This window comes from Massilia sp. 9I (assembly GCF_902506415.1).
In the GTDB taxonomy this organism is placed as follows: Bacteria; Pseudomonadota; Gammaproteobacteria; order Burkholderiales; family Burkholderiaceae_D; genus Telluria.
In genome coordinates this window covers 4,391,603-4,449,273 of the sequence record NZ_LR733275.1, presented here as the reverse complement: position 1 = coordinate 4,449,273, position 57,671 = coordinate 4,391,603, and the positions used below count along the sequence as shown (strand labels likewise).

Here is a 57,671-nt window from a genome sequence, read left to right as displayed (position 1 = left end):
CGCGCAGTGCAGAGCGGCCAGCTGGGGCTCTTCGACGCCCTCGACCTGAGCGACGGCGGCGAGGCCGAACGCAGCAGCATTTCGGGCAGCTGGCGCCGCACTACCGACGACACTGCCACTGGCCTGTCCGCCTACGTGATCCGCAACCGCCTCGACCTGTACTCGAACTTCACCTATTTCCTGAACGACCCGGTGAACGGCGACCAGTTCGCCCAGCCGGACCGCCGCGTCACGGCGGGCCTCGACGGCAGCCACACCTGGCACGTATTACGCAACAAGGACAGCGGCGTCGCCTCGGACATGAGCATTGGCTTCCAGCTCCAGAACGACAACATCTTCAACGGCCTGTACGACACGCGCGCCCGCCGCCGCCTCGCGACCACGCGCGAAGACCACATCGTCGAGGGCAGCGCCGCCGTCTACCTGGAAAACGCGACCAAGTGGAGCGAGGCCCTGCGCACCGTGGTCGGCGTGCGCGCCAATGCCTACCGCTTCCGCGTCGATGGCGACCGCTTGGCGAATGCCGGCCGCGCCAGCGATTCACTGTTGACGCCATCGCTCAGCGTCGCCTACGGCCTGTGGCAGCACACGGAGCTGTACTTCAACTATGGCCACGGCTTCCACAGCAACGATGCGCGCGGCACTGTGGCGGCAATCGATCCGAAGACGCTTGATCCGGTCGACCGCACCCCGGGCCTGGTGCGCTCGCGCGGCCTGGAGCTGGGCCTGCGCACGGTGGCGATTCCGAAGACCGAGACCACGGTGTCGGTGTACCGCCTCGACTTCGATTCCGAGCTGACCTACATCGGCGACGCCGGCAACACCGAGGCGGGCGATCCGAGCCGCCGCTACGGCGTCGAGCTGTCGAACAGCATGCGCGCCAACAAATGGCTGACGGTGAACTTCGACGCGGCCTATGCGCGGGCACGTTCGCGCGGCGGCAACCCAGCCGGTGATCGCATTCCCGGCGCGGTCGAAGGCGTGGCCCAGGTCGGCCTGACGGTGGACCGCGCCGGTCCGTGGTCGGGCGCCCTGCGCCTGCGCTACTTCGGCCCGCGTCCGCTGATCGAGGACGACAGCGTGCGCTCGCACGCCAGCCTCACGCTCAACGGCCGCATCGGCTACCGGATCGGTAAGGACATGCGCGTGGAGCTGGAAGGCTTCAACCTGACCAACCGGCGCGATTCGGCGATCGACTACTACTATGCCTCGCGCCTGGCGAACGAGGCGGAAGCGGTGGACGACATCCATTTCCACCCGATCGAACCCCGTTCCTTCCGCCTGAGCTTCACGAAGAACTGGTAAGGAATGGCTGAGAGTTGCCCAGCATCATGCCGATCGCAGGGAAACCTGCTACGCTAACTGGATGACTACCCGTGAACTTCCCTACACCGATCCGTCGCAGCTGGCGGATGCCGTGCGCAACGAGGGCTACGCCCTGCTGCGCCCTTCCGATGTTGCACGCCTGGCTGGCTGCACGCTCGACGAGTTGCAGTCGCTGACGCCGAGCTGGGACCGGCTCGAACTCGACAACTACCTGAAGGACGGCGGCCGCTACCGGCGCCGCCGCCATTCCTGCTTCATCGACGACAGCGACGACGGCGGCCACGCCCTGCTGCAGGTGCCGCACCGCGCGCACTGGCAGCCGGTCGAGTACAACGCCCTGCACGGCGGCATGCACCGCCTGTTCGCGCCGATCGAAACCGCGACGCTGGCCAAGCCGGCCTGGGGCCGCCTGCTGAGCGCGCTCGGCGAAGCCTGCTCCAGCGTGCGCGGACGCCAGACCTGGTATGTGGAAGCGCACCAGTTCCGCATCGATACCGCCGACGGCATCGGCCGCCCGACTCCGGAAGGCGCGCACCGCGACGGCGTCGACTTCGTCGCCGTGATCCTGATCGACCGCGCCGGCATCAAGGGCGGCGAAACCCGGGTGTTCGAAGCCGACGGTCCGGCCGGCAAGCGCTTCACCATGCTCGAGCCGTGGACCCTGCTGCTGCTCGACGATGCCGCCGTCATCCACGAATCGACGCCGATCCAGCCGCTGGGCGAACATGGGCATCGCGATACGCTGGTGCTGACCTGGCGGGCTGGGTCCTTCCAGGGCGCCGACGCCGCATAGGCAAAAAAAAGCGCCCGCGAAACCTTGCGGCTGGCAGGCGATAATCCAATTTTCGGAGAAAACTGGAGGAGACGGTTCTAATATAGCGCGGTTTTTTGTGCAGTGCAATACCGTAGAACTACTGGAGTGGTTTCACCAAGGAACCGTTTCCAAAACCAGACACTCGGCAGCCAATTGTTGCGCTGCGCAATATCCCTTTTCTCTGTTCAATAACGCTGGAAATCCGCGCTGCGCAGCAGTATACGCAGACGTTCGGGATCGGCCGGCACACTGCGCGCCTCGGCTGCAGCACGGGCAATCGCGGACGGCGTCGGCGCTTCCATCAGAGCCGGTCCCGGCTGCGACACCATGCCCTGGGACGCATCCGGGGTGACGGTAGCCCGCATCGGCGGCGCCGAGGAGGCGTAGCGCTGCGGCTGCGGCGGCGCCCGCCCCAGCGAGAACCCGCCGTCCGCCAGCCGCTCTACGAAGGCCTCGCGCTCTCCTCTCCCCATCGGCTGCCGCAGATATTCGCCCAGCGGCGCCACATACTCCACCCACACGCCCGAAGCCCGCACCGCCGAGGCGACGAAACGAAAGTCGTCCTTGCGCCGGCTGTTCCACTGGGCTGGCGCCAGGAATGCACGGCTGGTGAGCAGTTGGCGCAGCACCGCGCGCTGATCGCCGCCGCTGGCATCCCACACCCGCGCCAATGTTCGCAGCATGGCCGGTGGAGGGGCGTCGACGAAATGCCGGGCTAGCGCCCGTAACGCGGCGTGCTCGCCGCCCACCGGCAGTCGCAGGCCCCGCGCGCGCGCCTGCCCGGCCAGGTCCTGGTAACGGTCGAAGACATGGGGACGCAAGGCATCGCGCAAGGCGTCGGCATCGACGGCCTGCCCTGCGCTGAACCAGCCCAGCCAGAAATTGGCCAGCACTTCTTCCAGCTGGCGCGGGCTGGCGATGGCCAGCAATAGGACCGCTTCACCAGGCGGCGCGTGCGCGTCCGCCAGTTCGCGCAGGCGCATCGCCAGGTAAGGCGGCAGCGGCGGCGGCGCCAGCTGGCTGTCGACCCAGGCGTGCGCGCCCGTCGCGCGCACGCGCGCCACCTCGCCCGGCGCCGGGCCATAGCCCAGCCGGCTCAAGAGATGCAGCGCCTGCCGCTCATCCATCGGGACGGCGGCACGCGCATGCGGCGCCGCGGCCAGCGCCAGGAACAGCGCGGCGCAGCGAAGAAAAAGGGACCAGACGTGCATGTCATGGTTATACCCTCGCGCCGGCCCCTTGGAGCCGTGCATTGGTAAATGTTTGTAAAGACCACACATCGGTCCGGTAAACACACGAATCAGGCCCACGGGATTGCAATTTTGCTACACTTAGCAGCTTGAACCAAAGTCATCGAAGAATATGCCTACCCTCCGCCGCCTGCCCCTGAATGTCCCCGTGCCCCTGGTCGCCGTTGCCGGCGCCACGCTCTGCTTTGCGTTCGCGCTGGCCGTGCCCAAGCGCGCCACCGCCAAGGACGAAAAGCCCGCCGCGCCGACGCCGGCGCTGACCGTGACCACCGGGCAGCCGTCCACCACCAGCTTGCCCGTCGGCCTGACCGCCAACGGCAGCGTGGCGGCCTGGCAGGAAGCCGTCATCGGCAGCGAGTCGAACGGCTTGCGCCTGATGGAAGTGCGCGTCAACGTGGGCGACGTGGTCAAGAAGGGCGAGACCCTGGCGGTGTTCGCGAGCGAGACCGTGCGCGCCGACGTCGAGCAGGCGCGCGCCGCGCTGCAGGAAGCGCAGGCCAACGCCAGCGCCGCCAAGCAGGATGCCGACCGGGCGCGCGCACTGCGCAGCTCGGGCGCGCTGAGCGAACAGCAGGTCACCCAGCTCTTGACCGCCGACCGCACCGCGCAGGCCAGGGTCAGCGCTAACCGCGCGACGCTGGCCCAGCAGGAACTGCGCCTGCGCCAGGCCACCGTCGTCGCGCCCGATAGTGGCATCATCTCGGCGCGCAGCGCCACCGTGGGCGCCGTCACGGGGCCGGGCACGGAACTGTTCCGCATGATCCGCCAGGGCCGCCTCGAATGGCGCGCCGAAGTCACCTCCAATGACCTGGGCCGCATCAAGCCGGGCATGCGCGCCGCGGTGCGCGCCGCCAGCGGCAGCGAGATCGTGGGCAAGGTGCGCACCGTGGCGCCGACCGTCGACCCGCAGACCCGCCTGGCGCTGATCTACGTCGACCTGCCGCCCACGCTGTCCGCCAACGCGCCGCTGAAGGCCGGCATGTTCGCCAGCGGCCGCTTCGAACTGGGCGCGACCAATGCCCTCACCGTGCCGCAGCAGGCCGTGGCCGTGCGCGACGGCTTCAGCTACGTGTTCCGTCTGAACCCGGACAACCGTGTGAGCCAGCTGAAGGTCAGCACCGGCCGCCGTCTGGGCGACCGCGTCGAGATTTCCGGCGGCCTGGCGGCCGGCACGCCGATCGTGGTCAGCGGCGCCGGCTTCCTGAATGACGGCGATCTGGTGCGTAATGTCCCGGCGCCGGCGGCGCCGGCCAAGGCCGCACGCCAGACCGCATCGCGCTGAGCGGGGTTCGATCATGAATTTTTCCGCGCTATCGATCCGTAATCCGATCCCCGCGATCATGCTGTTTGCCCTGCTCACGCTGGCGGGGCTGCTGGCCTTCAAGGCCAACAAGATCCAGGACTTCCCCGACATCGAACTGCCGATCGTGACCGTGGCCGCCACGCTGGAAGGCGCGGCCCCGGCCCAGCTGGAAACCGAGGTCGCGCGCAAGATCGAGGACTCGGTCGCCACCCTGCAGGGCGTCAAGAACATCTATACCAAGGTGCTCGACGGCGTCGCTACGATCACTGTCGAATTCATTCTCGAGAAGGACCTTGCCGAGGCGGTCAACGACGTGCGCGATGCGGTCGCGCGCGTGCGCGCCGACCTGCCGCCCGAGATGCGCGAGCCGAGCGTGACCAAGGCCGCCACCGCCGGCCGCGTGGTCGCCACCTTCACCGCGGCCCCGGCGCAAGGCGCCGGCAGCGCCATGGACGACCAGGAACTGAGCTGGTTCGTCGACCACGACGTCTCCAAGCGCCTCTTGAGCGTACCGGGCCTGGGCTCGGTCAAGCGTGTGGGCGGCGTCACCCGAGAAGTGCGGGTCGAGCTGGATGACCAGCGCATGGCCGCGCTCCAGGTGTCGGCGCTGGACGTGTCGCGCCAGCTGCGCCAGGTGCAGAGGGAAAGCCCGGGCGGACGCGGCGACGTGAACGGCGCCGAGCAGTCGGTGCGCACCATCGCCACCGTGCAGTCAGCCCAGGAGCTGGCGCAGATGGACATCCCGCTGCCGGACGGCCGCCACGTCAAGCTCGAGCAGGTCGCCACGGTGAGCGACACCGTGGCCGAACCGCGCTCGCTGGCCGAGCAGGACGGCCGCAAGGTGGTCGGCTTCGAAGTCTTCCGCACCCGCGGCGCGGGCGAGGTCGACGTCGCCGAAGGCGCGCGCGCCGCCGTCGCCCAACTGCAGAAGGAGCACCCGAACGTGGTGCTCAAGGAAGTGATCGACAACTCGGCGCCGGTCGAGGAGAACTTCGACGCCTCGATGGAGATGCTGTACGAAGGCGCGGTGCTGGCGGTGCTGGTGGTGTGGTGGTTCCTGCGCGACTGGCGCGCCACCCTGGTGGCCGCGGCCGCGCTGCCGCTGTCGGCGATCCCCGCCTTCCTGGGCCAGTACCTGTTCGGCTACACGCTGAACATGGTGACCCTGCTGTCGCTGGCCCTGGTGATCGGCGTGCTGGTGGACGATGCGATCGTCGAGATCGAAAACATCTCGCGCCACCTGCGCATGGGGAAGACCCCGATGCAGGCGGCGCTGGAAGCGGCCGACGAGATCGGGATGGCGGTGATCGCCACCACCTTCGCCCTGGTGGCCGTGTTCCTGCCGACCGCCTTCATGGGCGGCATCCCGGGTAAATTCTTCAAGCAGTTCGGCTGGACCGCTGTGCTCGCGATCCTCGCCTCGCTGGTCGTCGCGCGCCTCTTGACGCCGATGATGGCGGCCTACATCCTCAAGCCGTCCAAGCACCACGGCGAGGAGAAGGACGGCCCGCTGATGCGCCGCTATATGAGCGCGATGCAGTGGTGCCTGCGCCATCGCATGGTGACGGCGATCGGCTCCGCCCTGTTCTTCATCGGCTCGATCGCGCTGGTGCCGCTGCTGCCGACCGGCTTCGTGCCGCCGGCCGACCGCTCGCAGACCCTGATCACGCTGGAACTGCCGCCCGGCTCGACCCTGGCCGAAACCCACGTGATCGCGGAACAGGCGCGCCAGGCCGCGATGCAGGTGGGCGGCGTGAAAAGCATCTTCAGCTCGATCGGCGGCGGCTCCAGCGGCGATGCTTTCGCCCCGGGCGCTGCGGCCGAAGCGCGGCGCGCGGTGCTGACCGTGACCACGGTCGACCGCCATGACCGCGACGAAGGCCTGTCCGATATCGAGCGCGCGCTGCGCGAGAAGATGGCGCAGATCCCCGGCGCGCGCTTCAACGTCGGCGCCAACGACACCGGTACCAAGATGCAGCTGGTGCTGCGCAGCGAGGATCCGGAAGCGCTGACCGCCACCGCGCGCCAGGCCGAGCGCGAGCTGCGCACGCTCAAGAACGTCGGCAACGTCAGCTCCAGCGCGTCGCTGGTGCGGCCTGAGATCATCGTGCGCCCCGATTTCGCGCGCGCGGCCGACCTGGGCGTGACCGCCGCCGCGATCGGCGAGACGGTGCGCGTCGCCACCGCCGGCGACTACGACATTTCGCTGGCCAAGATGAACCTGGCCGAGCGCCAGGTGCCGATCCGGGTCAAGCTGCCGGACACCGTGCGCGCCGACCTCGATGCGCTGGGACGCCTGACGGTGCCGGGTTCGCGCGGCCCGGTGCTGCTGGCGAACGTCGCCACCATCACGATGGAAAGCGGCCCGGCCCAGATCGACCGCCTGAACCGCACCCGCAACGTCACGCTCGACGTGGAACTGCAGGGCCGTTCGCTGGGCGAGGTCAACGAAGAGGCGCGCGCCCTGCCCGCCTTCAAGAACCTGCCGCCGAGCGTGCAGATCGCCGAACTGGGCGACGCCCAGGAAATGCAGGCGCTGTTCGCCAGCTTCGGCGTGGCGATGCTGATCGGCGTGCTGTGCATCTACGGCGTGCTGGTGCTGCTGTTTAACGACTTCATGCAGCCGGTGACCATCCTGGCCGCGCTGCCGCTGTCGATCGGCGGCGCCTTCGTGGCACTGCTGCTGACGAATAGTGCGCTGTCGATGCCGACCATGATCGGCCTGATCATGCTGATGGGGATCGTGACCAAGAACTCGATCCTGCTAGTGGACTACGCCATCCTGGCGCGCGAGGCGGGCATGAACCGCTTCGATGCCCTGGTGGACGCCTGCCACAAGCGTTCGCGCCCGATCGTGATGACCACCATCGCCATGGGCGCCGGCATGCTGCCGCTGGCGCTCGGCCTGTCGGGCGACCCGAGCTTCCGCTCGCCGATGGCGATCGCGGTGATCGGCGGCCTGATCACCTCGACGCTGCTGAGCCTGCTGGTGGTGCCGGCCGTGTTCACCTATGTCGACGACTTCGAGCACTTCATGAAGCGCAATGTCGCCAAGCTGCGGCGCAAGCCGGCGCATGCGCCGGCCCACGTGCCGGTGAAAGAGCCACAGTCTGACCCAGTCAAATAAGACCGGTCGCAATCCCTAGGGTGGCCGGCTCTGCCGGCCGCGCGTTCAGCCAAAGAAGACCGGCCGTCCCGCTATTCACGCCACGCTTGAACGACCGCCCTACAATGAAAAAACCCCGGCCGGGCTTGACGCCCGCCGGGGTTTTGCTTTGATGGCTAAGCCGATCAGTCGCGGTAGTAGCGGTACTCTTTGCGCTCGCTGCTGCTCGAGCCGCCCAGCAGCTTGGCCAGCAGGAAGCCGACGCCGGCTGCGACCAGCAGGGCGGTGCCCGGATTGGTCTTCACGTACTCGGTGCTCTTGGTCGAGTAGTTCTGGTAGGTTTCACCCAGCTGGCCCTTGCGCTGGCCCAGGCTTTCCGATGCGCCGCTCAGCATGCCGCTCAGGCGGTCGACGCCTGCGTGTGCGGTGCTGACCAGGCGGTCCACCAGCGGCTGCGCGCCTTGCGCGAGCTGGTCGATCTTCTCGTGCGCCTTGTCCGGGGTGATGTTGGCCATGGCGCCCTTGATGCCGCCCTGGGACTGCGACTGGTCGCCGCTAGTCGAGGACGAATCCGACGACTGCGCGCTGGCGCCGCCCATGCTGCCGCTGCTCGATGCAGTGGTGCCCGCGCTACTGCCGGTGGTGCTGCCCGACGAGCTGCCGGTCGAACCCAGGGCGCTGTTGCCGCCGGTGGTGCTGCTCAGGCTGCCGCTGCTGCCGGCTGCGCTGGAACCGGTCGAGCCGGTCGAGCCGCTTTGCTTGTTGCCGCTGCTGCCCAGGTTGCCCGAGCTCTGCGAGCTGCTTTGCTGGCTGCCCGCATTGCTGGTGCCGCCGACGGAACCGCTGCTGCTGCCGGTGGCAGGCTTGGCGGTGCTCGGCGAGGCGTTGGCGCTGCCGAGGCTGCCCGACGAACCGCTCTGGCTGCTGCCCGAAGCACTGCTGCCCTGGTTCAGGCCGGAACTCTGGCTTTTACCGATGCTCGAACCTGCGCTATCGCGGCTTGCGTCGCTGCCTTTACCCTCGGTAGGTTTCTGATTATCCATGATGTATCCCTCGTAAAATGTAGACCAACGCGAATTAGACCGATACCCGACTATCACCACATTCTTCCTCGATTCCGCTTCACACGGCGCGAGGGACGACGATTGACTGCGCTAGCTCAAAACGCAACTTTCTTTCTTGCCCCAGATCCATTCTCGTTTACCGAGACCTGGAGTGAGCGCAAAAGTTCCGCCGTTAGCGTAGTGGTCCTCGTCGCTGCATGAGCGGTCGCCTGTGGCGGTCCGAAATCGCGCGCAGTATCGGACACTGCGTCGCGATACAAAAAATACAACGTCGGCGATAACGGGACCGTGCGCTGCCTAACAGAGCTGTGCCATCGGCCTTCGCCACTCCTTGAAGCGCAAATCCGCTTGCCTTCCACCTCAGCTGCGCTATCATATGAATGATAATCATTCTCATTTACGGAAAAGGGCAGCCCTTCTCCGGCAACGCTGAAAGGAAGCATGCATGTGCGACAAACACGCTCGGCCGACGGCCATCGAGGATTCGCAAGCCGGCTCGCGCCGCCGCCGCGTCTGGGAACTGAGCGCGGCCAGCCACTGCCCGCTGGTCGGCGTCGCCCTGCCGCTGGGCGCCCTGCGCAAGCTGGTGGAACGGGTCACGGGCGGGCGGCTGCTGCATGACGACTACGACATCCATGTCGGCGCGGTCAGCGAATGTGCAGTACGCAATCCGCTGTCGGAAGCCATCCAGAAGGAGCTGGAGCGCCGCTATGCCGGCGAGATCGCGCGCTTTCGCGCCGCCAAGGCGGAGGCCGAGGTGGCGGCGCTGTGGGCCCAGGCGGTTGCGGCCGGCAATGTGCCGGGCGCGTTCTGGGCCGGCCTGAGCCACCCGCGCTGCACGCCTGGACTGGAACAGAAGATGTGCCGCGACATCCACATGGTGCAGCACCAGGCCGGCGCCTGCGTGCGGGCCGACATGGACAAGTACCAGGCGCTGGTCGCCGAGAATGCAAGCCTGGTGCGCGAACTGGCGCGTGCGCAGCAGCGCTGCCAGGCGCAGCTGGAAGAAAAGACCGCCCAGGCCGAACGTTACGAGCATGGCTTGATGGCGGCCCGCGCCGCTGCCATTGCGAAGGACACCGACATCCACAATCTGCGCACCGAACTGGCCAGGCTCCAGGCGGAGGTGCCCGAACTGGACACGCGCAAGCGGCTCGCGAACCGGCTGGCGCAGATGGAAGGACGGGAAGCGGCGCTACGGGCCCAGCTGGCGGCATTGAAGGCGGCGCGCAGCGTGGCGCCGGAGCTGCCGGCGGCGGCAAGCGTACCGGCGCCGCCGGCGCCAGTGGAGGTGCCGATCAAACTGGTCAACCGAAGCGTCCTGTGCGTCGGCGGGCGCAGCGGCAGCGTGCCGGTCTATCGCAACGTGATCGAGCAGGTCGGCGCGCAGTTCGCACACCATGATGGCGGGCTGGAAGACAGCGCGGGCCAGCTCGACGCCAGCCTCGCCGCGGCCGACCTGGTGATCTGCCAGACCGGCTGCATCAGCCACCATGCTTACTGGCGCCTGAAAGACCATTGCAAGCGCACCGGCAAGCGCTGCATTTTCGTGGACAATCCGAGCGTGTCCAGTCTTGTGCGCGGACTGCAGGAAGCGACCGCGCCGGTCTAGAAAATGCAAAAGCCCGTGTCCTTGGGAGACACGGGCTTTCTGAAGTTCTGGTGCCGCTGACCGGAATCGAACTGGTGACCTTCGCATTACGAATGCGCTGCTCTACCGACTGAGCTACAGCGGCTCAACGCCGGGCGAACCGGACGAAGAGCCGTATTCTAGCAAACAACTCCGGAAACTTGCTAGTCCGACTCGGCAATTTCAGCCGAGCCTTACTAAAAACATCACTCGGCGTGGTAGCGGGTGACCAGCTCGACCTCGCTCTTCGATCCCAGGAACACCGGCACGCGCTGGTGCAGCTTAGTCGGCTGGATGTCCATGATGCGCTTACTGCCGTCAGTGGCAGCGCCGCCGGCCTGCTCGACGATCATCGCCATCGGATTGGCTTCGTACATCAGGCGCAGCTTGCCCGGCGAGGATGGATCGCGCAGGTCGGCCGGGTACATGAAGATGCCGCCGCGGTTCAGGATGCGGTGCACGTCGGCCACCATCGAAGCGATCCAGCGCATGTTGAAGTCCTTGCCGCGCGGGCCGGTGGAACCGGCCAGCATCTCGTCCACGTAGCGCTGCACCGGCGGGTGCCAGTGGCGCTTGTTCGACATGTTGATCGCGAATTCCTTGGTGGTTTCCGGGATCTGCATGTCGTTCTGGGTCAGCACCCACGAACCCATCTCGCGGTCGAGGGTGAAGCACTGGACACCGTTGCCGGTGGTGAGCACCAGCATGGTCTGCGGGCCGTACACGGCATAGCCGGCCGCCACCTGCTGGGTGCCCGGCTGCAGGAAGTCCTGCTCGGTCGGTTCGACCATGCCTTCCGGCGCCTTGAGCACCGAGAAGATGGTGCCGATCGAGACGTTGACGTCGATGTTCGACGAGCCGTCGAGCGGGTCGAACATCAAGAGGAATTCGCCTTTCGGGTAGCGGCTCGGGATCTTGCGGATGGTCTCCATTTCTTCCGAGGCCATCGCGGCCAGGTGGCCGCCCCACTCGTTCGCCTCGAGCAGGATCTCGTTCGAGATCACGTCGAGCTTCTTCTGCACTTCGCCCTGGATGTTCTCGGTCTCGGCGCTGCCCAGCACTTCGCCGAGCGCGCCCTTGCTGACCGAGTAGCTGATGCGCTTGCACGCGCGCGCCACGACCTCGATCAGGAGGCGCAGTTCGGCGTTGATGGTTTGGTGGAGGCGCTGTTCCTCGACCAGGTACTGCGTAAGACTGACGCGTTTCATGGACTTCCTTTGGTTTGGTTTAATGCCTTTGCGCGGGGCGACGCAAGCGCCCCGCAGATTATATTTTTAATTGGCGAGCGCCTTGGTCACGACCTCACGCACGTCGTTCGACAGCCGCTGCTGCCCCGCCACCTGCTGCAGCGCGGTCTTCATGTGCTGCTGCAGGGCCGGGGTGTAGCGGCGCCAGCGGTCCATGGCGCGCGCCAGGCGCGCCGCGACCTGCGGGTTGAGCGCGTCGAGCAGGGTCACGTGCTCGGCCCAGAACAGGTAGCCGCTGCCGTTCGGGGCGTGGAACTCGACCGGGTTGTTCATGCAGTAGTTGGCGATCAGGCTGCGCGCGCGGTTCGGGTTGCGCAGGTTGAAGGCCGGGTGGCGCATCAGTTCGCGCACCTTGGCGATGTCGGTGGTCGGCGCCGAAGCCTGCATCGCGAACCACTTGTCGACCACCAGCGCTTCGCCCTGGAACTCGTCGTAGAAGCGCGCCAGTTCGGCTTCCGCCTCCGGTGCCCGTGCGTGGATCAGGGCGCTCAGGGCGGCCGCGCGGTCGGTCATGTTGTCGGCTTCCCGGCATTGGCGTACGGCCAGCGCGATGGTCTCCTCGTCCGGCGCCGCGTTCAGGTAGGACAGCGCCAGGTTCTTGAGGGCGCGCTTGCCGCTTGACGCCGCATCCGGGCTGTAGGCGCCCGGGGTCTGGTTGGCTTCATACTGGGCCAGCAGTTCGCTGCGCAGGCGGGCGCCGATGTTGGCGCGCATGAACTGGCGCGCCATGTGCACGGCCAGCGGATCGACCACGCTGAGCTGCTCGGAAATCATGGTTTCGGTCGGCAGCAGCAGTGCCTGTTCGCGGAAGGCCGGGTCGAGCGACTCGTCCGTCAGCATCTTGCGCATCGCTTCGATGAAGGTGTCGTCCAGGCTCAGGCGGCTTGAGACAGGCGCCTCGCCGGTGAGCTTGAGCAGGCGGCCCATGGCCAGGCGCTGGCCGGCTTCCCAGCGGTTGACCGGATCGCTGTCGTAGCTGAACAGGTGCAGCAGGTCGCTGTCGCTGTAGCCGTGCTGCAGGATCACCGGCGCGGAAAAGTCGCGCAGCACGGACGGCACCGGCTGTTCCTGGACGTTGCTGAAGACGAAGGTCTGCTCGGCCTCGGTCAGTTCCAGCACGGTGGTGGTGCCGCGCGCCTCGCCATCCACCACCAGCGGCATGTCGCGGCCTTCGCGGTCGAGCAGGCCGATCGCCACCGGGATGTGGAAGGGCTGCTTGTCCGGCTGGCCCGGGGTCGGCGGGCAGGTCTGGTAGAAGGTGATGCCGTAGGTCTGCGCCGCTTCGTCGTAGCGCGCCTCGAAGCGCAGCACCGGGGTGCCGGCCTGGTCGTACCAGCGTTCAAACTGGCGCAGGTCGCGGCCGTTGGCGTCGGCCATGGCCTTGCGGAAGTCGTCGCAGGTGACGGCCTGGCCGTCATGGCGTTCGAAATACAGGTCCATGCCCTTGCGGAAGCCGTCGCGGCCCAGCAGGGTCTGGTACATGCGCACTACTTCCGCGCCCTTCTCGTACACGGTGACGGTGTAGAAGTTGTTGATCTCGACGAAGGAGTCGGGACGCACCGGGTGCGCCATCGGGCCGGCATCCTCGGGGAACTGGGCCTGGCGCAGGGTGCGCACCTGGTCGATGCGGGTGACGGCGCGGCCGGTATCGGTGCCGATCATGTCGGCGGTGAATTCCTGGTCGCGGAAGACCGTCAGGCCTTCCTTGAGCGAGAGCTGGAACCAGTCGCGGCAAGTCACGCGGTTGCCGGTCCAGTTGTGGAAGTACTCGTGCGCCACCACCGCCTCGATGCCCTGGAAGTCGATGTCGGTCGCCACGCGCGGATTCGCCAGCACGAATTTGGTGTTGAAGATGTTCAGGCCCTTGTTTTCCATCGCGCCCATGTTGAAGTCGCTGGTGGCGACGATCATGAAGCGGTCGAGGTCGAGCTCGAGGCCATAGCGCTCCTCGTCCCAGCGGATGCTGTGCTTGAGCGACTGCATCGCGTAGTCGGTCTTGTCGAGGTTGCCGTCTTCCACCCAGACCTGCAGCAGCGCGTCGCGGCCGTCCGCCAGGCGGAAGGTCTCTTCCTGGCACACCAGGCGCGCGGCGACCAGGGCGAACAGGTAGGACGGCTTCTTGAACGGGTCTTCCCACTTGGCGTAGTGGCGGCCGTCGCCGAGCTCGCCCTCTTCCAGCAGATTGCCATTGGACAAGAGCACCGGATAGCGCTCCTTGTCGGCGCGCAACATCACGGTGTACACGGCCATCACGTCCGGACGGTCCGGGAAATACGTGATGCGGCGGAAGCCTTCTGCCTCGCACTGGGTGAAGAAGTTGCCGTTCGAGGTGTACAGACCGCTCAGTGTGGTGTTCAGTTCCGGCACGCACACGGTTTCGATCTCGAGCGTGGCTTCTTCCGGCGCGTTCGGGATGGTGAGCAGGTTGCCGTTGATGGCGTAGTCGCGCTCCGCCAGCAGCCGGCCGTTCAGGCGCAGCGCCACCAGTTCGATGTCTTCCCCGTACAGTTCGATCTCGCGCTGGGCGCTGTCGGGGTTGCGCCGCAGGGTCATGCGGTTGGCGACGACGGTGCGGGCGGGGTCGAGGTCGAAGCCGAGTTCCACGGTATCCACCAGGTAGCTCGGCGGGGTGTAGTCACTCCGGTAAATCGTCTGGGGCGTATCGGTGCGCATAGGAAGTCCGCAAAGAGACAGTGAGGAAGTGCTTATTTTACCAACAAGATTTTGCGGCGCCCGCTCCGTTTCCTTATGTATCGGAATGTGCGCCCCGTAACCGGGTGTAAATGTCTTTCAGTAGTTTCTGAACAGAAGGTATTCTAGAGGCTAGGAAAAGTCCGCATAGTTAAGGGAGAACGCAATGAAACGCCTGATGATCGCCGCCGGAGCGGCGTTCGCGATGCTGCTGACCGGGTGCGCCACCACGGTCCGCAGCGATGTCACCACCTTCCACCAGTGGCCGGCGCAGATCGAGGACAAGAGCTACGTGTTCGAAGCGCCGCCGGCGCAGGACGACACGCTGGAATACCGCGCCTACCAGGACCTGGTGCGCGGCCAACTGGCGCGCCTAGGCTTCAGCGACGCCGCCGGCGGCAAGCCGGCCTTGACGGTGTCGATGCGCTTCACCACCACCGACGTGCCGGTGCGCGTGGTGGAACCGATCTCGCCCTTCTACCAGCCGATGTGGGGTCCGGTGCCGCGCTTCGGCTACCGCGGCTTCCACCGCCGTTACTGGGGCGGTTGGTACAGCCCCTTCTACGATCCGTTCTGGAGCCCGGCCTACCAGGTCTCGGTGGAGCACCAGTACCGCCGCGAACTGCAGCTTGGGATCAAGTCGGCCGGCGACGGCAAGCGCCTGTTCGACGTCACGGTGCACAACACCAGCCGCGAGCTGTCGACCCCGGTGCTGATGCCGGCGCTGGTGCAGAGCGCCTTCGAAGGCTTCCCGGGGCCCTCGGGTGTGGCGCGCAGGGTGGAACTGAAGCAGCAGAACGGCTGATCGTTCACCACAAATGAAAACGGAGCCAGGTGACTGGCTCCGTTTTTTTATGAGTAATACGCCTCTGAAGCGAAAGTAATCAGCGCTACCAGCACGACCGACAGCACCAGCACGATCAGCAGGCGCCCGAACTTCGGGACGCCGTCGTCATCCTTCTGTGGCGCGCTCATGGCAGCAGCACCGTCGAACCGGTGGTGCGGCGACCTTCCAGCGCGCGATGCGCCTCGGCGGCGTCGCGCAGCGCGAAGCGCTGGTTGACCTCGATCTTCACCTTGCCGCTTTCCACCATCGCGAACAGGTCGGCCGCCATCGCTTCCAGTTCAGGGCGCGAGGCCGCATAAGCGAACAGGGTCGGGCGCGTGATGTACAGCGAGCCGCGCGAGGCCAGCTCGCTCAGGGCGAAGGGCGGCACCGGGCCGGAGGCATTGCCGAAGCTGACCATCAGGCCGCGCGGCTGCAGGCAGTCGAGCGAGCGGATGAAGGTGTCCTTGCCGACCGAGTCGTACACCACCGGCACCTTGGCGCCATCCGTGATCTCGAGCACGCGCTGCACCACGTCCTCCGTGTTGTAGTTGATGACGTGGGCGGCGCCGTGGGCGCGCGCCAGCTCCGCCTTCTCTTCCGAGCCGACGGTGCCGATCAGGTTCACGCCGATCGCTTTCGCCCACTGGCAGGCGATCAGGCCGACGCCGCCGGCTGCCGCATGGAACAGGATGGTCTGGCCCGGCTGCAATTTATAGGTGCTGTTGAACAGGTACTGCACGGTCAGGCCCTGCAAGGTCATGGCGGCCCCTAGCTCGAACGGGATCGACTCCGGCAGGCGCACCAGCATGTTGGCCGGCATGACGCGCGCTTCGCTGTAGGCGCCGCCCGGACCGCCGGCATACACCACGCGGTCGCCGGGCTGGACCCAGGTCACCCCCTCGCCCACCGCCTCCACCACGCCGGCCGCCTCCTGGCCCAGGCCGGCCGGCAGCGCCATCTTGTACAAGCCGCTGCGGTAATAGGTGTCGATGAAGTTCAGGCCGATGGCGTGGTGGCGCACGCGCGCCTCGCCCGGCCCTGGTTCGCCGACCTCGACGTCGACGTATTCGAGCACTTCGGGCCCGCCCAAGCTGGCAATACGGATGGCTTTCACCATGTTGTCTTCTCCTTCAGCTGCGACAGCACGAGGCGCGCGGTCGAGACATTGGTCGCGCAGGCGACGTTGTGCACGTCGCAAGCGCGCACCAGGGCGTTGATGTCGGGTTCGTGCGGCTGCGGGGTCATGGGGTCGCGCAGGAAGATCACGCAGTCGATCCCGCCCTCGACCAGCAGGGCGCCGATCTGCAGGTCGCCGCCCACCGGGCCGGAGTGCTTGCGCTCGACCGTCAGTCCCAATTCGTTGGCCAGGCGACCGCCGGTGGTGCCAGTGGCTGACAGCGTGCAGCCCTTGAGGAAGTAAAGGTACTCGCCGGCCAGCTTGACCATGTCGTCCTTCTTCTTGTCGTGCGCGATGAGCGCAATCCTCGGTTTCGTTGTCGTCATTTTTTCAGCGAGAGCAAGTAGATCCCCACCAGCACCAGGCCGGTTCCGGCCAGCTGCACGCCGGTCACCGGCTCGCCCAGGATCAGGGCGCCGAGGAACAGCGTCGACACCGGACCGATCATGCCGGCCTGCGAAGCGGTGGCGGCGCCGATGCGCTGGACCGCGGCCATGGTCATGAACACGGGGAAGATCGTACAGAATACCCCATTCACGAGCGAGAGCCAGTAAACCCCGGCCGGCTGCACCAGCATGCTCGCCGGGCGCAGCAGGAAGAACTGGCCGATGCAGGCCGCGCTCGACACGCACATGGCGTAGGCCACCAGGCGCAGCGAGCCGATGCGGCGCACCATCTCGCCGGTGCCGAGCAGGTACAAGGCATACGCCACCGCCGAACCCAGCACCAGCAGCGAGCCGAGGATGGTGCTGCCCGAGCCGCCGGCGAGGTCGTGCACGAACACCAGCACGATGCCGGCATACGCCAGGCCAAGTGCCGCCCATTCGGCCTTGCCGATGCGCCGCTTGAAGATCACGACGTTGGCGAGCAGGACGAAAGTCGGGGTCAGGAACAGGATCAGGCGTTCGAGGCCGACCGAGATGTGCTGCAGGCCGAGGAAGTCGAGGTAGCTCGACAGGTAGTAGCCGAGCAGGCCCAGCACGGCGATGCGCCAGCGGTCGCTGTTCGACAGTGGCGGCTGGGTCCGCATCTTCCAGATCGCGACAGCCGCAAACACCGGAAGCGAGAACAGCATCCTGAACGCGATCAAAGTCACTGCATCGATGTGGTAGCGGTACAGCAGTTTGGCGACGACAGCCTTCGTGGAAAACAGGACGGCGCCGCCGATGGCGATCGACAGGCCGGCAACGAGGGCCGCGCGTGGTAAGGGAGCAGCAGGATTGGCGGGGGAGCTTAGCTTCATCCGACGATTGTACGAGCGATCCTCCGGGCTCGCTGACGGGACTCCAGAACGCCACCGCCGCCGCGCGGTCGAACAACGCACATCGACCAAACATACCGAGGAGAGATCGAATGTCGAACTCGTCAAACCTGCGCTGCCCGCGGCCCCATGCGCGCGCAAGGATCGTGCACGCGGCAGGCCGAACCGGGAGTGCCCGATGAGCCTGTCCGGCATCGATGAACGACCCGGCAGGCCGCTCGCGCTGGGCCTGGCCTGGCTGGCCCTGCTCGCGTGCGCCTGCTGGGCCTGGTTTGCATTCCAGGGCGCCACCACCGTCCAAGCGCAGCCCGCAGGCGCATCGCCCCTGCCCTTGCCGGCGCCGCTGCGGGCCGGCGAAGTGCTGCTGCTGTTCGCCATGTGGACCGGCCTGTGCATGGCGCTGATGCTGCCGGCGGCGGCGGGTGGCGTGTTCGTCTACCTGCGCGTCGCACGCCGCCGCGCCGCGGTGCGCTGGCCAGTCCTGCGCACCACCCTGTTCGCACTCGGCTGCCTGCTCGGCTGGACCGGCTTCGCGGCCCTGGTCACCCTGCTGCACTGGGCCCTGCACGATGCCGGACTGCTCGACGGCACCCTGGCGGCGCCCCAGCCGGCCCTGGGCCTGGCGCTGGTCGCCGCCGGCGCCTGGCAGTGGACACCGGCCAAGCACGCCTGCCTGCAGCATTGCCGCGCCCCGCTGTCAGGGGTGCTGGTCGACTGGCGCGCCAGCGCCGTGGGCGCCCTGTGGCAGGGCGCGGAGCATGGACGGCAGTGCCTCGGCTGCTGCTGGCTGCTGGTCCTGCTGCTGCTCGGCGCTGGACCGGGCAACCCCAGTTTCTTCGCCGCCGTGGCGCTGCTGGCGCTGGTCGAACTGAAGCTGGAAGACGCCTACCTCACGGCCTGTATCGCAGGTGCCGTGATGGTCGCCTGGGGCACCTTTTTGTTGTTTCCGTGACATGTTATTGAGGGTGCCCGGCGGATTTGCGGGAGGGGCCTATGTTAGAATGTCGCCCACTCTTGCATACCGTCTAAGGAATTCTCGACATGGCTGGACACAGCAAATGGGCCAACATCAAGCATAAGAAAGCCGCCACCGACGCCAAGCGCGGCAAGATCTGGACGCGCCTGATCAAGGAGATCACCGTGGCCGCACGCATGGGCGGCAGCGACATCGCTTCGAACCCGCGCCTGCGCCTGGCGGTCGAAAAGGCGGCCGATGCGAATATGCCGAAAGATAACGTCACGCGCGCGATCCAGCGCGGCGCCGGCGAGCTCGAAGGCGTCAACTACGAGGAAATCCGCTACGAAGGCTACGGCATCGGCGGCGCGGCGATCATCGTCGACTGCCTGACCGACAACCGCGTGCGTACCGTGGCCGAAGTGCGCCACGCCTTCAACAAATACGGCGGCAACATGGGCACCGAAGGTTCGGTGGCCTTCATGTTCAAGCACGTCGGCCAGTTCCAGTTCGCGCCGGGCGTGGACGAGGACAAGCTGGTGGAAGCCGCGCTGGAAGCCGGCGCCGACGATGTGGTGGCCGATGAGGAAGGCGGCTTCGAAGTCCTGTGCGCCCCGTTCTCCTATGCCGGCGTGAAGGAAGCGCTGGAAAAGGCCGGCTTCAAGGCCGAGGTCTCGGAAGTCATCATGAAGCCGGACAACGAAACCGTGCTGACCGGCGAAGACGCCATCAAGATGCAGAAGATCCTCGACGCGCTGGAAAACCTGGACGACGTCCAGGACGTCTACACCAACGCCGTCATTGAAGAAGAGTAATCTCGGGAAGCTTTATGAAAATCCTCGTCGTCGGCTCCGGTGGCCGTGAACATGCCCTGTCCTGGAAACTGGCCCAGTCGGAACGCGTCCAGACCGTCTTTGTCGCACCGGGCAATGGCGGCACCGCGCTCGATGCGCGCCTGGTGAACATCGAGATCACCGACCCGGCCGCGCTGGCCGACTTCGTGGTGGCGGAAGGCGTCAACCTGACCCTGGTGGGTCCGGAAGCGCCGCTGGCCGCCGGCATCGTCAACCTGTTCCGTTCGCGCGGCCTGAAGATCTTCGGACCGACCAAGGAAGCGGCGCAGCTGGAAAGCTCGAAGGACTTCGCCAAGGCCTTCATGCAGCGCCACGGCATCCCGACCGCCAAGTACCAGAGCTTCTCGGATGCGGCCCAGGCCCACGCCTACGTGGACGCCAACGGCGCCCCGATCGTCATCAAGGCCGATGGCCTGGCGGCCGGCAAGGGCGTGGTGGTGGCCATGACGCTCGACGAAGCGCATGCCGCGGTCGACCACATGCTGTCGGATAACGCGTTCGGCGACGCCGGCGCGCGCATCGTGATTGAGGAATTCCTTGCTGGCGAAGAAGCCAGCTTCATCGTCATGTGCGACGGCAAGAACGTGCTGCCGCTGGCGACCAGCCAGGACCACAAGCGCCTGAAGGACGCCGACGAAGGCCCGAACACCGGCGGCATGGGCGCCTACTCCCCTGCCCCGATCGTGACGCCATCGATGCACGCGCGCGTGATGCGCGAGATCATCAACCCGACCATCCAGGGCATGGCGAAGGACGGTATCGTCTTCACCGGCTTCCTGTATGCCGGCCTGATGATCGACGCTGACGGCAACCCGCGCACGCTGGAATTCAACTGCCGCATGGGCGACCCGGAAACCCAGCCGATCATGGCGCGCCTGAAAAGCGACCTCCTCGCGGTGGTGGACCATGCCTGCAACGGCACGCTCGACACGGTCGAACTGGAATGGGACCGCCGCACCGCGGTGGGCGTCGTGATGGCCGCCGCCGGCTACCCGGACGATCCGCGCAAGGGCGACGTCATCGACGGCATCCCGGCCGAGACCCCGGAATGCGTGACCTTCCACGCCGGCACCCAGCTGGTGGGCGGCTCGCTGCAGACCAACGGCGGACGCGTGCTGTGCGTCGTGGGGCTGGGCGACAGCGTCAAGATGGCGCAGAAGCAGGCCTACGAGACGGTGGAGAAGATTCACTTCAATGGGGCGCAGTATCGGCGCGATATTGGGTGGCGTGGGGTGAAGTAAGCGCTGCGGTACGCATAGAAAATTGGATCCCGGCCTTCGCCGGGATGATGTTGTTTTAGTTTTCGACTGAGATAACGTTAGCGATATTTGTACTGTTAGCTTTCAAACCGTCATTCCCGCGCAGGCGGGAATCCAAGTTCTCCGCGCACCACTAACTCCCCACTCACCACAAGAATAAGTACACCCCTAACAGCAGGTGTACAATCTGCCCATTTTTCGCCCGTACCCCAAACGCATGACCACCCCCAACCCATCCGCCATCAAGACCTGGCTGCTCGAGCTCCAGTCCCGCATCGTGCAGGCGCTGGAAGCGGTCGACGGCAAACCCTTTCTGGCTGATAGCTGGGAGCGGCCGGAAGGCGGCGGCGGGATCTCGCGCCTGATCGAGGAAGGCAATGTGTTCGAGCGCGGCGGGGTGAACTTCTCGCACGTGACCGGCGCCAGCCTGCCGCCCTCGGCCATGGCCGCGCGTCCGGAACTGGCGGGGCGCGCCTGGGAAGCGATGGGCGTGTCGCTGGTGCTGCATCCGCGTAACCCGTATGCGCCAACGGTGCACATGAACGTGCGCTTCTTCGAAGCGACCGCAGAAGGCAAGGACCCGGTCTGGTGGTTCGGCGGCGGCATGGACCTGACGCCCTACTACGGCAACCACGCGGATGCGCGCCACTTCCACCAGGTCTGCCACGACGTCCTGGCGCCCTACGGCGACGACCTGCACCCGCGCTTTAAGAAGTGGTGCGACGAGTACTTCTACCTGAAGCACCGCAAGGAGCCGCGCGGCGTGGGCGGCATCTTCTTCGACGACTTCAACGAGACCGGCTTCATTGATGCCTTCGCGATGGTGCGCAAGGTGGGCGACGGTTTCCTGGAGGCCTACCTGCCGATCCTGCAGGCGCGCAAGGACACGCCTTACGGCGAACGCGAACGCGACTTCCAGGCCTACCGGCGCGGACGTTATGTCGAGTTCAACCTGGTGTGGGACCGCGGCACCCTGTTCGGCCTGCAGTCGGGCGGGCGCACCGAAGCGATCCTGATGTCGATGCCGCCGATCGTGAAATGGCGCTACGACTGGCGCCCGGAACCGGGCAGCCCTGAAGCAGCGCTGTACACGGACTTCCTGGTACACCGCAACTGGCTGGAAGCGGGACCCGAGGCGTGAACCCCTGCATTGCCCTGCTGGGTGGCAGCTTCGACCCGGTGCACCACGGCCACGTCGCGCTGGCCGCGCTGTTTGCCGACCTGCTGCACCCCGACCAGCTGCGCATCTTGCCGGCCCGTCCGTGGCAGAAGAGCAGCCTGCTGGCCAGCGACGCCCAGCGCGTGGCGATGCTGGAACTGGCCTTCGCGCACCAGCCTTTCGCCGTCACGATCGACCTGCAGGAAATCGAACGCGGCAGCGCGACCTATACGGTCGAGACCCTGCGCGCGCTGCGTGCCGAATTGAACAACAGCGTGGGCGGGGAAGCCTCGATCGTGTTCGTGATGGGCGCCGACCAGCTGCAAAAGCTCGACAGCTGGCGCGACTGGCAGGCCCTGTTCGATCTGACCAACCTGGGGGTGGCGGCACGCCCGGGCTATGAGCTGGACCAGGACAAGCTGCCGCCCGCGGTGGCCGCGGCGCTCGCGGATCGGCTGGCGACGCCCGCACAGGTGCGCGCCAGCCCGTACGGCAAGGTGTGCCTGGCCCATACGCTTGCGGTAGATATTTCCGCTACTCAAGTACGAAATGCTTTGCGCACCGGGGAAGACATAAGCGCGCTGCTTCCGTCGCAAGTGCTAGACTATATTCAACAACACAACTTATACAGAAGCTAATGGATATCAAGAAACTGCAAACCGTCGTCGTTGACGCCCTCGAAGACGTCAAGGGCCAGGACATCGTCCTGTTCGACACGACGCACCTGACCAGCCTGTTCGACCGTATCGCGGTCGTCTCGGGCACCTCGAACCGCCAGACCAAGGCGCTGGCCGCCTCGGTGCGCGACAAGGTCAAGGGAGCAGGCGGCGACGTGGTCGGGCTCGAAGGCGAAGACACCGGCGAATGGGTACTGGTGGACCTGGGCGACATGATCGTCCACATCATGCAGCCGGCCATCCGCCAGTACTACCGCCTGGAAGAAATCTGGGGCGACAAGCCGGTCAAGCTGGGCGCGGCCAAGCGCAAGTCGACGCCGGAAGGGCTTGACGCGGCCGAGTCGAAGGTCAAGTCGAAGCACCTGGCCGCCAACAAGGACGAGCCGGAAGCCGTGCCGGTCAACGAACGCAAGCCGGCCGCGCGCAAGGCTGCCGCCACCAAGACCACCGCCGCTGCCAAGAAGCCGGCCGCCAAGAAGGTCCCGACCGGCAAGACCGTGAAGGTCGCGCCGAGCAAGAGCGAAGTCGCCGCCGTCGAAGCCACCAAGGCCAAACCGCCGAAGCGTACTCCAAAGGCCGCAGCGCCAGCCGATGCAGAGCCGGTGAAAAAAGTGATCCGCCGCGTGAAGAAGGCTGCAGAGTAATCGAGCCTTCATGCAACTGATCATCGCCGCAGTCGGGCACAAGATGCCGGCCTGGATCGAATCCGGCTTCGGCGAGTACACGAAGCGCATGCCGCCCGAGCTGCGCATCGTGCTCAAGGAAATCAAGCCGGTCGAGCGCTCAGGCAGCAAGACCGCCGCCACCGCCATGGCGCTCGAGCGTGAACGCATCGAAGCCGTGCTGCCGAAGGGCGTGCGCATCATCGCCCTGGATGAACGCGGCAAGGACCTGACCAGCGTCGGCCTGTCGCAGATGCTGGAAGCCTGGCAGCAGGACGGGCGCGATACCGCCTTCCTGATCGGCGGCGCCGATGGCCTCGATCCCGAGCTGAAGGCCAGAGCCGAAGGCATGATCCGCATCTCCAGCATGACGCTGCCGCACGGAATCGTGCGCGTGATGCTGGCGGAACAGTTGTACCGTGCCTGGTCGATCACCCAGAACCACCCGTACCACCGCGTCTGACCCATCGCGCCCACCATGAAACTCACCGACAAGAAAATCTACCTCGCCTCGAAGAGCCCGCGCAGGCGCGAACTACTGCGCCAGGTCGGCGTGGAATTCGAACTGCTGATGCTGCGTAGCGACCCGGTCCGCGGCGCCGACGTCAGCGAAGACGTGCTGAGGGACGAAGACCCGCACGACTACGTGGCCCGGGTGGCGAAGGAAAAAGGCGCCTTCGCCTGGAACATGCTGCAGGTGCGCCGCCAGCCGCTGCGCCCCGTGCTCACCGCCGACACCACCGTCACCATCGACGGCGAGATCCTCGGCAAGCCGACCGACAATGCCGAGGCGGTCGCCATGCTGGAGCGCCTGTCGGGCCGTACCCATGAGGTGCTGACCTCGGTGGCGGTGCATGCGGAGCGCATCGCCGAGCAGATGACCCAGGTCTCGCTGGTGCGTTTCGCCAAGCTCACGCCAGCCCAGATCCGCGCCTACTGCGCCACGCCCGAGCCCTACGACAAGGCCGGCGGCTATGGCATCCAGGGCCTGGCGGCGCTGTTCGTCGAGCACATCGAGGGCAGCCATTCGGGCATCATGGGCCTGCCGCTGTTCGAGACCGCCACCCTGCTGCGCAAGGCCGGCTACAACGTCTGACCCTTTCCTGCACCGCCGCCGCTCTCCCGGCGCGGCGGGCTGCGTGTATCATGGCACCCTGAACAATATCGCACGGCTGCCATGAACGAAGACATCCTCATCAACATCACCCCGCAGGAAACGCGCGTGGCGCTGGTCCTGCAGGGCGCTGTGCAGGAACTGCACATCGAGCGCACCCTCACGCGCGGGTTGGCGGGGAACGTCTATCTCGGCAAGGTCGTGCGCGTGCTGCCCGGCATGCAGTCGGCCTTCATCGACATCGGCCTGGAACGCGCCGCCTTTCTCCACGTGGCCGACATCTGGGAAGCGCGCAGCCACGAAGGCAACGGCGCCGCCTCGAGCCCGCCGACGCCCATCGAAAAGCTCCTGTTCGACGGCCAGGTGCTGACCGTGCAGGTCATCAAGGACCCGATCGGCACCAAGGGCGCGCGCCTGTCGACCCAGATCTCGATCGCCGGCCGCATGCTGGTCTACCTGCCGCAGGACCAGCACATCGGCATCTCGCAGAAGATCGAGAAGGAAGCCGACCGCGAACACCTGCGCACGCGCCTCTCAAACCTGCTGCCGAAAGAGGAAAAAGGCGGCTACATCGTGCGTACCCAGGCCGAGGAAGCTTCGGATGCCGACCTTGCAGCCGACGTCGACTACCTGCGCAAGACCTGGGCCGCGATCCAGCAAGGCGCCCGCACCCGACCGCCCACTTCCCTGCTCTACCAGGACCTGAACCTGGCCCAGCGCGTGCTGCGCGACTTCGTGCACGACGAGACCGCGACCATCCAGGTCGACTCGCGCGAGAATTTCAACATGCTGGTCGAATTCGCGCAGATCTACACCCCGAGCGTGCTGTCGCGCCTGACCCACTACACCGGCGAGCGCCCACTGTTCGACCTGTACGGCGTCGAGGAAGAGATCCTGCGCGCGCTGGGCCGGCGCGTCGACCTCAAGAGCGGCGGCTACCTGATCGTCGACCAGACCGAGGCGATGACGACCATCGACGTGAACACCGGCGGCTACGTCGGCGGACGCAACTTCGCCGACACCATCTTCAAGACCAACCTGGAAGCCGCGCACGCGATCGCGCGCCAGCTGCGCCTGCGCAACCTGGGCGGCATCATCATCCTCGACTTCATCGACATGGAAAACAACGAGCACCGCAACGCGGTGCTCGCGGAACTCAAGAAGACCCTGGCGCGCGACCGCACCAAGGTCTCGGTGAGCGGCTTCTCGGCGCTTGGCCTGGTCGAGATGACCCGCAAGCGCACGCGCGAGTCGCTGGCCCATATCCTGTGCGAGCCCTGCCCGGCCTGCAGCGGCAAGGGACAGGTGAAAACCTCGCGCACCATCTGCTACGAGATCCTGCGCGAACTGCTGCGTGAAGCCAAGCAGTTCAACCCGCGCGAGTTCCGCATCGTCGCCTCGCAGGAAGTGATCGACCTGTTCCTGGAGGAGGAATCGCAGCACCTGGCCATGCTGGGCGACTTCATCGGCAAGCGCATTTCGCTGCAGGTGGAGAAGGGCTACCACCAGGAACAGTACGACGTGATCCTGATGTGAGCATGGACGCGGCGCGCTGGGAGCGGATGTGGCGGGAACTGGGGCGCCCGCGCCCGGTGGCCTGCATGCCCGGCTGCTGCAGGCCTACGGCGAACCGCAGCGCCACTATCACACGCTGCAGCACCTGGACGAATGCCTCGTCCTCGCTGAAGCATTGCGCGTAACCAGCGTAACCGGGGTCAGGTCTAACGTAACCAGGGTCAGGTCTAACATTTCAACACGGCCTCTCCCGTAGACGCTCCATACAGTCGAGTTCGTGTATGAATGTTAGACTTGACCCTCGCCGCTCCTCGCCGCTCTCTGAAGCCGATTGGCGGCAACACGCTTGACTTGCGGCCGCAAGAAACCTACCTTCACGTTATGGGCAGGCTTGACATAAATTTATTGTCATGAACTGTTTCGAACAGGCGAAGATATGCATGCACAACCCTCAGGCCCCAGCCGCAAGAAAACGGGACCATCCCACGCCAGTGCCGGGCCCGAAGGCTTCCTCACGGATGAGCAGGCCTCCGCCATGCGGCGACTGATGGACGAGCAGGTGCTCGTCAACCAGGCGCTGGCGGTCAGGGTGTTCGCCTACGAGCGCGCCACGGAAGCATTGCAGAAGGCCAAATCCCGGCTGCAGGAGCTGATGGCCCGCGAGCGTGCTGCCCATGAGGCGGAGCGCAAGCGCTTGTCGCGCGCGCTCCGCGGTTCGCTGTCACAGAACCTGCTGGCGATTCGCTTCGACATCGCGGCCCTGCACCGGCAAACGCGTGAACGCCATCCGCGCCTGCACGCAACGGCGGGCGTCGCGCTGGATAACCTCGACCACACGCTGCGCCTGGTCAGGGAATTGCTCGACGGGCTGTGGCCGGCAGGTCTCGACCTGGGACTGCAGGGGGCCATCGAAATCGAAGTTGCCAAGTTCAGGCATGCCAGCGGATTGACCTGCGTGTTCCAGGGCGAAATCTCCGGCAATACGCCCTTGCCGGAAGAAGCGGCACTGACGGTCTTCCGCGTGTTGCAGGAATGCCTCGCCAATGTACTGCACCATGCGATGGCGAGCCGGGTGCTGGTCCGCATCCACCAGGCGTCCGACCGGCTGGTCATGGTAGTGGCGGACAACGGCATCGGCTTCGATCCCGGTTCTGCGCGCGCACCGGACTGCCTGGGCCTGCTTCACATGGAAGAACATGCCACGGCCGCCCGCGGCACGCTGAAGATCATGAGCGTTCCCGACCAGGGGACCGAGATCCATCTGTGGCTGCCTGTAAATATGCCGCCGGCCTCCCCGATCGGATAGAATCGGCGCTGGATCGAAACAACCGGCCGCGGTCGCGCGATGTCGCCGACGTCCTGCTGAAACAGCGCGTACACCATGCCCATACAGACCCAACTGCTTGCAACGATACTCGCGCGCCTCGGACCTGACAGCAGTGCCGCCGATGCCGCCAGCGCCGCCGGCATCTGGCACATCGTGTTCACCTCCCTGTCGCCATTGATCGGACCGTTGAGCGCCGGCCTGCTGTTCGAACGCGTCCTCATGCTGCATACGGCGAGCTTTCCATGGCTGGCGGACGCGACTACCGGCGCCTCCGACGCCAGCCTGCTGGATGCGTTCGTCCGAACCTTGCACGGCCGGTCCGCCACAGAGATCGACGCCGCCAACCGCGCGCTCCTGTCGAGCTACACCGACGAACTGGCAGGACTGATCGGCGCCAGCTTGGCGAGCCGTTTATTGCAGAAGGCCTTCTTCCCGAACGACCAGCAAGGCATTAGCGAGAATATTTGATTGGAGAACGTGACAATGACCGACAAACTTGACCTGAACACGCTGGCGACCGGCGTGCCGGGACTCGATACCATCCTCGGCGGCGGGCTCCCTGAGCTGTCGTTCAACATCATCGGCGGGGCGCCCGGCAGCGGCAAGACCACGTTCGCCCAACAGATCATGTTCGGACTGGCCGGTCCTGGCCGCAAGGCGCTGTTCTTCACGGCGATGGGCGAACCGCCCGTCAAAATGCTGCGCTACCAGCAGCAGTTCGGTTTCTTCGACGTGGCCAAGGTTGGCGACTCCGTCGAATTCATTACCCTGGCTCCGCAGGTCGAGGAAGGCAACTATGATGCGGTGATGGCGCAGATCCAGGAAGAGGTGCGCGTGCACAACCCGGCCCTGGTCTTCATCGATTCGTTCCGCTCCTTCATCGAAGGCGCGCGTGGCGACCAGCGCGAGATCGCGGCGCTGCAAGCCTTCGTGCAGCAATTGGCGGCCCACATGAGCACCTGGAAGGCCACCAGTTTCCTGATCGGTGAATATAGCACCAGCGACGCGGACCGCAACCCGATCTTCACCGTGGCCGATGGCATATTCTGGCTCAGCCAGCAACTGGAACGCAGCGCGATGTCGCGCAAGATCCAGATCGTCAAGATCCGCGGCCAGAAGCAGCGCCCCGGCCTGCATGCGTTCCGCATCGAGCGGGGCGGAATTTCGGTATTCCCGCGCATGATGCCGGTGGTCGAAGCGAGCGGCGTGACTCCCGCCACGCAACTGCCGCGACTGTCCAGTGGCGTCCCGGTCCTCGACCAGATGCTGGGCGGCGGCATCCCTGTCGGCTACTCGGTGCTGCTGACCGGTCCGACGGGCTCCGGCAAGACCATCCTTGCCACCGAGTTCCTGGCCGCCGGAGCCGCCCGCGGGGAACATGGCATCGCGGCCCTGTTCGAACGCGGACCGCACCAGATGATGAACCTGAAGCTCGATGCCATGGTCAGGGCCGGCCAGGTCAGCGTCATGCCGGTGCGCGAGCTCGACCTGTCGATCGACGAACTATTGCATGAACTGCTGGCCAGGATCGATGCCACCGGCGCCACCCGCATCGTGCTGGACTCGCTGACCGGGTTCGAGCTCGCCATCGCACTCGAGTACCGCGACGACTTCCGCGACGCACTGTATCGCCTCACCACGGTGCTGCGCGCCCGCGGCGTCACCGTCGTCATGACGAGCGAGATGCAGGACCGCTTCGACAGCCTGCACCTCGGCAGCAACGGGAGCGGCGTGCTGGTGGACGCCGTCGTGCTGCAGCGCTTCGTGGAGGCAAACAGCGCGTTACACACCATTATTTCGGTGGTCAAGGTACGTGGCTCCCGCCACAGCCGGGAATTCCGCCTGTTCGAGGTCACCGACGACGGGGTCCTGATCAGCGAGGAACCGGTGCCCTTCGACGGGGTGCTGCGAGGAACGGCGAGCCTGCGCGTTTCGGCAGCCTGAGCCACGCGACCCGCGCTGATCCGGACAATGCTTCAGCGGCTCGCCGACGGGAAGAACAGCTGCTCGCCTTCCGGCCGGAAGGCCGCGATCTTCGCCTGCCCCTCGGGCGAGGTGATCCAGTCGATCAGCTGCTTTGCACCCTTGTAGTTCACGCCCTTGTGCTTGGCCGGGTTGACCGCGATGATCCCGTAAGGATTGAACATGCGCTTGTCGCCTTCGACCAGGATCGCCAGGCCGGTCTTGGCCCGGTAGGCGCCATAGGTGGCGCGGTCGGTCAGCGTATAGGCGCGCATCTCGGCCGCCATGTTCAGCACCTCGCCCATGCCCAGGCCCGCCGACACGTAGCTGGCGCCGGCCGGCTTGGCGCCCGCCTGCTGCCAGTAGCCCTTCTCCATGACGTCGGTGCCGGAATTGTCGCCGCGCGAGATGAACTTGTTGCCGCTGGCGGCGATCTTCTGGAAGGCCGCGATCACGTCCTTGTTGCCCTTGATGCCGGCCGGGTCGTTGGCCGGGCCGACCACGATGAAGTCGTTATACATCACGTCGCGCCGGTCCACGCCCCAACCCTCGGCCACGAACTTGTCTTCCAGCTGGCGCGCATGCACCAGGGTGACGTCGACATCGCCGTTCTTGCCCAGCTCCAGCGCCTTGCCGGTGCCGACCGAGATCACGCTGACCTTGGTATTGGTCTTGGCCTCGAAGGCCGGCAGCAGGGCCTTGAGCAGGCCCGAGTTCTCGGTGCTGGTGGTGGTCGACAGGCGGATGACTTCCTGGGCCTGCGCCAGCGGCGCAGCCAGGGCGAGGCTCAACAGCAGGGTGGTAAAGCTTCGGCGTTGCATTGCAGTCTCCTTGTGGGTGTGGACATCAGCGGTATTCGAGGCGGCCATCGCGCAGCTTGAGGCGATGGATTCCGGGGAGCCCGATCAGGTCGCGGTCGTGGCAGGCCATCACCACGCTGCTGCCTGCATCCAGCAGGGTGGGAATCAGGGCCATCACCTGTTCGCGCGCCGGGCCGTCCAGGTTGGCGGTGGGCTCGTCCAGCAGCAGCAGGCGTGGCTGGAGCACGCGGGCGCGCGCCAGTGCCACGCGCTGCTTCTCGCCACCCGACAGGCGCGCAGGCTCGGTGTCAACCAGGTGCGCCACGCCGGCCCAGCGCATCGCTTCCTCGACGACAGGCGCGACGGCGCGCCGGCTGTCGCCGCGCGCCAGCAGGCCGTAGGCGATGTTATGAAAGACGCTGGTCGAGAACATGATCGGGTGCTGGTGCACGAACACGATGGCGCGCCGCAGTTCCATGGGATAGGGATGGAGCGGCATGCTGCGCCCCTCGAATTCGACCGCGCAGGCCTCGCATCGTTCCAGCCCGGCCAGCATGCGCAGCAGGGTCGACTTCCCTGCCCCGTTCACGCCGGTCAGCACGTAGGCGCTGGCAGCGGCGAGCTCCAGCCGGTCGATCTCGAACAGCAGGCGCTCGCCGTGGCGCTTGCGCATGCCGTGCACCGTCAGCAGCGGGTTCACCAGCGGCCTCCCGCGGTATGGGCTTCGCCCTGCAGCAGCACCAGCGCCCCGTTCATCAGGAGCGCCAGCGACACCAGTACGATGCCCAGCGCGATGCCCTGGGCGAACTCGCCCTTGCTGGTTTCCAGCGCGATGGCGGTGGTGATGGTGCGGGTCTGGCCTTCGATATTCCCGCCCACCATCAGGGCGCAGCCGACTTCCGAGATCACGCGGCCGAAGCCGCTGATGACGGCCGCCATCACGCCGTAGCGCGCCTCGTGCAGCACGGTGCGCATCACGCGCCAGCGCGAAGCGCCCAGCGCGACCGCAGTCTCGGCGTAGCGCGGATCGGCCGCCTGTACCGCGGCCAGGGTAAAGGCGAGCAGCACCGGCAGCCCGATCACCATCTGGCCCAGGATCACGCCTTCCTGCGAGAACAGCCATTCCAGTTCGCCCATCGGTCCGCGCCGCGACAGCAGCAGGTAGAGCAGCAGGCCGATCAGGACGGTGGGGAGAGACAGCGCCGCCTGGGCCAGCCAGATGGCCAGGCGGCGGCCGGGAAAGCGGTGCATGGCGATGGCGTAGCCGAGCAGGATCGCTGGCGGCGCCGCCAGCAGCAGCCCGAGCACGCTGGTCTTGAGCGAGACCCAGACGATGCGCCACAGCGCCTCGTCGCCGGAAAACAGCAGCGCGAACGCGTGCGCGGTGGCGTCCAGCACGTCAGGCCATCCGCGGCGCGTTCAAGGGTTCCAGCAAATCCGGCTCGAACACCAGGCGCTCGTGCCCGGCCAGCAGCAGGAAGTGCTTGCCGGTGCAGCGCGCCAGCAGCGACATGCCGACCTTCTCCGCCACCATATGGCCCATCTGGGTGGTGCCGGAGCGCGACAGCAGGAAGGGAATTCCCATCTGCGCGCCCTTGATCACCATTTCGGACGTCAGGCGTCCGGTGGTGTAGAACACCTTGTCGCCCCCTGCCAGGCCGTCCAGCCACATCAGGCCGGCAATCGCGTCCACCGCGTTGTGGCGGCCGACGTCCTCGACGAAGTACAGCAGCTCGCCCGTGTTCGAGAACAGCGCGCAGCCGTGCACCGAGCCGGCCTGCTTGTACACCGACTGCTGGGTGCGGATCGTCTCGACGATGCGGTACACCACCGACTGCGGCAGCCGCGCGTTCACCGGCAGCGCGATCTGGTCGACTTCGTCCATCAGGCCGCCGAACACCGAGCCCTGGCCGCAGCCGGTGGTCACGACCTTCTTCGCGGTGCGTTCCTCTACGTCCGCGATGCCGTGCCGGGTGCTCACTGCAACGGCGTCCACCGACCAGTCGACCTGGATCGACACAATGTCCTCCAGCGCGCGCACCAGGCGCTGGTTGCGCAGGTAGCCCAGGGTCAGCGCCTCGGGGGCGCCGCCGAGGGTCATCAGGGTGACGATCTCGCGCTTGTCCACGTACACGGTGAGCGGGCGCTCAGCGGGAATCGCGATGGTGGAGGCGCGGCCGCGCTCGTCCAGCGCGCCCACCTCGTGCGTGAGGGGCGCGTGCGCATCGGAGAGCGCGGGACGGTAGCGTGGCTGGTGTGAAGCATTCATGTTGCCAATTGTGCCATGCCCGCCAGGATTTGGCCGCCACCGTAGCTGCCCTGTGCGGCCACCTCGCCGCCCGGGACGACCTTGATGGCGCAGTACTTGAATTCCGGGATCTTGCCGAAGGGGTCGAGCGCCGCATTCGTCAGGCGGTTGATGGCCGCCTCGTAATAACAGAAGGGCACGAAGATCGCCCCCACCGGCGAGCTGTCGTCGGCGCGCGCATACAGCACCACTTCGCCGCGGCGCGAGCTGATCGTGATGGCCTCGCCCGGCTTCACGCCCAGGCGCTCGAGGTCGAGCGGGTGCACCAGGGCCACCGGATCGGGCTCGATCGCGTCCAGCACGGTGGCGCGGCGCGTCATGCTGCCGGTATGCCAGTGCTCGAGCTGGCGGCCGGTGATCAGGACCATCGGGTAGTCGCTATCGGGCCGCTCGTCCGCGGGAATGATGTCGGCCGGGACGAAGCGCGCCTTGCCGCCTTCGCGCGGGAACAGTTCGGTGAACACCACCGGCTGGCCGATGTCGCCCTCGTTCATGCAGGGATAGACCACGGCGCCGTTGCGCTCCAGCCGCTCCCAGGTGATGCCGCCGATGCTGGGCATCATGTGGCGCATCTCGTCGAAGACTTCCGCCACGCTGCCGTAGTGCCAGTCCAGGCCGAGGCGCTGGGCCATCTGCTGGATGATCCACAGGTCCTGCTTCGCGTCGCCCGGCGGGTCGATCGCCTGGCGGCCCAGCTGCACCAGGCGATCGGTGTTGGTGAAGGTGCCGGTCTTTTCCGGGAAGGCGGAGGCCGGCAGGATCACGTCGGCCAGGTAAGCGGTCTCGGTCAGGAAAATGTCCTGCACCACCAGGTGTTCGAGCGCAGCCAGTGCGGCGCGCGCGTGGTTGGCGTCGGGGTCGGACATGGCCGGGTTCTCGCCCATGATGTACATGCCGCGCACCTGGCCGGCGTCGATCGCGTCCATGATCTCGACCACGGTCAGGCCCGGCTTCGGGTCCAGGGTCGCGCCCCAGGCCTTCTCGAAGCGTTCGCGCGCGGCCGGGTTGTCGACCCGCTGGTAGTCCGGCAGCATCATCGGGATCAGGCCGGCGTCCGACGCGCCCTGCACGTTGTTCTGGCCGCGCAGCGGATGCAGGCCGGTGCCGGGACGGCCGATCTGGCCCGTCATCAGGCTGAGCGCGATCAGGCAGCGCGCATTGTCGGTGCCGTGCACGTGCTGCGACACGCCCATGCCCCACAGGATCATCGATCCCTTGGAGCTGGCGTACAGGCGCGCCACATAGCGGATGGTGTCGGCGTCGATGCCGCAAATCGGCGCCATCGCTTCCGGGCTGTACTCGGCCACGTTGGCCTGCAGCTCGGCGTAGCCGATGGTGCGGCTGGCGATGAAGTCCTGGTCGACCAGGCCTTCGGTGACGATCACGTGCATCATCGCGTTGAGCAGGGCGACGTCGGTGTCGGGCTTGAACTGGAGGTAGCGGTGCGCGTGGCGCGCCAGGTCGGAGCGGCGCGGATCGAGCACGATCAGCTTGGTGCCGGTGCGGACTGCGTTCTTGATCCAGGTGGCGGCCACCGGGTGGTTGACGGTCGGGTTGGCGCCGATGACGATCACCACTTCCGCCCGGGTCACGTCCATCACCGGGTTCGAGACCGCGCCCGAGCCGATGCCTTCCAGCAGGGCCGAGACCGAGGAGGCATGGCACAAACGGGTGCAATGGTCGACGTTGTTGGTGCCGAAGCCGGTGCGCACCAGCTTCTGGAACAGGTAGGCTTCTTCGTTGCTGCCCTTGGCCGAGCCGAAGCCGGCCAGCGCCGCGCCGCCATGCTGGGCGCGGATCTGCGCCAGCCTGCCGCCGGCCAAGGCCAGTGCCTCTTCCCAGCTCGCCTCGCGGAACACCTCGAGCACGCGATCCGGATCCATGGTGAAGTCGCCGCTCTTGGGCACGCCTTCGCGGCGGATCAGCGGACGGGTCAAACGGTGCGGATGGTGCGCGTAGTCGAAGCCGTAGCGGCCTTTCACGCACAGGCGGCCCAGGTTGGCCGGGCCGTTGCGTCCCTCCACGTACAGGATGCGGTTAGCCTTCACGTTATAGGTGAGCTGGCAGCCGACGCCGCAGTAAGGGCAGACCGAATCGACCTGCTTGTCGGGGATGTTCAATGCCACTTCGCGCGCCGGCATCAGGGCGCCGGTCGGGCAGGCCTGCACGCATTCGCCGCAGGCCACGCAGGTGGAGTTCCCCATCGGGTCGTCCTGGTCGAACACGATCTTGGTATCTTGTCCGCGGAAGGCCAGGCCGATCACGTCGTTGACCTGCTCGTCGCGGCAGGCGCGCACGCAGCGGGTGCACTGGATGCAGGCATCCAGGTTGACGGTGATCGCGGCATGGCTGCGGTCCGCCGGGGGCTGGCGCCGGGTCGGCACGAAACGCGGCTTGCCGACGCCCAGCTTTTCCGCCCAGACGTCGACTTCGTTCCTGCGGGTGTACTCGGCCTCGGGCATGTCGGCCTGCAGCAGTTCCAGCACCATCTTCTGGGCGGCCAGGGCGCGCGGGCTGTCGGTCGTGACCTTCATGCCGGCGGAAGGATGGCGGCAGCAGGACGGCGCCAATACACGCTCGCCGTCGATCTCGACCATGCAGGAGCGGCAGTTGCCGACCGCCTCCATGCCTTCCTTGTAGCACAGGCGCGGCACCTCGATGCCTTCGCGCGCGGCGACTTCGATCAGGGTCTCGTGCGGCAGCGCCTGGACGCTGCGGCCGTTGAGTTCAAAGCTGACGGTGGGAGTGGGAGCGTTCATGATGGGTTCAGCTCGTGCGGGAAGTATTTGATGACGCAGTCGATCGGGTTCGGCGCCGCCTGGCCCAGGCCGCAGATCGAGGCGTCACGCATCACCTGCGACAGCTCGCCCAGCAGGCCCGTGTCCCATTGCGCTTGATTGATCAGGTCGAGCGCCTTGGCGGTGCCGTTGCGGCAGGGCGTGCACTGGCCGCAGGACTCGTCCTTGAAGAAGGCCAGCGTATTGCGTGCGGCCGCGACGGCGCTGTCCTGGTTCGACAGCACCACCACCGCGGCCGAGCCAATGAAGCATCCGTAGGGCTGCAGGGTGTCGAAGTCGAGCGGGATGTCGCCCATCGACGCCGGCAGGATGCCGCCCGACGCGCCGCCCGGCAGGTAGGCGTAGAAGCGGTGGCCGTCCTGCATGCCGCCGCAGTATTCCTCGATGAGTTCCGTGATCGTGATGCCGGCCGGGGCCAGCTTGACGCCCGGCTCGCGCACCCGGCCCGAGACCGAGAACGAGCGCAGGCCACGGCGGCCGTTGCGCCCGAATCCGGCGAACCAGTCGGCGCCGCGTTCGAGGATCTCGCGCACCCAATGGAGCGACTCGAAATTGTGTTCCAAGGTCGGACGTCCGAACAGGCCGACCTGGGCCACGTAGGGCGGACGCAGGCGCGGCATGCCGCGCTTGCCCTCGATCGACTCGATCATCGCGGACTCTTCGCCGCATATGTAGGCGCCGGCCCCGCGGCGCAGGATAATCGGCGGCATGCCCTGCACTGGCGGGTCGGCGCGCAGCTTGTCCAGCTCTTCTTGCAACATGGCGCGGCAGCCGTGGTATTCGTCACGCAGGTAGATGTAGATGGCTTCGATGCCGACCGCCCAGGCCGCGATCAAGGCGCCTTCCAGGAAGCGGTGCGGGTCGCGTTCGAGGTAGACGCGGTCCTTGAAGGTGCCCGGCTCGCCTTCGTCGATGTTAATGGCCATCAGGCGCGGGCCCGGCTCGGCGCGCACGATGCGCCACTTGCGGCCGAGCGGGAAGCCTGCGCCGCCAAGGCCGCGCAGGCCGGAGGCTTCCAGCGTCTTGATGACCTGTTCCACGTCGTGCTCGCCGGCCACGCAGGCACGCAGCAGTGCGTAGCCATTGGCTTCACGATAAGCGGCGTAGTCCGTGTAGCTGCCGACGGCATCGACCGTCTCGCCGGCGCTGACCTTGGCCAGCACGGTTTCAAGACTGGCGTGCGGCACGGCGCGCTGGCCCACCACCGCCACCGGCGCCTGCTCGCAGCGGCCGACGCACGGCGCTTGGAGCACCCTTACCTCGCGCCCCAGCAAGGCCGGCAGCCTGCCCAGCAATTCGCGCGCACCCGCCATCTCGCAGGACAGGCCGGCGCACACGCGCACCGTGAGCGCCGCGGGCGCTGTCTCGCCCTCTTTCACCAGGTCGAAATGGTGGTAGAAGCTGGCAACCTCGTAGACCTCGGTCTGCGCCAGGCGCATCTCCTGCGCCAGCGCGGCCAGGTGATGGCTGCCCAGGCAGCCGAAATGGTCCTGGATCTTGTGCAGGTGCTCGATCAGCAGGTCGCGCTGGCGCGACTCGGCGCCCAGCAGTGCCTGGACCTCAGCCAATGCCTGGGGGTCGACGCGGCGGCCCTTGGGCGCTTCGCGCTTGCGCTGGCGGCTGGCGCCGGCGGGGGCGATCGGGATGACGGGGTAGTTCATGATGGGTCCCGAATGAATCCTTGTGGGAGTGTGAAAATGGTACAGCGTGGACGGCGCCGCCGTCCACGCATCCTGGCGCCTTACTTGAACAGTACCGAGGCCTTCTGCAAGGTGACCCAGATGCCGAACATCAGCGGAATCCCCACCGACATCCAGGCAAACGCGGCGAACGCCGGGCTGGCCGCCACCCCCGCGGAACGCGATCTCAACGCATCGAGCGCCGGCGCGCACGCCGCCGCTCGATGCGTTGAGATCGCGTTCCTGCGCCAGCTTCTTCTCGGCTGCCAGCTCGGCCTCGGTCATGAAGTGCTTGTCCGCCAGCGGGCGGATCATCGCGTTGAGCACGATGCCCACCACGACCAGGCCGGCCAGCACGTACATGGTGACGTCGTAGGCCTGCGCCTTCGGCACGCCGTGCTCGATCTGGTACTCGCGGATGTAGTTGATCAGGAGCGGGCCGAGCACGCCGGCCGCGGCCCAGGCGGTCAGGAGGCGGCCGTGGATCGCACCGACCATCTGGGTGCCGAACAGGTCGGCCAGGTAGGCCGGCACGGTGGCGAAGCCGCCGCCATACATCGACAGGATGATGCAGATGAAGGCGACGAACAGGGCCAGCTGGCCGTTGTGCGCCATCGACGGAATCCCCGCGTACAGGAAGAAGCCGAGGATCAGGAACACGAAATAGGTCGCTTTCCTGCCGATGTAATCCGAGCAGGACGCCCAGAGGAAGCGCCCGCCGATGTTGAACAGCGACAGCAGTCCGGTGAAGCCGGCGGCGATCGCGGCGATCTGGCCCTTCTGCGCGGCGTCGAGGTCGTTGAAGCCTGCATCCACCCCGATCAGGCGGCCGCCGAACACTTCCTGCAGCAGGGGCGAGGCCATGCCGAGGATGCCGATGCCGGCCGAGACGTTCAGGAACAGCACGCCCCAGATCAGCCAGAACTGGGGGATGCCCCAGACCCGGCTGGCGTGCACGTGGCGCGTCGTGACCATGGTGCTGTTGGCCTTGGCCGGCGGATTCCAGCCTTCCGGTTTCCAGCCGGTCGCGGGCACGCGATAGGTGAGCGCGCCGGCCACCATGAACACGAAGTAGATTGCAGCCAGGGCCAGGAAGGTTTCCCAGACGCCGACCGAGGTCGGCGTGGCGAAGTACTTCATCAGGCGATCGGCCAGCGGCGCGCCGATCATGGCGCCGCCGCCGAAGCCCATGATCGCCATGCCGGTCGCCATGCCGCGCCGGTCAGGGAACCACTTGATCAGGGTCGAGACGGGCGAGATGTAGCCGAGACCCAGGCCAATGCCGCCGATGACGCCGGAGCCGATCCACATCAGCCAGATCTGGTGGGTGTAGATACCCAGCGCCGAGATCACGAGGCCGCCGCACCAGCAGACCGCCGACACCAGGCCGGCTTTGCGCGGGCCGGCGTGCTCGAGCCAGCCGCCGAACAGCCACGCGGCCAGGCCCAGGAAGACGAAGAACAGCGTGTACATCCAGCCAAGCATCGAGATCTTCCAGTCGCAGGTGGTCGACATGATCTGGGCAAAAAAGCCCATGTCGGCCGGGCAGCCGATCGATTCGGTGATGCCGAGCGCTTTCGAGAGCGGCAGCCAGAACACCGAGAAGCCGTAGGCCATGCCGATGCACAGGTGGATCGCGAGCGCCGCCGGCGGTACCAGCCAGCGGTTGAAACCGGGCCCTGCGATGGTGTGTTCCTTGTCCAGAAAACTGAATAAAGCCATGTCCCCTCCTTGTTTTAGAAGTTTTTTGAATATGCTTTAAAAAGCATATTTTTTCGTCAATTTTTATTGTTTCACGGAGGTTAGCACGATGTTTTTTGGCCAAAAATAGGCTATTTTCAGCATATGCTCAACATTCACATCCGCCCGCACTGGGAGATCAGCCTTAAAGGCGAGCGTCCGCTCGACACCGCCGACCTGCTCGGCCTGCTGCTATCGATCCAGGACACCGGCTCGATCGCCCAGGCCGCAAAATCGGTGGGGCTGTCCTACCGTTATTCCTGGGGCCTGCTGCGCGCGGCCGAGGAGCTGTTCGGCCAGCAGCTGCTGCAGACGGGGCGCGGGCGCGGCACGGGCCTGACGCCGCTGGCGCAAAAGCTGGTGTGGGCCGACCGCCGCATCGCCGCGCGCCTGTCGCCCACGCTGCAAAGCCTGGCCTCGGAACTGGAGGTGGAACTGGCGCGCGTCACCGGCCCGGCCCTGCGTCCGTTGCGCCTCGACGCCAGCCACGGCTTCGCGGTGGCCGCCCTGATGAGTTGCGTCGACCGCGACGCGCTGCCGCTCGATTCGCGCTACCGCACCAGCACCGACGCGGTGACGGCGCTGGCGCGGCGCGAATGCGACCTGGCGGGTTTCCACGTCCCGAGCGGACGCTTCCAGGCGCCGACGGCCAGCTGGTACCTGCGCTGGCTCGATCCGGCCCAGCACTGCCTGGTGCGCGTGGCCGGCCGCGAGCAGGGCCTGATCACCGCGCGCGGCAATCCGCTCGGCCTGCACACGTTGGCCGACCTGGCGCGTCCGGGGGTGCGCTTCGTGAACCGCCAGGCCGGCTCCGGCACCCGCATGCTGCTCGAGATGATGCTGGCCGCAGACGGCCCGCCGCCTGAAGCGATCCAGGGTTTCAATAGCGCCGAGTTCACCCATTCCGCGGTGGCCGCCTACATCGCCAGCGGCATGGCCGACGCCGGCGTCGGCATGCGCGCGGCCGCCGCCCAGTTCAAGCTCGATTTCACGCTGCTGGTCAAGGAGACCTACTACTTCGCGGTGCGCCAGGAAGCTCTGGAGGAGCCGGCCATGCGCCAGCTGCTCGAGCTGATGCGCACCCCGTCCTACCACGCCATGGTGGACGCCCTGCCCGGCTACGATGCGCGCGAGACCGGCGAGATCGTGGCGATCGCCGAGGCCTTCGGCGCGGCCGCCTGAACGTCACGCTTGCAGCCACGCGTGCGAGCCGGTATAAAGCAGGCCGCATGATCGATCCTTCTTCTCTGCCGCCCCGCATCTCCGACATCGTTCGCCGCCACGCCGCGCGCACGCCCGACGCACCGGCCCTGGTCGAGGGCGCGCGTACCTGGTCCTACGGCGAGCTGCAATGCGAGGTCGAGCGCCACGCGCAGCAGCTGCGCGAACTGGGTGTGCGCGGCGGCGACCGCGTCATGCTGGTCAGCGAAAACTGCGTGGCCCAGGTGGCCCTGCTGTTCGCCATCGCCAGCCTCGATGCCTGGAGCGTCAACGTCAACGCGCGCCTGAGCGAGGGCGAGCTGGCCACGATCCGCGCGCACTGTATGCCGCGCTGCGTGCTCTACCCCGCAGCGCAGGGTGAGGTAAATGCAGGCCCGCTCGACCCAAGCACCGTGCCGGAACCAGTGCAGCCTGACGGCGGCCAGGTCGCCGCGCTGGTCTACACCACCGGCACCACCGGCCAGCCGAAAGGCGTGATGCTGACCCACGCGAACTTGCTGTTCGTGGCCGCCACCTCGAGCAGCCTGCGCGGCCTGCAGCCCTCCGATGTCGCCAGCGGCGTGCTGCCGATCACCCACGTCTACGGCTTCACTTCGGTCATGCTCGGCACCCTGTATGCGGGCGCCTGCCTGCAGCTAGCGCCGCGTTTTTCCGCCAAGGCGCTGCTGGCGCACATCCGCGCAGGGGAGCTGACGATCCTGCAGGGTGTGCCGGCCATGTATGCGCGCCTGCTCGCGCTTGCGGGCGGCGCGCCCGTGCCCTCGCGCCTGCGCTTCTGCTACGCCGGCGGCTCGCCGCTCGACCCGCTGCTCAAGCGCGAAGCCGAGCGCATGTTCGGGCTGCCGCTGCACAACGGTTACGGCTTGAGCGAGAGCGGCCCGACCGTGTCGCAGACACGCCTCGATGCGCCGCGCGACGATACGTCCGTCGGCCATCCGATTCCGGGCGTCGAGGTGCACATCGATGCGGGCACGGGCGAGCTGTGGGTGCGCGGGCCGAACGTCATGGCGGGTTACTACCGCGACCAGGCAGCTACCAAGGCCGCGCTGCGTCCCGGCGGCTGGCTCGCCACCGGCGACGTCGCCACGATGGACGCGGACGGCGCGCTGTTCATCGCCGGACGGCTGAAGGAACTGATTATCCGCTCGGGTTTCAACATCTATTCGCTCGAAGTCGAGACGGCCCTCAACAGCCACCCGGCCGTGCTGCAGTCGGCGGTCGTCGGTAGGCCGGCGGCTGGCGGCGAGGAAGAGGTGGTGGCATTCGTGGAGACGTCTAGCGAAGTCGATGCGGCCGCGCTGCAGGACTGGCTGCAAACGCGCCTGGCCGCCTACAAGCGGCCCGCGCGCATCGTGTTCATGGATGCCCTGCCGGCGGCGCCGAGCGGGAAGATATTGAAGAGCAGATTGCCGGCCTGAACGTCAACGGCGCCGCTTCTTCCAGTTGTACTCCGGCCCCGTGACGTCCACGCCCGGGTGCCCAACCAGGTCCGGGTGCTCGGAACACATCGTAATGAAGCGCACACCCTCGCCTTCGCGCTGGCGCTTGCGCAGCTCTTCCATATGCTGCATCGCCGCCACCATCTCGGTGGTCTCGAACAGCTTCTCGTGCGGCGTGCATTTGTCGGCTTCGATCATCGTCCAATACACCATGTACATCGTGTTCTCCTGTCTGGCTGCATTGTCGCCGCTTCGGGTGTCGTGTGGCGCACCGGTAAGCACATTTTCTATGCTGGCAGAAATTTCCAGTTAGCAGAAGTTAGCAGTAGAACTAAGGAACATGCTTACAAAAAGTAGGACTTGTCCGAAAAAGCCTTTATATGTGGGCCATTTCACACAACTCGTCGCAGCTGGCATTTAGGCTGGAGCCTGTCTTCACAAATAGCGGGTCAGAACATGAACATCAAGAAGGAATTCCAGCCGGACCAAACCCCGGAGCTCGCGCTGTGGGGTGGACTTGAATGCACGGTCAACCGTGTACGCGACAATTACTTCAGCCAGATGGACCGTAATGGTCATGCAGAGCGCCTGCAGGACATCGACCGTTTCGCCTCGCTCGGTATCAAGGCGATTCGCTACCCGGTGCTGTGGGAACGCACCGCGCCTGATGGCATCGAGTCCGCCGACTGGTCGTGGTCAGACGAGCGCCTCCCGGCCCTGCAGGCGCTGGGCGTGACGCCGATCGTCGGCCTCCTGCACCACGGTAGCGGACCACGCGACACCAGCCTGGTCGATCCAGCCTTCCCCGAAAAGCTCGCCGAGTACGCCGGTGCGGTAGCCCGTCGCTACCCCTGGGCCGAGTACTACACCCCGGTCAACGAACCTTTGACCACGGCGCGCTTTTCCGGTCTGGCAGGCGTGTGGTACCCGCACGGCAGCGACGAGTCCACCTTCGTGCGTGCGCTGATCAACGAGTGCCGCGCGACGGTGCTGGCGATGCGCGCGATCCGCGACGTTAATCCCGATGCCAAGCTGGTCGCCACCGACGACCTGTCGAAGACCTACGGCACCCCGGAGATGGAAGAGATCACCACCTTCTTCAACGACCGCCGCTGGCTGGGCTGGGACCTGCTGTGCGGGATGGTGGACCAGAACCACGCGCTGTGGGACTACCTGCTCGAATCGCAGGCGACCGCGGAAGAGCTGCTCTGGTTCCGCGACAACCCCTGCCCGCCCGACATCATCGGCGTCAACTATTACGCGACCAGCGAGCGCTGGCTCGACCATCGTCCCGAGCGCTATCCGGAGAACCGGCGCCACGTCTACCGCGGCGTCCCGCATGCCGACATCGAGACGCCGCGTGCGCTGGCCACGCCGACCCCGGGCATCGCACCGCTCCTGATGGAGACCTGGGAACGCTACGGCCTGCCGATCGCGATCACCGAGGCCCACATCGACGCCAATCGCGAAGACCAGATGCGCTGGCTGCTCGAAATCTGGAATGCGGCGCGCAGCGCCCGCCAGCAGGGCGCCGACGTGCGCGCCGTGACGGTCTGGGCCCTGCTCGGCTCCTACGACTGGAACTGCCTGGTGACCGAATGCCGCGGCTACTACGAGCCGGGACCCTTCGACGTGCGCGGCGGCGAACCGCGCCCGACCGCGGTGGCGACCCTGATGCGTGAACTGTCGACCGGCCGTCCGCTCACCAACCCGGTGCTGCAGGGCGAAGGCTGGTGGCGCCGTCCAGGACGCTTCCTGTGCAAACCGGTCGCGACCAGCACTGCGGTGGCCGACATCGCGATGCGCAGCCAGTTCAAGTCGAACGTGGTGCAGCCGATCCTGATCAGCGGCGCCACCGGCACGCTGGGCTCGGCCTACAAGCGCATCTGCGAGAGCCGCAACCTGGCTTGCCGCGTCTTGAGCCGCCAGGAGATGGACATCACCGACCCCGCCTCGGTCGAAGCGGCGATCGCGCGCTACAAGCCGTGGGCCATCATCAATGCGGGCGGCTACGTGCGCGTCGACGAAGCCGAGGGCGATGAAGAGCGCTGCATGCGCGAGAACACGCTGGGACCGACGGTGCTGGCGCTGGCCTGCATCCGCCACCAGCTGCGCTTCATGACCTTTTCGACCGACCTGGTGTTCGACGGCACCAAGGGCGCGCCGTATGTCGAGTCGGACCACATGAACCCGCTCGGCGTGTACGGCCGCAGCAAGATGGAAGCCGAGCAGCGCGTGCTGGACGCCGACCCGCAAGCCCTGGTGATCCGCACCAGCGCCTTCTTCGGCCCCTGGGACCGCCACAACTTCGTGACCCAGGCGCTCAACGCGCTGGAAGCCGGCCTGCCCTTCCAGGCGGCGGGCGACATGGTGGTCTCGCCGACCTACGTGCCGGACCTGGTCAACGTCTCGCTCGACCTTTTGATCGACCGCGAGCGCGGCGTCTGGCACCTGACCAATGCCGAAGCGGTGAGCTGGGCCGATCTGGCCAAGCGCGCCTGCGAGGCGGCGGGGGTGGATGCGTCAAGCCTGGAGGTGGTGTCGAGCGAGAGCTGCGGCCACGTGGCGCGCCGGCCTGAGTATAGCGCGCTGTCGAGCGAGCGGGCACGCATGCTGCCGCCGCTGGAGGATGCGCTGCGCCGGTATGTGGAGGCGATGCAGGACCGGGCGCATGGGCGGGATGCGGAGCAGCCGGGGGAAGCGGCGCATTACGCGAGTTAACTTCAAAAGCAACTTGGGTCCCGGCCTGCGCCGGGACGACGGTCTCAGAGCTAGCAATTAGCGGTAGAGTCGTCGTCCCGGCGAAGGCCGGGACCCAATTTTTTAGAACAGCCGTAACTTACGAATTCGCCTCGTCCGCCGCCACAAACTGCAAGCGGTACAAATTCGCATACATCCCGTTCGCATCCAGCAGTTCCGCATGCGTCCCCTGCTCCACGATCCGCCCGTGCTCCATCACCACGATCCGGTCCGCCCGTTCGATGGTCGACAGCCGGTGCGCGATCACGATGGTGGTGCGGCCGGCCATGAGCGTTTCCAGCGCCGCCTGCACCGCGCGTTCCGACTCGTTGTCGAGCGCGGACGTTGCTTCGTCCAGGATCAGGATCGGCGCGTCCTTGTAGATCGCGCGTGCGATCGCCACGCGCTGGCGCTGGCCGCCCGACAGGCGCATGCCGTTCTCGCCGATGCGGGTTTCGACGCCGTCTTCCAGCTTGGCCACGACATCCGTCAGGTGCGCCGCCTTCACGGCCGCCGCGAGACGCTCGTAGTCGATCTTCTCGACGCCGTAGGCGATGTTGGCCGCCAGCGTGTCGTCGAACAGCACCACGTTCTGGCTCACCATCGCCAGCTGCGCGCGCAGGCTGGCCAGCTTGATGTCGCGGTACGGCACGCCATCGAGCAGCAGTTGCCCCGCTTCCGGATCGTAGAAGCGCGTCACCAGGTTCACAAACGTCGACTTGCCGCCGCCCGAGATGCCGACCAGCGCCACCGTCTGCCCCGGCAGCACCTCGAGCGAGACGCCGTTCAGGGCCGGGTTGACCGCGTTCGGATAGCGGAAGGTAACGTTGTCGAACTTCAGGTGGCCCTGGGCGCGGCCCAGCTCCCGGCTGCCGGTGTCTTCTTCCGCCGGCGAGTCGATCATGCCGAACACCGTCTCGGCCGCGATCATCCCGCGCTGCATCGGACCGTTGACCTCGGCCAGCGACTTGAGCGGCGTGAGCAGCATCAGCATGTAGGTCACGAACTGCACGAATTCGCCTTGGGTCAGGTTGGCCTGGATCGCCAGCACGATGACCAGGGACAGAGCCAGCGAGGTGGCGATCTGGGTCACCGGGGTGGTGGCGGCAAAAGCGACCGTCATGCGCTGCGAGAAGCCGCGCAGGGCTTCGCTGCGGGCGTGGAAACGGGCGCGCTCGTAGCGCTCGCCGGAGAACACGCGGATCACCTGGTGGCCGCGGGTGGCTTCTTCGACCACCTGGGTCATCTCGGCCGTCACGCGCTGGTTTTCGCGGTTCAGGCGCCGCAGGCGGCCGGTGGTGGTGCGCACGATCACGGCGGTCAGCGGGACCACGATGATCGCCACCAGGGTCAGCTTCCAGTTCATGTAGAGCAGCGCCCCGAGCAGGCCGATCACGACCAGGGTGTCGCGCACGCAGGCCACGAACACCGACTGCAGCATGTCCACCACCTGGCGCACGTCGGCCACCACGGTGTTGATGATCTTGCCGGTCGACTCTTCGTGGAAGCGCGCCACCGGCAGGCGCAGCACGCGGTCGAACACCATCGCGCGCAGGTCGTTCAGCACGCGGCTGATGACCCAGTTGTTGAAGTAGGCGGTGGAGAAGGTGCCGACGCCGCGCAGCACGAAGATCCCGACCAGGATCCCGGGAATCCACCACAGGCTGAACGGCACCTTGTCCTTGAAACCGAGGTCGATCAGGAGCTTGAGGGCCCAGCCCAGCAGCGGCTGGGTGGCGGCGGTGAGCGCCATCGAGAGCAGCGCCAGCCAGGCGCGCCCCTGGTAAGGCTTGACGACGGCCAGCAGGCGTTTGACGATGATCTTATTGTCCACGCTTATTTTCCACGATATTTTCCATTTCTTTCGCAGTCAAACAGAAGCCCATGAGCAGGGCCACCATGAGCACGTAGAACATGCTGCCTTTGAGGGACCAGAAGATGACTTCGGTGAGTCCGAAGCCGAAGTAACTGAGCACCACCAGCATCCCCGCCAGCGCCGGCGTGAACTGGGGCGAGGACTGCGAGCCGCCCCGGCCGGCCGCGCGTGCGAAGAAGGCGAAGGGCGCGCCCAGGATGCCGAGGTAGGCCAGCAGGCCGAAGATGCCGCCGCTGGCCTGGGCCTGCAGCAGGTCGTTGTGCAGGTGCTCGAAGGGCAGCACCACGTCCTGGATCCGGCCCTGCTCCGCCAGCTTGCGCAGCTCGGCGCGGACGCTCAAGGGGTCGAGCCCGAACATCGGATGCTCGGCGATGATGGTGCGCGCGCCCTTCCACAGCTCCAGGCGGATGCCGACATTCGACAGCGCGCTGCCGCCATCGAGCCAGGTCTGCACGTCGTGCACGCCCTGCCCGACCCGCTCCTGCACGCCGAAGGCGGGGATGAAGAAGGTCGAGGCGAACAGCGCGAAGCTGCCGATCAGGAGCAGGCGCACGCGCCGGCTGCGCAGCAGGCGCGCATAGGTGAGGAACAGGATCGCCGCCAGCACCAGCGCGATCCAGCCGCCGCGGGTGCCGCTCAGGAGCGTGGCCGCCAGCCCTGCCAGCGCGCCCAGCGCCGGCAGGATCGCCTTGCGGGTGCTGTGGCGGAAGTCGATGGCGGCGGCCAGTGACACCAGGCCCAGGCACAGGGAGATGTCGCCGAAGGTGATCGGATTGAGCCAGCCGCCGGGGCGGTAGATCTCGAGCACGAGCTTTTGGTAGGCGATGAAGGGCAGCGCGGCGATGGCGCCCGCGATCACGCCCCACCACAGGCTGGTGCGGGACGGACGCCCCAGCACCACCAGCATCATGGCGCTGAAGCCCAGGAACATGCGCGAGGGCTTGTCGAGGTAGCCCCAACTGGCTTCGGGGCGCAGCAGCACGCAGGCCAGCGCCAGCAGGAAGTAGAAGGCGAAGGCCGCGACTACCCAGCGGACTTCAACCCAGTGCGGTCGAATGGCGGCCCAGGCCCGGCGCGGCACGCACAGCACGGCCAGCACGAAGACCAGGCTGGAAAAGCCGATGCCGGACGGAGTAATAAGGCTGAGGAAAGGGAACAGGAAAACCAGGAAGCCGATCCAAGGCTGCATCGGCACTCCGATTTTCGTCGGATTATTGTTCATTCATGTTCTTGTGGGATATTCTTGCCAACCTTGAGCGTGCGTTTTACGAGAACCCCATGCAGCACACCCCTACCATCTCTGTCGTGATCACCACCTACAACCGCCCGGATGCCCTCGCAGCGGTCGTGGAAGCCTGTTTCATGCAGGATGACAAGAATTTTGAAATCATTATCGCTGATGACGGCTCGACTGCCAACACGCGGGAGACCATCGCCGCCCTCGCGGCACGCTCGCCGGTGCCCCTGAAACACGTGTGGCAGCCGGACGAAGGCTTCCGCGCCGCCATGGCGCGCAACCGCGGCACGCTCGCGGCAACCGGCAACTATATCATCTTCCTGGACGGCGACTGCGTGCCGCAGCGCGACTTCATCAGCCGTCACCGGGCATTGGCGCGGCCTGGCTTCCTCGTTTCCGGCAGCCGCATCCTCCTGAGCCAGGCCCTGACCGAACGCGTCCTGCGCGAGCACATCGACGTCGCGGACCTTGGCCTGGCCGAACGCCTGCGCTACCGCCTGCGCGGCGACATGAACAAGGTGCTGCAGACGATGCTGCGCTGGCCCGACCTCGGCCGCGTCCGGCGCAAGTTCAGCTGGCGCCGCATCAAGAGCTGCAACCTGGCCGTGTGGCGCTCGGACCTGGAGAAGGTCAACGGCTTCGACGAGAGTTTCGTCGGCTGGGGGCACGAGGATTCGGACCTGGTGGTGCGCCTGTTCCATGCGGGCGTGCTGAGGAAAGATGGAGCGCTGGCGACCGAGGTGCTGCACCTGTGGCACCGGGAGGCGAAGCGGGATGAGGAGTCGAGCAACCGGAAGGTGGTGCTGCAGCGGGCGGTGGACAAGACGACCCAGGCGGTGCGCGGACTGCGAGAGCACACTGGCCAATGAATCTGTAGGGTGGGCAGGTCTCCTGCCCACGCGGTCTGTTCTAGCGCTGGCTGACCGCGTGAGCGGGAAACCCGCCCACCCTACGATCAATACTCCACGGCGACGTCTTTAGCGCCCAGCGTCAACTCCAGCTGCTGCTTGAGCGTATCCGACGGCGCCACCCGCCAGTCGTCGCCCAGCTGCAGGATCGCTTCCACGCCCTGCGGCTTGATGCGCAGGCTGACTGGCATCCCGTCCGGCATGCGGTGCGGCTGCAGGACCTCGGCCAGCTTGGCCGGGTTCAGGTCGCAACCGACATCCATCTCCAGCTTGAAGCCGTACTGGATGCGCGCCGCGGCGATGTCGTAGACCTTCTCCGCCGTGATGCGCAGGCCGCCGTTGAAGCGGTCTTCGGACACCTTGCCGACCACCAGCAGGAACTCGTCTTCCTTGAAGATGTTCTTGTTCGCTTCCAGCAGCTCGCTGTAGATGGTCACCTCGACCACGCCGGTCTTGTCGTCCAGCGCCACGATCAGGATCTTGCCGCGCTGGGTCATCTGGGTGCGCACGCCGGTGATCACGCCGCACAGCATGCGCGGATCGCGCGACGGTTCCAGGTCCTTCAGCTTGGTCTTGGCGAAGCGCCGCACCTCGGCCGCGTAGGAGTCGAACATGTGGCCGGACAGGTAGTAGCCGAGCGCGATCTTCTCTTCAGCCAGCTTCTGGCGGTCGGTCCAGGGCGTCGCTTTCACGTACTCCGGCGGCGCCACCAGGTCGGAATCGTCGCCGCCGAACAGGCTCACCTGGTTGGCGGCGGCTGCGGCCTGGCCGGCCGCTTCCATCGCGAAGCCGACGGAGGCCAGCAGCACGGCGCGGTCGACGCCGAAGGCATCCATGGCGCCGGCGCGAATCAAGCTTTCGATGGTGCGGCGGTTGATCTGCTTGCGGTCCACGCGCATGCAGAAGTCGAACAGGTCCTTGAACTTGCCGCCCTCGGTGCGCGCGGCGATGATCGCTTCGATCGCGCCCTGCCCCGCGCCCTTCACGCCGCCCAGGCCGTAGCGGATGTTCGAGACCTGCTTGCCGGTGACGGAACGCGGCTGGCCTTCCGGCGTGAAGCGGAAGTGCGACTCGTTGACGTCCGGCGGCAGGATGGTCAGCTTGCAGACATCGATCGCATCCTCGACCAGGATCTTGATCTTCTCGGTGTCTTCCATCGCCAGCGACATGTTGGCTGCCATGAACGCGGCGGTATGGTGCACCTTCAGGTAGGCGGTGTGGTAGGACAGCAGCGCATACGCGGCGGCGTGCGACTTGTTGAAGCCGTAGCCCGCGAACTTCTCCATCAGGTCGAAGATCTCGTCGGCCTTCTCGGTGGAGAGGCCATCCTTGGCGGCGCCGGCGCGGAAGATCTCGCGGTGCTCGGCCATCTCTTCGGCTTTTTTCTTACCCATCGCGCGGCGCAGCATGTCCGCACCGCCCAGCGAGTAGCCGCCGACGATCTGCGCCATCTGCATGACCTGCTCCTGGTAGACCATGATGCCGTAGGTCTCGGACAGAATCGATTCGGTGCGCGGGTCCGGATAGTCGAACTTCTCGCCGTGCTTGCGCTTGCAGAAGTCGGGGATCAGGTCCATCGGGCCTGGACGGTACAGCGCCACCAGCGCAATGATGTCCTCGAAGCGGTCGGGACGCGCGTCCTTCAGCATGCCCTGCATGCCGCGCGATTCAAGCTGGAAGATCGCGACGGTCTTGGCGTCGGACAGCAGCTTGTACGAGGGCCGGTCGTTCAGCGGCAGGGTCTCGAGGTTGAACTCGGCGTCTTGCGGATCGAGCGCTCGGATGTAGTTGACGGCGCGGTCGAGAATCGTCAGCGTGGTCAGGCCCAGGAAGTCGAACTTCACCAGGCCGACGGCCTCCACGTCGTCCTTGTCGTACTGCGAGACCACGCCGGCGTCGCCGCCCTGGGTGTACAGCGGGCAGAAGTCGGTCAGTTTGCCCGGTGCGATCAGCACGCCACCGGCGTGCATGCCGATGCCGCGCGTGATGCCTTCGACCTGCTGCGCGAGATCGAGCAGCTGCTTGACCTCTTCCTCGTTCTCGAGGCGTTCCTTGAGCAGCGGTTCCTCTTCGATCGCCTCGGCGATCGAGACCTGCTTGCCCGGCTTGAACGGAATCAGCTTGGAGATGCCGTCGCAGAAGTTGTAGCCGAAGTCCAAGACGCGGCCGACGTCGCGGATCGCGCCCTTGGCCGCCATGGTGCCGAAGGTGGCGATCTGCGAGACCGCGTCGCGGCCGTACAAATCCTTCACGTGCTGGATGACGAGTTCGCGCTTTTCCTGGCAGAAGTCGATGTCGAAGTCGGGCATCGAAACGCGTTCCGGGTTCAGGAAACGCTCGAACAGCAGGTTGTACTTCAGTGGATCGAGGTCGGTGATCTTCAGCGCATAGGCGACGAGGGAACCCGCACCCGAACCGCGGCCCGGGCCGATCGGCACGCCGTTGTTCTTGCCCCACTGGATGAACTCCGCCACGATCAGGAAGTAGCCCGGGAACTTCATCTTGATGATGGTCTGGTTCTCGAACTCGAGGCGCGCCTCGTAGCGCGGCCGTTCCTTTTCGCGCTGTTCTTCGTTCGGATACAGCTGCAGCAGGCGCTCTTCCAGGCCTTTCTTGGTCTCGGCAACCAGGAAGTCGTCGATGCTCATGCCGTCCGGGGTCGGGAAGTCCGGCAGCTGCGGCTTACCCAGCGTGAGGGTGACGTTGCAGCGCTTGGCGATTTCCACCGAGTTGGCGAGCGCGCCCGGCAGGTCGGCGAACAGCTCCGCCATCTCGGCCTGCGACTTGAAGCACATCTCTTCGTTGAAGCGGCGCACGCGCTTGGCGTTGGCCAGCATCTCGCCTTCGGCGATACAGGTCCGCGCCTCGTGGGCGATGAATTCGTCCTTGTTCAGGAACTGCACCGGATGGGTCGCCACCACCGGCAGCTTGAGCCGGCCGGCCAGCGCCACCGAGTGGCGCACGCCCTGCTCCTGGTTGGGCTGGCCGGCGCGCTGGATCTCGATGTAGAAGTGGCCGGGGAAGATGCGCGCCCAGCGCTGGGCCGCGCGTTCGGCGCGCTCGATGTCGCCCTGGTCGATGGCCTGGCCGACGTCCCCGAAACAGGCGCCCGACAGCACGATCAGGGCATTGGCCTGGTCGACGTCCGGTTCCAGGGTCGAGTTGGAGGTGGCGAGGGCTTCCAGCCACTCGACGCGGATTTCGGCGCGGCCCTTGTATTGATTGGTGAGCCAGGCTTTCGACAGCAGGTCGCACAGCTGCAGGTAGCCAGTGCGGTTCTTCGCCAGAATCAAGAGGCGCGAGGGCTTGTCGCGGTTCTCGTCATTGGTGATCCAGGCGTCGACGCCGACGATCGGCTTGATCCCCTTCCCGCGCGCCGCCTTGTAGAAGCGCACCAGGCAGAACATGTTGGCCAGGTCGGTCACGGCCAGCGCCGGCTGCTGGTCCTTCGCGGCGGCCCCGACGATGTCGTCGATGCGCACGAGGCCATCGACGATCGAATATTCGGAGTGGACGCGGAGGTGGGTGAAAGTCGGGGAGCTCATCGTGCCATTTTACCTTGCCAGCCCATCTACATCCAGCCGGAGCCGGGGTCGTCGTTGCTTGTAGGCACGCGCAGGCGACACTCTCAGATCTGCTAGGGAGGTGGAAGATTTTTACGTCTTCGGTAAAAAAATATTTACACTAAAAATATTTTTCCACATTGGGATATCCATGAAAAAGACCATCCTTGCCCTGGCGCTTGCCCTATCGGGAACTGCACATGCCGGCGTCATCGCGTATGAATGGACATGGACTGGTACGCTGGGAAACCATGCGAACGGGACCATGTCTTACTCCGATACGCTGGCCGATTCAGGTCTCATTTATGCAGAGGATATCGCGAGTTTTTCCATTAGTGGCTACAACGGAAGCGAGCTGAAGTTCACCTGGGACCTGGCCACCGGCACGCAGAACAATCCTTTCAGGCTGTCGTTCGACACCAGCACCCACGAACTCAACTTTGGTGGAAGGTATCCTACCGCGTCGAATGCCGTCGTCTGGGGCAACGATGCCGTGAATGCGCTCGTGTGTGGATTGGGGACGTGCGGCTTCTTCGGATCGAACACGATTTTCGGTGGCGTTCCGGTTTCCGACAAGCGCCAGTTCGTATTCACCTTGGTAGACGGCTCGTCTGACGTCCCAGAACCGGCAGCGATGCTGCTGTTGGGCATAGGCGCTGCCGGCCTGCTCGCCTCCAGGAAAAAGAAGCGCCGTTAAGGATCAGGCCTTGCCGCGCAGCTTTTGAAAGGGCCGGAACAGGTATTCGCGCACGTTCTGGGCTTCGTCGTGCTCGTCCAGCCCGGTATCCGGCCACTCGTTGCGCTTCGGGAAGTGCGCGGTACGGAACACGAGGTCCCAGAACGAGGAGAAGGAGCCGAAATTGCGGTTCCAGTGGTGCTTCTCGACCGAGTGGTGGATGCGGTGGAAGCGGTTGTCGGCCATGATGTAACGCAGCGGCCCCAGCGACAGCTTGGTGTGCGAGTGGATGTACTGCCCCTGGGCGCCCAGCAGCAGCCAGGCCAGCACCGGCACGAAGCCCGGATCGACCCGCACCAGCAGGCTCATCGGGATGATCATGAAGGGGATCCGGAAGATCTCTTCGGTCCAGTGGTGGTTGCTGTTCCAGGCGCTCATCTCGCGGATCGCGTGGTGCTCGGCGTGGAAGACCCACAGGAACTTGAAGGTGTGCTGGGCGCGGTGGAACCAGTAATAGAAGAAATCACTCACCAGCAGCGACAGCAGCGGCGCCGCGATCCAGCCGAGCACGGTCAGGAATTTGTTCTCGGATGCGAAGTATTCGCTGAGGGTGATGCTCACCAGCGGCTGGACGCCGAGCTTGCCCCAGAAGTTGCTGAACGCGGTCAGGAAGGCGACCGTGATCACGATGTACACAGCCCACAGCATGGCGCCACGCAGACGCGACTTCATCGAGTACTTGTTCCAGCCAAAGATAAGCTCGAGCACGAACAGGATCATGGAGACGTACAGGATGCGCCATCCATAATCGAGCATGTTGTGGCCTGCCTGGGTCAAGTACTCCATCATCGAGGTTCTAGCTGTTCGGGAAATGCCGGACATGATAGCCGAAAACAGGTATCGCGGCGTATCGCTGACCGCGTGGGCGGCACAGCCGCCCACCCTACGAAACCGAGGCTACCGGAACGGTACGCCCCGCGCCATAGCTGCGCCGCATGCGCAGGAAGGGTTCCTCGACGATGTGGTAGCAAAGCGTCGCCAGCGCCCAGGTCGCGCCGTAACACACTGCAAACATGATGGCGGCGTCGACCCAGAGCGTGCCGGTCGGCGCAATCAATTTGAAGCGCACGGCGAGGATGTGCAGCAGCGCCATGTGCAAGAGGTAGAAGGAAAAGCTGACCTTGCCGCCCTGGCTCAGCGCGCGTTCGATCGCCCCCGGCAGGCGCGCCGAGAAGGACACCCAGGCCAGGATCAGCGCGGCCCAGCCGGCGCTCTCGATCATCGACCAGTAGACCCAGAAGCCGGATTTGGGCGTGGCGCCGAAGGGGGCGACGCGGTGCATCAGCGCGGTGTCCCACATCACCAGCGCGACGCTGGCCACCAGCAGAACCGGGGCGAAGCGCGCCAGTTGCGACTGCCAGCGCTGGTGCAGCATGGCGGCCGCCATGCCGATCAGGAACTGGTCGAAGCGGCCGACCCAGGTACTGAAATACATCAGCGTGCTGTTGTCGTTGACGGTGAAGGCCGCCACCTTGAAAAAGCCCATCAGGACCAGCCAGCCGCCCAGGTAGGCGATGCCACGCTCCAGCGTGAAGCGGGCCAGGAAGGGGAATACCAGGTAGAACAGGAATTCCAGCGAGATGGTCCAGGCCGCGCCGGTAATCACGGTGCCCGAGGTCGGCGCCAGGCCGAGGTTGGAGACGAACAGGTAGAGCAGGTCTTGCGGCTGGAACTTGTCGCGGCCGATCGAGGTCGCCAGCAGATAGATGACGAGGTAGAGCGGGACGATGCGCAGCAGGCGGTTGCGCAGGAAGTCGCGGTAGACGATCTCGCGCCCGGTCGCGTGCTGGTGCAGTGCGATCTGCATGAACAGGAAGCCCGACAGCGTGAAGAACAGGCCGACGCCCGTATGCCCTTCCGTGATCAGCGCGGTCCAGCCGCCGGTCAGGCCGGCGCCGCCGAGTCCGCGGTATTCAAGGTGGAAATGAAACAGGAAAACCAGGGTGGCGGCGAGCCAGCGCAGCTGGTCGAGACGGGGGTTGTACTGGATGTTCGGCGAATGCATGGAAGGCTCGGGCCGGTGGCCTGTTGTTCTATTCCAGCTATTCTAATGTGAAAACATCTATTCCTTTGGAATCTGTAGGGTGGGCGGAGCTCCCGCCCACGCTGCCAATACAACGGCATGGCGCAGTCAGCTGGCTTATAATAGCTGGCTGTCTTCCCTGCCCGTTCTTCATCCCGCCATGCACGTCAATATCGCCGCCTACAAATTCGTCACCCTCGACAACCTGGAAGAACTGCGCCCGCAGTACCAGGACAAGTGCAACGAACTCGGCCTGAAAGGGACCGTCCTGTTGACGCCGGAAGGCATCAACATGTTCGTCTCCGGCCCGCGCGAACAGATCGACCAGTACCTGGCCTGGGTGCGCAGCGACGCCCGTCTTGCCGACCTCGAATGGAAAGAAAGCGTCTCCGGCGAGCAGTCGCACAAGCGCATGCTGGTGAAGATCAAGAAGGAAATCATCACGATGCGCATGCCGCTCATCAAGCCGGAACTCGGCCGCGCGCCTTCGGTCGATCCGAAGACGCTCAAGCGCTGGCTCGACCAGGGCCACGATGACGATGGCGTGCCGGTGGTGATGATGGAAACTCGCAATGCCTTCGAAGTGGACGTTGGCACCTTCAAGGACACGCTGGACTACCGCATCGAGAAGTTCACCGAGTTCCCGGAAGTGGCGGCGCAACACAAGGACGAGCTGGCCGGCAAGACGGTGGTCACCTTCTGCACCGGCGGCATCCGTTGCGAAAAGGCGGCGATCCACATGAAGAACATCGGCTACGACCGCGTCTACCAGCTCGAAGGCGGCATCCTCAAGTATTTCGAGGAAGTCGGCGGCGACCATTACCAGGGCGACTGCTTCGTGTTCGACTACCGCACCGCGCTCAACCCGAAGCTCGAGCCGACCGAAACCGCGCAATGCTACGCCTGCCGCGCCGTGGTCACGCCACGCCAGCAGCTGTCGCCTGACTATGTAGTGGGAGTGTCTTGCCCGCACTGCGTCGGCAAGAAGGAAGGACAGGCTGGACAGGTGTCGGCCGCGCCGTAAGGCTCTGCGCGCGCCGCCACCCGGCGCCTGGATCTTGAACCCGGGACGATTTTTGCGGTGTGCGCTACCTGCGCCATCCACGTCGTTCCGTGTTCGGTACTGCTTGAAGCTTTACAAATATTTCAGAAACTACTGCTTTTTGAAATAATATTTCAAACGAGTGCAATGCCGTCGAAGTCGATGCCCGTCGGGGTGCCGACGATACGTGCGATGGTGGCGTCGATCTGGCCCGGGTCCATCTGCATTGCGATCGTTTCCAGGCTCTTCGCGCTCGCCAGGTAGTCGATGGCGATCTTGTTGGCAGCCGTGCCCGCGTAGGCGGTCTTTTCCGCATCGGTATCGATGTGCGACGTGAACGATGTTGCAACGGCCACCTTGCCGTTGTAGACGACGCGGTCATTGTTCTGGGAGCCGGCCGCGATCTGCGTCACCACGTTATCGATGCTGATCTGATTCCTGTCCAGCAGGTCCGCCCAGTAGTTCACCCCCGCCGCTTCCGCCTGGCGACCGAACAGGTTGTCGTACACCTCGGCGACGACCGCACGGTTGTCCATACCGGCATAGACGGCCTTGTACTCATTCGACGTCGAAAAATTGGCAGACATCGTCTGGTAACCGGACGGATTCGTCTGCAAGACGTTGGCCCAGTAGGTCAGGCCCGCCGGGTCGGCGGGGCGGCTGAAATATGCGACATACAGCTTCTGCACTTCGTTCACGTAATCAGTTGCCATCACGGCCTCCTCATCAAATATGTGATGAAAATATACCGTAACAAATCAAACAACAACGCAATTTACTCAACCGTGCGCGGTGAATTTCTTCAAGAAAATCAATTACATACAGAAATCTGTTGCAACTAGGAAGCGACCCAATGTGACAATCAGGCGGCAGTTTATGGTTGAGCCGGAACGCCCGAAACGCTGCATTCATGCGCCTTCCAGCGGCTCAGCAAACGCTCCGAAACCGCTTTAAAAGCTGAGTTCGCCAGCGCATAAATAATGTCAAAACGAAAATAAATTAAACGTACGCAAGCCTGCCGAGTGTCATTCAACACGGCAAGATGTGGTAGCAAAGGGACAACTGGACAGCGGGCAGATCCCGCCAAGGGAAACGCTGGCCCGGCCTTGTGCAGGCCGGGCCAGCGCAAGCATTAACGGAAGTAAGCCGCGATCTCGCGGATTTCCTGCATGCCGATGTTGGTGGTGAAGCTGCGCAGGCGCATCACGGCCACCAGGTAGGAATAGCGGGCCTGGGCCAGGTCGCGCTGGGCAGTGAACAACTGCTGCTGGGCGTTGAGCAGGTCGAGATTGATGCGCACTCCGCCCTTGATGCTCTGCTCGGTCGCAGTCATCAGGAGCTTGGCCGACTCGACTGCCTTCATGAGCGCATCGACCTTGCGCACGCTGCTCTGCGTTAGGCTGTGGGCCTTGCGCACTTCCACCGTCAGGCGGTCGGTGCGCGCCTCCAGGTCGGCGCGGGCGCGCTCGTAGTTGGCAGCGGCCTGGCGCGTCTGTGCGTTCACCGCACCACCAGCGTACAGCGGAATGTTCACCTGCACGCCGAGGCTGCGGTTGGTGTTGTTCTGGTTAAGCGTGTTGATGGTTTCGTTGTCGCCCTTGCTGTAGGTACCGATGAAGTCGATGCGCGGTAGGTGGCCCGCTTTCTGGCGGCCGATTTCGAGACGCGTGTTCTCCACCGCAAGGCGAGCGACCGCCAGTTCATTGCTGTTGTCGATCGCGCGCTTGCTCCACTCCTCGAACGAGCCTTTCACCAGGTCGCCGACGCGGAAAGATTCGGATAGCCCGTCGAGCGTGCCTGCCGGTCCGCCGATAATACCTTCCAGAACTTCGCGCTGGGCCACGACCTGGTCTTGTGCCTCGATCAGCTGGGCTTCCGCCAGGTCCAGACGGGCCTTGGTCTCGAGCATGTCAGTTTTAGTGCCCTCGCCCTTTTCGAACAGGCGCTGGTTGACCTTCTGTGTTTCAGCGAAGGCATCGCGCTGCACGCGCGCCAGCGCCACCTGCTCTTCGGCAAAGAGAGCATCCATGTAGGCGCTCACGACGCGCACCGCCACTTCATTAGTGTCGACTTCGAACTGCTCGGCGCCTTGCTGAGCCTGCACCTTACCCTGGCGATAGCGCTGCACTGCGTCCAGATTCAGGATCGGCTGGCGCAGCTGCACAACGGACGAACGGCTGAGATACTTCGGGTGCGTCTTGTTGGTGCCGAGGACGCTGGTCACTTCCTGATCCAGCACATTCTTGCTGCCATTGAAGCTGGCAGACACGCTCGGCAACAACTGCGAACGGCCGAGGATGCGGTTTTCCTTGGCCGCCTCGTTGGCATAATAGCCCATGCGGTAGGTCGGATCGTTCTTCAGCGCGGCCTCGTAGGCCTG

At 65.7% G+C, this 57,671-nt stretch carries 46 protein-coding genes, 1 tRNA gene and 1 pseudogene (2 of these 48 running past the window's edge); 24 read left to right on the top strand and 24 right to left on the bottom strand.

Annotation, left to right across the window (positions count from 1 at the left end; all coding sequences use genetic code 11):
* On the top strand, positions 1–1,305 hold the 3' portion of the coding sequence (locus GV068_RS19855; protein ID WP_159705295.1) for a TonB-dependent receptor. It extends 747 nt beyond the left edge of the window; 1,305 of the gene's 2,052 nt are visible here — the last part of the coding sequence; its start codon lies beyond the left edge, outside the window; the stop codon is at positions 1,303–1,305.
* A 61-nt stretch (positions 1,306–1,366) separates the two neighbouring features.
* A complete protein-coding gene (locus GV068_RS19850) occupies positions 1,367–2,119 on the top strand; it encodes a 2OG-Fe dioxygenase family protein (RefSeq protein ID WP_159701832.1) in 753 nt (250 codons plus the stop codon).
* 206 nt (positions 2,120–2,325) lie between these two features.
* Here GV068_RS19850 and GV068_RS19845 read toward each other — a convergent pair whose 3' ends face one another.
* Positions 2,326–3,420: a DUF1800 family protein gene (locus tag GV068_RS19845; RefSeq protein WP_229464368.1), complete on the bottom strand. Its 1,095-nt coding sequence runs from the start codon at positions 3,418–3,420 to the stop codon at positions 2,326–2,328.
* 82 nt (positions 3,421–3,502) lie between these two features.
* Between GV068_RS19845 and GV068_RS19840 the strand changes: the two genes are divergently transcribed.
* Together GV068_RS19840 and GV068_RS19835 are read left to right on the top strand one after the other, a co-directional pair.
* Positions 3,503–4,672: an efflux RND transporter periplasmic adaptor subunit gene (locus tag GV068_RS19840; RefSeq protein WP_159701826.1), complete on the top strand. Its 1,170-nt coding sequence runs from the start codon at positions 3,503–3,505 to the stop codon at positions 4,670–4,672.
* A 13-nt stretch (positions 4,673–4,685) separates the two neighbouring features.
* Positions 4,686–7,820: an efflux RND transporter permease subunit gene (locus GV068_RS19835; RefSeq protein ID WP_159701822.1), complete on the top strand. Its 3,135-nt coding sequence runs from the start codon at positions 4,686–4,688 to the stop codon at positions 7,818–7,820.
* Between the two features lie 164 nt (positions 7,821–7,984).
* Here the strand turns inward: GV068_RS19835 and GV068_RS19830 are convergent, their stop codons facing one another.
* Complete coding sequence (locus GV068_RS19830; protein ID WP_159701819.1) at positions 7,985–8,842, bottom strand: YqjD family protein; 858 nt, start codon at positions 8,840–8,842, stop codon at positions 7,985–7,987.
* Positions 8,843–9,308: 466 nt separating this feature from the next.
* On the opposite strand from GV068_RS19830, the gene GV068_RS19825 reads away from it, so the two are divergent.
* A complete protein-coding gene (locus GV068_RS19825) occupies positions 9,309–10,475 on the top strand; it encodes a DUF2325 domain-containing protein (protein ID WP_159701816.1) in 1,167 nt (388 codons plus the stop codon).
* Between the two features lie 48 nt (positions 10,476–10,523).
* Here the strand turns inward: GV068_RS19825 and GV068_RS19820 are convergent.
* The 3 genes from GV068_RS19820 to pepN form a co-directional block, all read right to left on the bottom strand.
* Positions 10,524–10,599 (bottom strand) — tRNA-Thr (locus GV068_RS19820).
* Between the two features lie 100 nt (positions 10,600–10,699).
* The gene (locus GV068_RS19815; protein ID WP_159701813.1) at positions 10,700–11,701 is read right to left on the bottom strand and encodes a class 1 fructose-bisphosphatase; all 1,002 of its coding nucleotides are present in this window, start codon (positions 11,699–11,701) and stop codon (positions 10,700–10,702) included.
* Between the two features lie 66 nt (positions 11,702–11,767).
* Positions 11,768–14,413 carry an aminopeptidase N gene (pepN, locus tag GV068_RS19810; RefSeq protein WP_159701809.1) on the bottom strand — a complete coding sequence of 882 codons (2,646 nt, stop codon included), beginning with the start codon at positions 14,411–14,413 and terminating at the stop codon, positions 11,768–11,770.
* A 184-nt stretch (positions 14,414–14,597) separates the two neighbouring features.
* On the opposite strand from pepN, the gene GV068_RS19805 reads away from it, so the two are divergent.
* The gene (locus GV068_RS19805) at positions 14,598–15,236 is read left to right on the top strand and encodes a DUF4136 domain-containing protein (protein WP_159701805.1); all 639 of its coding nucleotides are present in this window, start codon (positions 14,598–14,600) and stop codon (positions 15,234–15,236) included.
* Between the two features lie 47 nt (positions 15,237–15,283).
* On the opposite strand, the gene GV068_RS25350 is transcribed toward GV068_RS19805, so the two are convergent.
* From GV068_RS25350 to GV068_RS19790, 4 genes are read right to left on the bottom strand one after another with little or no spacing between them, the layout of a single operon-like run.
* Positions 15,284–15,406 carry a hypothetical protein gene (locus GV068_RS25350; RefSeq protein ID WP_267874535.1) on the bottom strand — a complete coding sequence of 41 codons (123 nt, stop codon included), beginning with the start codon at positions 15,404–15,406 and terminating at the stop codon, positions 15,284–15,286.
* Positions 15,403–16,377 carry a quinone oxidoreductase gene (locus GV068_RS19800; RefSeq protein WP_159701802.1) on the bottom strand — a complete coding sequence of 325 codons (975 nt, stop codon included), beginning with the start codon at positions 16,375–16,377 and terminating at the stop codon, positions 15,403–15,405. The genes GV068_RS25350 and GV068_RS19800 overlap by 4 nt, the downstream gene beginning before the upstream one ends.
* Positions 16,371–16,763, bottom strand: a complete 393-nt coding sequence (locus GV068_RS19795) for a methylglyoxal synthase (protein WP_159701799.1) — start codon at positions 16,761–16,763, stop codon at positions 16,371–16,373. The genes GV068_RS19800 and GV068_RS19795 overlap by 7 nt, the downstream gene beginning before the upstream one ends.
* Complete coding sequence (locus GV068_RS19790) at positions 16,760–17,680, bottom strand: DMT family transporter (protein ID WP_159701796.1); 921 nt, start codon at positions 17,678–17,680, stop codon at positions 16,760–16,762. The genes GV068_RS19795 and GV068_RS19790 overlap by 4 nt, the downstream gene beginning before the upstream one ends.
* A 196-nt stretch (positions 17,681–17,876) precedes the next feature.
* On the opposite strand from GV068_RS19790, the gene GV068_RS19785 reads away from it, so the two are divergent.
* The 12 genes from GV068_RS19785 to GV068_RS19730 all read left to right on the top strand — a co-directional run bounded on the left by GV068_RS19785 (position 17,877) and on the right by GV068_RS19730 (position 29,164).
* Positions 17,877–18,650, top strand: a complete 774-nt coding sequence (locus tag GV068_RS19785) for a DUF2182 domain-containing protein (RefSeq protein ID WP_159701793.1) — start codon at positions 17,877–17,879, stop codon at positions 18,648–18,650.
* A gap of 89 nt (positions 18,651–18,739) precedes the next feature.
* Positions 18,740–19,468: a YebC/PmpR family DNA-binding transcriptional regulator gene (locus GV068_RS19780; RefSeq protein WP_159701790.1), complete on the top strand. Its 729-nt coding sequence runs from the start codon at positions 18,740–18,742 to the stop codon at positions 19,466–19,468.
* A gap of 14 nt (positions 19,469–19,482) precedes the next feature.
* A complete protein-coding gene (gene purD / locus GV068_RS19775; protein ID WP_159701787.1) occupies positions 19,483–20,748 on the top strand; it encodes a phosphoribosylamine--glycine ligase in 1,266 nt (421 codons plus the stop codon).
* A 235-nt stretch (positions 20,749–20,983) separates the two neighbouring features.
* The gene (gene hemF / locus GV068_RS19770; protein ID WP_159701785.1) at positions 20,984–21,907 is read left to right on the top strand and encodes an oxygen-dependent coproporphyrinogen oxidase; all 924 of its coding nucleotides are present in this window, start codon (positions 20,984–20,986) and stop codon (positions 21,905–21,907) included.
* Entirely contained in the window at positions 21,904–22,563 is a 660-nt protein-coding gene (nadD, locus tag GV068_RS19765; protein ID WP_159701783.1) for a nicotinate (nicotinamide) nucleotide adenylyltransferase, read from the top strand. The genes hemF and nadD overlap by 4 nt, the downstream gene beginning before the upstream one ends.
* Positions 22,563–23,246, top strand: coding sequence for a ribosome silencing factor (rsfS, locus tag GV068_RS19760; RefSeq protein ID WP_159701781.1), 684 nt, complete (start codon positions 22,563–22,565; stop codon positions 23,244–23,246). Before nadD ends, rsfS begins: the two co-directional genes overlap by 1 nt.
* A 10-nt stretch (positions 23,247–23,256) precedes the next feature.
* Positions 23,257–23,727 (top strand): 23S rRNA (pseudouridine(1915)-N(3))-methyltransferase RlmH, encoded by a 471-nt coding sequence (rlmH, locus tag GV068_RS19755; RefSeq protein WP_159701779.1) that lies wholly within the window; start codon positions 23,257–23,259, stop codon positions 23,725–23,727.
* A 15-nt stretch (positions 23,728–23,742) separates the two neighbouring features.
* Positions 23,743–24,360: a nucleoside triphosphate pyrophosphatase gene (locus GV068_RS19750; RefSeq protein ID WP_159701777.1), complete on the top strand. Its 618-nt coding sequence runs from the start codon at positions 23,743–23,745 to the stop codon at positions 24,358–24,360.
* Positions 24,361–24,441: 81 nt separating this feature from the next.
* Complete coding sequence (rng, locus tag GV068_RS19745; protein ID WP_159701775.1) at positions 24,442–25,914, top strand: ribonuclease G; 1,473 nt, start codon at positions 24,442–24,444, stop codon at positions 25,912–25,914.
* Positions 25,915–26,329: 415 nt separating this feature from the next.
* Entirely contained in the window at positions 26,330–27,199 is an 870-nt protein-coding gene (locus GV068_RS19740; RefSeq protein ID WP_159701773.1) for a sensor histidine kinase, read from the top strand.
* 75 nt (positions 27,200–27,274) lie between these two features.
* The gene (locus GV068_RS19735) at positions 27,275–27,688 is read left to right on the top strand and encodes a hypothetical protein (RefSeq protein WP_159701771.1); all 414 of its coding nucleotides are present in this window, start codon (positions 27,275–27,277) and stop codon (positions 27,686–27,688) included.
* Positions 27,689–27,703: 15 nt separating this feature from the next.
* Entirely contained in the window at positions 27,704–29,164 is a 1,461-nt protein-coding gene (locus GV068_RS19730) for an ATPase domain-containing protein (RefSeq protein ID WP_159701768.1), read from the top strand.
* Positions 29,165–29,196: 32 nt separating this feature from the next.
* Here GV068_RS19730 and GV068_RS19725 read toward each other — a convergent pair whose 3' ends face one another.
* The 7 genes and pseudogenes from GV068_RS19725 to GV068_RS19695 form a co-directional block, all read right to left on the bottom strand.
* Positions 29,197–30,003, bottom strand: a complete 807-nt coding sequence (locus GV068_RS19725; RefSeq protein ID WP_159701765.1) for an extracellular solute-binding protein — start codon at positions 30,001–30,003, stop codon at positions 29,197–29,199.
* 25 nt (positions 30,004–30,028) lie between these two features.
* The gene (locus GV068_RS19720) at positions 30,029–30,682 is read right to left on the bottom strand and encodes an energy-coupling factor ABC transporter ATP-binding protein (RefSeq protein ID WP_229464367.1); all 654 of its coding nucleotides are present in this window, start codon (positions 30,680–30,682) and stop codon (positions 30,029–30,031) included.
* Complete coding sequence (locus tag GV068_RS19715) at positions 30,679–31,380, bottom strand: ABC transporter permease (protein WP_159701762.1); 702 nt, start codon at positions 31,378–31,380, stop codon at positions 30,679–30,681. Before GV068_RS19715 ends, GV068_RS19720 begins: the two co-directional genes overlap by 4 nt.
* A 1-nt stretch (position 31,381) precedes the next feature.
* Positions 31,382–32,251: a formate dehydrogenase accessory sulfurtransferase FdhD gene (locus GV068_RS19710; RefSeq protein WP_159701759.1), complete on the bottom strand. Its 870-nt coding sequence runs from the start codon at positions 32,249–32,251 to the stop codon at positions 31,382–31,384.
* Positions 32,248–35,049, bottom strand: a complete 2,802-nt coding sequence (gene fdhF / locus GV068_RS19705) for a formate dehydrogenase subunit alpha (RefSeq protein WP_159701756.1) — start codon at positions 35,047–35,049, stop codon at positions 32,248–32,250. Before fdhF ends, GV068_RS19710 begins: the two co-directional genes overlap by 4 nt.
* Positions 35,046–36,749, bottom strand: coding sequence for an NADH-ubiquinone oxidoreductase-F iron-sulfur binding region domain-containing protein (locus tag GV068_RS19700; RefSeq protein ID WP_159701753.1), 1,704 nt, complete (start codon positions 36,747–36,749; stop codon positions 35,046–35,048). Before GV068_RS19700 ends, fdhF begins: the two co-directional genes overlap by 4 nt.
* Positions 36,750–36,829: 80 nt before the next feature.
* Positions 36,830–38,489, bottom strand: a pseudogene (locus GV068_RS19695) (OFA family MFS transporter).
* Positions 38,490–38,612: 123 nt separating this feature from the next.
* On the opposite strand from GV068_RS19695, the gene GV068_RS19690 reads away from it, so the two are divergent.
* Both GV068_RS19690 and GV068_RS19685 read left to right on the top strand, forming a co-directional pair.
* Positions 38,613–39,689, top strand: a complete 1,077-nt coding sequence (locus tag GV068_RS19690; protein WP_159701750.1) for a substrate-binding domain-containing protein — start codon at positions 38,613–38,615, stop codon at positions 39,687–39,689.
* A gap of 47 nt (positions 39,690–39,736) precedes the next feature.
* Entirely contained in the window at positions 39,737–41,146 is a 1,410-nt protein-coding gene (locus tag GV068_RS19685; protein WP_159701747.1) for a class I adenylate-forming enzyme family protein, read from the top strand.
* Between the two features lie 3 nt (positions 41,147–41,149).
* Here the strand turns inward: GV068_RS19685 and GV068_RS19680 are convergent, their stop codons facing one another.
* Positions 41,150–41,386 (bottom strand): hypothetical protein, encoded by a 237-nt coding sequence (locus GV068_RS19680; RefSeq protein WP_201303320.1) that lies wholly within the window; start codon positions 41,384–41,386, stop codon positions 41,150–41,152.
* A gap of 237 nt (positions 41,387–41,623) precedes the next feature.
* On the opposite strand from GV068_RS19680, the gene GV068_RS19675 reads away from it, so the two are divergent.
* Positions 41,624–43,888 (top strand): family 1 glycosylhydrolase, encoded by a 2,265-nt coding sequence (locus GV068_RS19675; RefSeq protein WP_159701744.1) that lies wholly within the window; start codon positions 41,624–41,626, stop codon positions 43,886–43,888.
* Positions 43,889–44,006: 118 nt separating this feature from the next.
* Here GV068_RS19675 and msbA read toward each other — a convergent pair whose 3' ends face one another.
* The gene (gene msbA / locus GV068_RS19670) at positions 44,007–45,740 is read right to left on the bottom strand and encodes a lipid A export permease/ATP-binding protein MsbA (protein WP_159701741.1); all 1,734 of its coding nucleotides are present in this window, start codon (positions 45,738–45,740) and stop codon (positions 44,007–44,009) included.
* Entirely contained in the window at positions 45,730–46,971 is a 1,242-nt protein-coding gene (locus tag GV068_RS19665) for an O-antigen ligase (RefSeq protein WP_229464365.1), read from the bottom strand. Before GV068_RS19665 ends, msbA begins: the two co-directional genes overlap by 11 nt.
* A gap of 89 nt (positions 46,972–47,060) precedes the next feature.
* On the opposite strand from GV068_RS19665, the gene GV068_RS19660 reads away from it, so the two are divergent.
* Positions 47,061–47,888: a glycosyltransferase family 2 protein gene (locus GV068_RS19660; RefSeq protein WP_159701735.1), complete on the top strand. Its 828-nt coding sequence runs from the start codon at positions 47,061–47,063 to the stop codon at positions 47,886–47,888.
* Positions 47,889–47,974: 86 nt separating this feature from the next.
* On the opposite strand, the gene dnaE is transcribed toward GV068_RS19660, so the two are convergent.
* Positions 47,975–51,472, bottom strand: a complete 3,498-nt coding sequence (gene dnaE / locus GV068_RS19655) for a DNA polymerase III subunit alpha (RefSeq protein WP_159701732.1) — start codon at positions 51,470–51,472, stop codon at positions 47,975–47,977.
* A 169-nt stretch (positions 51,473–51,641) separates the two neighbouring features.
* Between dnaE and GV068_RS19650 the strand changes: the two genes are divergently transcribed.
* A complete protein-coding gene (locus GV068_RS19650) occupies positions 51,642–52,187 on the top strand; it encodes a PEP-CTERM sorting domain-containing protein (RefSeq protein WP_159701729.1) in 546 nt (181 codons plus the stop codon).
* 3 nt (positions 52,188–52,190) lie between these two features.
* On the opposite strand, the gene GV068_RS19645 is transcribed toward GV068_RS19650, so the two are convergent.
* Together GV068_RS19645 and GV068_RS19640 are read right to left on the bottom strand one after the other, a co-directional pair.
* Positions 52,191–53,015 (bottom strand): sterol desaturase family protein, encoded by an 825-nt coding sequence (locus GV068_RS19645; protein ID WP_229464363.1) that lies wholly within the window; start codon positions 53,013–53,015, stop codon positions 52,191–52,193.
* Between the two features lie 94 nt (positions 53,016–53,109).
* On the bottom strand, positions 53,110–54,231 hold the full coding sequence (locus GV068_RS19640; RefSeq protein WP_159701726.1) for an acyltransferase: 1,122 nt from the start codon (positions 54,229–54,231) through the stop codon (positions 53,110–53,112).
* A gap of 178 nt (positions 54,232–54,409) precedes the next feature.
* Between GV068_RS19640 and GV068_RS19635 the strand changes: the two genes are divergently transcribed.
* Positions 54,410–55,273 (top strand): sulfurtransferase, encoded by an 864-nt coding sequence (locus GV068_RS19635; RefSeq protein ID WP_159701723.1) that lies wholly within the window; start codon positions 54,410–54,412, stop codon positions 55,271–55,273.
* A 152-nt stretch (positions 55,274–55,425) separates the two neighbouring features.
* Here GV068_RS19635 and GV068_RS19630 read toward each other — a convergent pair whose 3' ends face one another.
* Together GV068_RS19630 and GV068_RS19625 are read right to left on the bottom strand one after the other, a co-directional pair.
* Positions 55,426–56,004 carry a DUF4214 domain-containing protein gene (locus tag GV068_RS19630; protein WP_159701720.1) on the bottom strand — a complete coding sequence of 193 codons (579 nt, stop codon included), beginning with the start codon at positions 56,002–56,004 and terminating at the stop codon, positions 55,426–55,428.
* Positions 56,005–56,423: 419 nt separating this feature from the next.
* On the bottom strand, positions 56,424–57,671 hold the 3' portion of the coding sequence (locus GV068_RS19625) for a TolC family outer membrane protein (RefSeq protein WP_159701717.1). The gene runs 87 nt beyond the window's last position; the window shows 1,248 of its 1,335 coding nt (coding positions 88–1,335); its start codon lies beyond the right edge, outside the window; the stop codon is at positions 56,424–56,426.

Excerpts from the sequence above, each read along its gene's own strand:
- GV068_RS19850 (WP_159701832.1), top strand. The coding sequence starts at position 1,367 with ATGACTACCCGTGAACTTCCCTACACCGATCCGTCGCAGCTGGCGGAT.
- GV068_RS19815 (WP_159701813.1), bottom strand. The coding sequence starts at position 11,701 with ATGAAACGCGTCAGTCTTACGCAGTACCTGGTCGAGGAACAGCGCCTC.
- GV068_RS19830 (WP_159701819.1), bottom strand. The coding sequence starts at position 8,842 with ATGGATAATCAGAAACCTACCGAGGGTAAAGGCAGCGACGCAAGCCGC.
- fdhF (WP_159701756.1), bottom strand. The coding sequence starts at position 35,049 with ATGAACGCTCCCACTCCCACCGTCAGCTTTGAACTCAACGGCCGCAGC.
- rng (WP_159701775.1), top strand. The coding sequence starts at position 24,442 with ATGAACGAAGACATCCTCATCAACATCACCCCGCAGGAAACGCGCGTG.
- GV068_RS19740 (WP_159701773.1), top strand. The coding sequence starts at position 26,330 with ATGCATGCACAACCCTCAGGCCCCAGCCGCAAGAAAACGGGACCATCC.
- GV068_RS19700 (WP_159701753.1), bottom strand. The coding sequence starts at position 36,749 with ATGAACTACCCCGTCATCCCGATCGCCCCCGCCGGCGCCAGCCGCCAG.
- GV068_RS19780 (WP_159701790.1), top strand. The coding sequence starts at position 18,740 with ATGGCTGGACACAGCAAATGGGCCAACATCAAGCATAAGAAAGCCGCC.
- dnaE (WP_159701732.1), bottom strand. The coding sequence starts at position 51,472 with ATGAGCTCCCCGACTTTCACCCACCTCCGCGTCCACTCCGAATATTCG.
- GV068_RS19635 (WP_159701723.1), top strand. The coding sequence starts at position 54,410 with ATGCACGTCAATATCGCCGCCTACAAATTCGTCACCCTCGACAACCTG.
- GV068_RS19840 (WP_159701826.1), top strand. The coding sequence starts at position 3,503 with ATGCCTACCCTCCGCCGCCTGCCCCTGAATGTCCCCGTGCCCCTGGTC.
- GV068_RS19680 (WP_201303320.1), bottom strand. The coding sequence starts at position 41,386 with ATGTACATGGTGTATTGGACGATGATCGAAGCCGACAAATGCACGCCG.
- hemF (WP_159701785.1), top strand. The coding sequence starts at position 20,984 with ATGACCACCCCCAACCCATCCGCCATCAAGACCTGGCTGCTCGAGCTC.
- GV068_RS19750 (WP_159701777.1), top strand. The coding sequence starts at position 23,743 with ATGAAACTCACCGACAAGAAAATCTACCTCGCCTCGAAGAGCCCGCGC.
- GV068_RS19725 (WP_159701765.1), bottom strand. The coding sequence starts at position 30,003 with ATGCAACGCCGAAGCTTTACCACCCTGCTGTTGAGCCTCGCCCTGGCT.
- rlmH (WP_159701779.1), top strand. The coding sequence starts at position 23,257 with ATGCAACTGATCATCGCCGCAGTCGGGCACAAGATGCCGGCCTGGATC.
- GV068_RS19645 (WP_229464363.1), bottom strand. The coding sequence starts at position 53,015 with ATGATGGAGTACTTGACCCAGGCAGGCCACAACATGCTCGATTATGGA.
- GV068_RS19660 (WP_159701735.1), top strand. The coding sequence starts at position 47,061 with ATGCAGCACACCCCTACCATCTCTGTCGTGATCACCACCTACAACCGC.
- GV068_RS19825 (WP_159701816.1), top strand. The coding sequence starts at position 9,309 with ATGTGCGACAAACACGCTCGGCCGACGGCCATCGAGGATTCGCAAGCC.
- GV068_RS19690 (WP_159701750.1), top strand. The coding sequence starts at position 38,613 with ATGCTCAACATTCACATCCGCCCGCACTGGGAGATCAGCCTTAAAGGC.
- GV068_RS19785 (WP_159701793.1), top strand. The coding sequence starts at position 17,877 with ATGAGCCTGTCCGGCATCGATGAACGACCCGGCAGGCCGCTCGCGCTG.
- GV068_RS19835 (WP_159701822.1), top strand. The coding sequence starts at position 4,686 with ATGAATTTTTCCGCGCTATCGATCCGTAATCCGATCCCCGCGATCATG.
- GV068_RS19845 (WP_229464368.1), bottom strand. The coding sequence starts at position 3,420 with ATGTGTGGTCTTTACAAACATTTACCAATGCACGGCTCCAAGGGGCCG.
- GV068_RS19795 (WP_159701799.1), bottom strand. The coding sequence starts at position 16,763 with ATGACGACAACGAAACCGAGGATTGCGCTCATCGCGCACGACAAGAAG.
- GV068_RS19630 (WP_159701720.1), bottom strand. The coding sequence starts at position 56,004 with ATGGCAACTGATTACGTGAACGAAGTGCAGAAGCTGTATGTCGCATAT.
- GV068_RS19710 (WP_159701759.1), bottom strand. The coding sequence starts at position 32,251 with ATGAATGCTTCACACCAGCCACGCTACCGTCCCGCGCTCTCCGATGCG.
- rsfS (WP_159701781.1), top strand. The coding sequence starts at position 22,563 with ATGGATATCAAGAAACTGCAAACCGTCGTCGTTGACGCCCTCGAAGAC.
- GV068_RS19790 (WP_159701796.1), bottom strand. The coding sequence starts at position 17,680 with ATGAAGCTAAGCTCCCCCGCCAATCCTGCTGCTCCCTTACCACGCGCG.
- GV068_RS19685 (WP_159701747.1), top strand. The coding sequence starts at position 39,737 with ATGATCGATCCTTCTTCTCTGCCGCCCCGCATCTCCGACATCGTTCGC.
- GV068_RS19640 (WP_159701726.1), bottom strand. The coding sequence starts at position 54,231 with ATGCATTCGCCGAACATCCAGTACAACCCCCGTCTCGACCAGCTGCGC.
- GV068_RS19650 (WP_159701729.1), top strand. The coding sequence starts at position 51,642 with ATGAAAAAGACCATCCTTGCCCTGGCGCTTGCCCTATCGGGAACTGCA.
- GV068_RS19800 (WP_159701802.1), bottom strand. The coding sequence starts at position 16,377 with ATGGTGAAAGCCATCCGTATTGCCAGCTTGGGCGGGCCCGAAGTGCTC.
- pepN (WP_159701809.1), bottom strand. The coding sequence starts at position 14,413 with ATGCGCACCGATACGCCCCAGACGATTTACCGGAGTGACTACACCCCG.
- GV068_RS25350 (WP_267874535.1), bottom strand. The coding sequence starts at position 15,406 with ATGAGCGCGCCACAGAAGGATGACGACGGCGTCCCGAAGTTCGGGCGC.
- GV068_RS19805 (WP_159701805.1), top strand. The coding sequence starts at position 14,598 with ATGAAACGCCTGATGATCGCCGCCGGAGCGGCGTTCGCGATGCTGCTG.
- GV068_RS19675 (WP_159701744.1), top strand. The coding sequence starts at position 41,624 with ATGAACATCAAGAAGGAATTCCAGCCGGACCAAACCCCGGAGCTCGCG.
- GV068_RS19735 (WP_159701771.1), top strand. The coding sequence starts at position 27,275 with ATGCCCATACAGACCCAACTGCTTGCAACGATACTCGCGCGCCTCGGA.
- GV068_RS19665 (WP_229464365.1), bottom strand. The coding sequence starts at position 46,971 with ATGCAGCCTTGGATCGGCTTCCTGGTTTTCCTGTTCCCTTTCCTCAGC.
- GV068_RS19730 (WP_159701768.1), top strand. The coding sequence starts at position 27,704 with ATGACCGACAAACTTGACCTGAACACGCTGGCGACCGGCGTGCCGGGA.
- purD (WP_159701787.1), top strand. The coding sequence starts at position 19,483 with ATGAAAATCCTCGTCGTCGGCTCCGGTGGCCGTGAACATGCCCTGTCC.